51 protein-coding genes (1 of these 51 only partly in view) are annotated in these 56,379 nt (G+C 68.1%); 22 read left to right on the top strand and 29 right to left on the bottom strand.

The features are described 5' to 3' along the window. The 3 genes from BLR03_RS17240 to BLR03_RS17230 form a co-directional block, all read left to right on the top strand. Positions 1–559: the final stretch of a helix-turn-helix transcriptional regulator gene (locus BLR03_RS17240; protein WP_091255057.1), read on the top strand. Its footprint begins 926 nt before the window's first position; the window shows 559 of its 1,485 coding nt (coding positions 927–1,485); its start codon lies off the left edge, out of view; its stop codon occupies positions 557–559. 202 nt (positions 560–761) lie between these two features. After that, positions 762–2,510 carry a pyruvate dehydrogenase gene (locus BLR03_RS17235; RefSeq protein ID WP_091255056.1) on the top strand — a complete coding sequence of 583 codons (1,749 nt, stop codon included), beginning with the start codon at positions 762–764 and terminating at the stop codon, positions 2,508–2,510. A gap of 325 nt (positions 2,511–2,835) precedes the next feature. Continuing rightward, positions 2,836–3,885: a serpin family protein gene (locus tag BLR03_RS17230; RefSeq protein ID WP_254788570.1), complete on the top strand. Its 1,050-nt coding sequence runs from the start codon at positions 2,836–2,838 to the stop codon at positions 3,883–3,885. Positions 3,886–3,991: 106 nt separating this feature from the next. Here BLR03_RS17230 and BLR03_RS17225 read toward each other — a convergent pair whose 3' ends face one another. Beyond that, positions 3,992–4,864 carry a hydroxymethylpyrimidine/phosphomethylpyrimidine kinase gene (locus BLR03_RS17225; protein WP_091255051.1) on the bottom strand — a complete coding sequence of 291 codons (873 nt, stop codon included), beginning with the start codon at positions 4,862–4,864 and terminating at the stop codon, positions 3,992–3,994. A gap of 157 nt (positions 4,865–5,021) precedes the next feature. On the opposite strand from BLR03_RS17225, the gene BLR03_RS17220 reads away from it, so the two are divergent. Next, positions 5,022–6,428 carry an MFS transporter gene (locus BLR03_RS17220; RefSeq protein ID WP_091255050.1) on the top strand — a complete coding sequence of 469 codons (1,407 nt, stop codon included), beginning with the start codon at positions 5,022–5,024 and terminating at the stop codon, positions 6,426–6,428. Between the two features lies 1 nt (position 6,429). Here BLR03_RS17220 and BLR03_RS17215 read toward each other — a convergent pair whose 3' ends face one another. The 4 genes from BLR03_RS17215 to BLR03_RS17200 form a co-directional block, all read right to left on the bottom strand. Continuing rightward, complete coding sequence (locus BLR03_RS17215) at positions 6,430–7,212, bottom strand: ABC transporter permease (protein ID WP_091255049.1); 783 nt, start codon at positions 7,210–7,212, stop codon at positions 6,430–6,432. Next, positions 7,212–8,024, bottom strand: a complete 813-nt coding sequence (locus BLR03_RS17210) for an ABC transporter ATP-binding protein (RefSeq protein ID WP_091255048.1) — start codon at positions 8,022–8,024, stop codon at positions 7,212–7,214. The genes BLR03_RS17215 and BLR03_RS17210 overlap by 1 nt, the downstream gene beginning before the upstream one ends. Positions 8,025–8,153: 129 nt before the next feature. Then, positions 8,154–9,095 (bottom strand): type IV toxin-antitoxin system AbiEi family antitoxin domain-containing protein, encoded by a 942-nt coding sequence (locus tag BLR03_RS17205; protein ID WP_091255047.1) that lies wholly within the window; start codon positions 9,093–9,095, stop codon positions 8,154–8,156. A gap of 10 nt (positions 9,096–9,105) precedes the next feature. Continuing rightward, a complete protein-coding gene (locus BLR03_RS17200; RefSeq protein ID WP_091255045.1) occupies positions 9,106–9,288 on the bottom strand; it encodes a hypothetical protein in 183 nt (60 codons plus the stop codon). Here BLR03_RS17200 and BLR03_RS24505 point away from each other — a divergent pair. Next, on the top strand, positions 9,287–9,439 hold the full coding sequence (locus BLR03_RS24505; RefSeq protein WP_175460599.1) for a hypothetical protein: 153 nt from the start codon (positions 9,287–9,289) through the stop codon (positions 9,437–9,439). The two genes, BLR03_RS17200 and BLR03_RS24505, sit on opposite strands and share 2 nt — an antisense overlap. Positions 9,440–9,578: 139 nt before the next feature. Here BLR03_RS24505 and tgt read toward each other — a convergent pair whose 3' ends face one another. From tgt to BLR03_RS17175, 5 genes are all read right to left on the bottom strand, one after another. Beyond that, the gene (tgt, locus tag BLR03_RS17195) at positions 9,579–10,868 is read right to left on the bottom strand and encodes a tRNA guanosine(34) transglycosylase Tgt (protein WP_091255044.1); all 1,290 of its coding nucleotides are present in this window, start codon (positions 10,866–10,868) and stop codon (positions 9,579–9,581) included. 33 nt (positions 10,869–10,901) lie between these two features. Further along, the gene (locus BLR03_RS17190) at positions 10,902–11,627 is read right to left on the bottom strand and encodes an SRPBCC family protein (protein ID WP_091255043.1); all 726 of its coding nucleotides are present in this window, start codon (positions 11,625–11,627) and stop codon (positions 10,902–10,904) included. A gap of 131 nt (positions 11,628–11,758) precedes the next feature. After that, positions 11,759–12,853, bottom strand: a complete 1,095-nt coding sequence (locus BLR03_RS17185; protein WP_091255042.1) for a DUF6707 family protein — start codon at positions 12,851–12,853, stop codon at positions 11,759–11,761. A 121-nt stretch (positions 12,854–12,974) separates the two neighbouring features. Then, positions 12,975–13,514, bottom strand: coding sequence for an NUDIX hydrolase family protein (locus BLR03_RS17180; protein ID WP_091255041.1), 540 nt, complete (start codon positions 13,512–13,514; stop codon positions 12,975–12,977). Between the two features lie 121 nt (positions 13,515–13,635). Continuing rightward, positions 13,636–14,418 (bottom strand): hypothetical protein, encoded by a 783-nt coding sequence (locus BLR03_RS17175; protein WP_091255040.1) that lies wholly within the window; start codon positions 14,416–14,418, stop codon positions 13,636–13,638. A 95-nt stretch (positions 14,419–14,513) separates the two neighbouring features. Between BLR03_RS17175 and BLR03_RS17170 the strand changes: the two genes are divergently transcribed. Both BLR03_RS17170 and BLR03_RS17165 read left to right on the top strand, forming a co-directional pair. Then, positions 14,514–15,113 (top strand): YdeI/OmpD-associated family protein, encoded by a 600-nt coding sequence (locus BLR03_RS17170; RefSeq protein WP_091255039.1) that lies wholly within the window; start codon positions 14,514–14,516, stop codon positions 15,111–15,113. A gap of 80 nt (positions 15,114–15,193) precedes the next feature. Continuing rightward, positions 15,194–16,030: a phosphatase PAP2 family protein gene (locus tag BLR03_RS17165; RefSeq protein ID WP_091255037.1), complete on the top strand. Its 837-nt coding sequence runs from the start codon at positions 15,194–15,196 to the stop codon at positions 16,028–16,030. Here BLR03_RS17165 and BLR03_RS17160 read toward each other — a convergent pair. The 5 genes from BLR03_RS17160 to BLR03_RS17140 all read right to left on the bottom strand — a co-directional run bounded on the left by BLR03_RS17160 (position 15,983) and on the right by BLR03_RS17140 (position 23,204). Continuing rightward, positions 15,983–17,920 (bottom strand): glycogen debranching N-terminal domain-containing protein, encoded by a 1,938-nt coding sequence (locus BLR03_RS17160; protein ID WP_091255035.1) that lies wholly within the window; start codon positions 17,918–17,920, stop codon positions 15,983–15,985. The two genes, BLR03_RS17165 and BLR03_RS17160, sit on opposite strands and share 48 nt — an antisense overlap. Before the next feature lie 40 nt (positions 17,921–17,960). Next, positions 17,961–19,151, bottom strand: coding sequence for an ABC transporter ATP-binding protein (locus BLR03_RS17155; protein WP_254788569.1), 1,191 nt, complete (start codon positions 19,149–19,151; stop codon positions 17,961–17,963). Beyond that, positions 19,148–20,647, bottom strand: coding sequence for an ABC transporter permease (locus BLR03_RS17150; RefSeq protein ID WP_091255033.1), 1,500 nt, complete (start codon positions 20,645–20,647; stop codon positions 19,148–19,150). Before BLR03_RS17150 ends, BLR03_RS17155 begins: the two co-directional genes overlap by 4 nt. Positions 20,648–20,757: 110 nt before the next feature. Beyond that, positions 20,758–21,813 (bottom strand): iron ABC transporter substrate-binding protein, encoded by a 1,056-nt coding sequence (locus BLR03_RS17145; RefSeq protein ID WP_091255030.1) that lies wholly within the window; start codon positions 21,811–21,813, stop codon positions 20,758–20,760. Positions 21,814–22,016: 203 nt separating this feature from the next. Continuing rightward, a complete protein-coding gene (locus BLR03_RS17140) occupies positions 22,017–23,204 on the bottom strand; it encodes a glycoside hydrolase family 76 protein (RefSeq protein ID WP_091255028.1) in 1,188 nt (395 codons plus the stop codon). Between the two features lie 227 nt (positions 23,205–23,431). Here BLR03_RS17140 and BLR03_RS17135 point away from each other — a divergent pair, with 227 nt between their 5' ends. Together BLR03_RS17135 and BLR03_RS17130 are read left to right on the top strand one after the other, a co-directional pair. Beyond that, positions 23,432–24,268 (top strand): SDR family NAD(P)-dependent oxidoreductase, encoded by an 837-nt coding sequence (locus BLR03_RS17135; RefSeq protein WP_091255027.1) that lies wholly within the window; start codon positions 23,432–23,434, stop codon positions 24,266–24,268. Next, positions 24,265–25,515: an acyl-CoA dehydrogenase family protein gene (locus BLR03_RS17130; protein ID WP_254788568.1), complete on the top strand. Its 1,251-nt coding sequence runs from the start codon at positions 24,265–24,267 to the stop codon at positions 25,513–25,515. The genes BLR03_RS17135 and BLR03_RS17130 overlap by 4 nt, the downstream gene beginning before the upstream one ends. On the opposite strand, the gene BLR03_RS17125 is transcribed toward BLR03_RS17130, so the two are convergent. The 4 genes from BLR03_RS17125 to BLR03_RS17110 form a co-directional block, all read right to left on the bottom strand. Continuing rightward, complete coding sequence (locus tag BLR03_RS17125; RefSeq protein WP_091255025.1) at positions 25,512–26,384, bottom strand: DUF1684 domain-containing protein; 873 nt, start codon at positions 26,382–26,384, stop codon at positions 25,512–25,514. The genes BLR03_RS17130 and BLR03_RS17125 overlap by 4 nt on opposite strands. Before the next feature lie 44 nt (positions 26,385–26,428). Beyond that, on the bottom strand, positions 26,429–27,049 hold the full coding sequence (locus tag BLR03_RS17120) for a TetR/AcrR family transcriptional regulator (protein WP_091255023.1): 621 nt from the start codon (positions 27,047–27,049) through the stop codon (positions 26,429–26,431). 81 nt (positions 27,050–27,130) lie between these two features. Beyond that, positions 27,131–27,724 carry a TetR/AcrR family transcriptional regulator gene (locus BLR03_RS17115; RefSeq protein WP_091255021.1) on the bottom strand — a complete coding sequence of 198 codons (594 nt, stop codon included), beginning with the start codon at positions 27,722–27,724 and terminating at the stop codon, positions 27,131–27,133. Then, positions 27,721–28,737 (bottom strand): aldo/keto reductase, encoded by a 1,017-nt coding sequence (locus BLR03_RS17110; RefSeq protein WP_091255019.1) that lies wholly within the window; start codon positions 28,735–28,737, stop codon positions 27,721–27,723. Before BLR03_RS17110 ends, BLR03_RS17115 begins: the two co-directional genes overlap by 4 nt. A 165-nt stretch (positions 28,738–28,902) precedes the next feature. Here BLR03_RS17110 and BLR03_RS17105 point away from each other — a divergent pair, with 165 nt between their 5' ends. From BLR03_RS17105 to BLR03_RS17095, 3 genes are all read left to right on the top strand, one after another. Continuing rightward, complete coding sequence (locus BLR03_RS17105; RefSeq protein WP_091255017.1) at positions 28,903–29,583, top strand: NADPH-dependent F420 reductase; 681 nt, start codon at positions 28,903–28,905, stop codon at positions 29,581–29,583. Between the two features lie 141 nt (positions 29,584–29,724). Continuing rightward, complete coding sequence (gene ppc, locus BLR03_RS17100) at positions 29,725–32,538, top strand: phosphoenolpyruvate carboxylase (RefSeq protein WP_091255016.1); 2,814 nt, start codon at positions 29,725–29,727, stop codon at positions 32,536–32,538. 130 nt (positions 32,539–32,668) lie between these two features. After that, positions 32,669–32,974 (top strand): hypothetical protein, encoded by a 306-nt coding sequence (locus tag BLR03_RS17095; RefSeq protein ID WP_091255014.1) that lies wholly within the window; start codon positions 32,669–32,671, stop codon positions 32,972–32,974. 9 nt (positions 32,975–32,983) lie between these two features. Here the strand turns inward: BLR03_RS17095 and BLR03_RS17090 are convergent, their stop codons facing one another. Then, entirely contained in the window at positions 32,984–33,619 is a 636-nt protein-coding gene (locus BLR03_RS17090; RefSeq protein WP_091255012.1) for a DedA family protein, read from the bottom strand. A gap of 28 nt (positions 33,620–33,647) precedes the next feature. Beyond that, on the bottom strand, positions 33,648–34,646 hold the full coding sequence (locus tag BLR03_RS17085; protein ID WP_091255010.1) for an RluA family pseudouridine synthase: 999 nt from the start codon (positions 34,644–34,646) through the stop codon (positions 33,648–33,650). A gap of 223 nt (positions 34,647–34,869) precedes the next feature. On the opposite strand from BLR03_RS17085, the gene BLR03_RS17080 reads away from it, so the two are divergent. Together BLR03_RS17080 and BLR03_RS17075 are read left to right on the top strand one after the other, a co-directional pair. Beyond that, positions 34,870–35,556 carry a winged helix-turn-helix domain-containing protein gene (locus BLR03_RS17080; protein WP_091255008.1) on the top strand — a complete coding sequence of 229 codons (687 nt, stop codon included), beginning with the start codon at positions 34,870–34,872 and terminating at the stop codon, positions 35,554–35,556. After that, the gene (locus BLR03_RS17075; protein ID WP_091255003.1) at positions 35,549–36,241 is read left to right on the top strand and encodes an ATPase; all 693 of its coding nucleotides are present in this window, start codon (positions 35,549–35,551) and stop codon (positions 36,239–36,241) included. The genes BLR03_RS17080 and BLR03_RS17075 overlap by 8 nt, the downstream gene beginning before the upstream one ends. 245 nt (positions 36,242–36,486) lie before the next feature. Here BLR03_RS17075 and BLR03_RS17070 read toward each other — a convergent pair whose 3' ends face one another. After that, complete coding sequence (locus BLR03_RS17070) at positions 36,487–38,058, bottom strand: MocR-like transcription factor YczR (RefSeq protein WP_091255001.1); 1,572 nt, start codon at positions 38,056–38,058, stop codon at positions 36,487–36,489. 61 nt (positions 38,059–38,119) lie between these two features. Here BLR03_RS17070 and BLR03_RS17065 point away from each other — a divergent pair, with 61 nt between their 5' ends. Then, the gene (locus BLR03_RS17065; protein WP_091255000.1) at positions 38,120–38,800 is read left to right on the top strand and encodes a membrane protein YczE; all 681 of its coding nucleotides are present in this window, start codon (positions 38,120–38,122) and stop codon (positions 38,798–38,800) included. Positions 38,801–38,872: 72 nt separating this feature from the next. On the opposite strand, the gene BLR03_RS17060 is transcribed toward BLR03_RS17065, so the two are convergent. From BLR03_RS17060 to BLR03_RS17035, 7 genes are all read right to left on the bottom strand, one after another. Beyond that, positions 38,873–39,739 carry a DNA-formamidopyrimidine glycosylase family protein gene (locus BLR03_RS17060; RefSeq protein WP_091254998.1) on the bottom strand — a complete coding sequence of 289 codons (867 nt, stop codon included), beginning with the start codon at positions 39,737–39,739 and terminating at the stop codon, positions 38,873–38,875. Continuing rightward, a complete protein-coding gene (locus tag BLR03_RS17055; RefSeq protein ID WP_091254997.1) occupies positions 39,732–44,834 on the bottom strand; it encodes an Lhr family helicase in 5,103 nt (1,700 codons plus the stop codon). Before BLR03_RS17055 ends, BLR03_RS17060 begins: the two co-directional genes overlap by 8 nt. 62 nt (positions 44,835–44,896) lie before the next feature. Then, on the bottom strand, positions 44,897–45,511 hold the full coding sequence (locus tag BLR03_RS17050; protein ID WP_091254995.1) for a DUF4232 domain-containing protein: 615 nt from the start codon (positions 45,509–45,511) through the stop codon (positions 44,897–44,899). Between the two features lie 129 nt (positions 45,512–45,640). Then, a complete protein-coding gene (locus tag BLR03_RS17045; protein WP_091255078.1) occupies positions 45,641–46,327 on the bottom strand; it encodes a YcnI family copper-binding membrane protein in 687 nt (228 codons plus the stop codon). Between the two features lie 326 nt (positions 46,328–46,653). Then, positions 46,654–47,271: a hypothetical protein gene (locus BLR03_RS17040; protein WP_091254994.1), complete on the bottom strand. Its 618-nt coding sequence runs from the start codon at positions 47,269–47,271 to the stop codon at positions 46,654–46,656. 133 nt (positions 47,272–47,404) lie between these two features. Further along, the gene (locus tag BLR03_RS24500; protein WP_175460600.1) at positions 47,405–47,548 is read right to left on the bottom strand and encodes a hypothetical protein; all 144 of its coding nucleotides are present in this window, start codon (positions 47,546–47,548) and stop codon (positions 47,405–47,407) included. After that, positions 47,535–47,780, bottom strand: coding sequence for a hypothetical protein (locus BLR03_RS17035; RefSeq protein ID WP_091254992.1), 246 nt, complete (start codon positions 47,778–47,780; stop codon positions 47,535–47,537). The genes BLR03_RS24500 and BLR03_RS17035 overlap by 14 nt, the downstream gene beginning before the upstream one ends. 356 nt (positions 47,781–48,136) lie before the next feature. Here BLR03_RS17035 and BLR03_RS17030 point away from each other — a divergent pair, with 356 nt between their 5' ends. The 7 genes from BLR03_RS17030 to BLR03_RS17000 all read left to right on the top strand — a co-directional run. Beyond that, complete coding sequence (locus BLR03_RS17030) at positions 48,137–49,180, top strand: LacI family DNA-binding transcriptional regulator (protein WP_254788567.1); 1,044 nt, start codon at positions 48,137–48,139, stop codon at positions 49,178–49,180. After that, positions 49,177–50,151 carry an ABC transporter permease gene (locus BLR03_RS17025; RefSeq protein WP_254788566.1) on the top strand — a complete coding sequence of 325 codons (975 nt, stop codon included), beginning with the start codon at positions 49,177–49,179 and terminating at the stop codon, positions 50,149–50,151. The genes BLR03_RS17030 and BLR03_RS17025 overlap by 4 nt, the downstream gene beginning before the upstream one ends. A gap of 7 nt (positions 50,152–50,158) precedes the next feature. Continuing rightward, positions 50,159–51,118 (top strand): carbohydrate ABC transporter permease, encoded by a 960-nt coding sequence (locus BLR03_RS17020; protein ID WP_254788565.1) that lies wholly within the window; start codon positions 50,159–50,161, stop codon positions 51,116–51,118. Positions 51,119–51,197: 79 nt separating this feature from the next. Further along, positions 51,198–52,805 carry an ABC transporter substrate-binding protein gene (locus BLR03_RS17015; RefSeq protein WP_091254986.1) on the top strand — a complete coding sequence of 536 codons (1,608 nt, stop codon included), beginning with the start codon at positions 51,198–51,200 and terminating at the stop codon, positions 52,803–52,805. Positions 52,806–52,917: 112 nt separating this feature from the next. Further along, positions 52,918–54,426 (top strand): glycoside hydrolase family 32 protein, encoded by a 1,509-nt coding sequence (locus BLR03_RS17010; RefSeq protein WP_091254984.1) that lies wholly within the window; start codon positions 52,918–52,920, stop codon positions 54,424–54,426. A gap of 126 nt (positions 54,427–54,552) precedes the next feature. After that, entirely contained in the window at positions 54,553–55,488 is a 936-nt protein-coding gene (locus BLR03_RS17005) for a carbohydrate kinase family protein (RefSeq protein WP_091254983.1), read from the top strand. Between the two features lie 101 nt (positions 55,489–55,589). Further along, positions 55,590–56,379, top strand: a 790-nt coding sequence (locus BLR03_RS17000) for an aldo/keto reductase (RefSeq protein WP_091254981.1), incomplete at its 3' end; no start/stop codon positions are given.

The following is a 56,379-nucleotide window of genomic DNA, read 5'->3' as shown; positions in this document are numbered from 1 at the left end:
GTCCTACGAAACGGCCGCCCACCGGTTCACCAACCTGGCCACCCAGCACCTGGACCTCCGCACGCACTTCCAGAAGACCCACAAGAGCGGCATCATCTACAAGGCCTACGAGAACGACGGCGTGACGTTCCCGCAGGACCACACCGGCGCCATCGAGGGCCAGCCGTCCTGCAAGAATTGGACGTCCCGGGTGGTGTTCGACGTGCCGGACAAGTTCAGCGCATACAACCAGTACACCGATACCCCGGCCGGGACCTTCTGGTGCACGGCCCGCACCGAACGCTCCGCCAACGGGGAGTTCTCGCTCTCCGTGGGTGTCCCGTACGCGCACGTGAAGTGGTTCCGCGGCCGCGACACCACGGAGCGGTCCAAGTCCACCTGCCCGGACGAAAGCTGCTGCCGCCGCCCGCCGGCGTCGCTGACGGCAGAATGGGCCGGCAACGCCTGGCCCTCGGCCCGGGCCCACTCCCACCTGCTGGCCGCCATGCCGCCGGGCGCCTTCCCCGGCGTGGACGAGACCGAGGTGTACTCCTTCCTGCAGGCCCATTCCGGAAGCTGACGCTTCCTCACGTCCTGCGGGTTTCCCCGGGACGCTCCCTCAAATCCCGCCCGTTTACTGCCGTCGTTCCCGCACATTAGGCGAGTCGCGCGGCGATTTGCTGCGGAAGGTGAGGGAGCGTCGCCTTGGGCGTGGCTGACAGCAGGGCGGACTATATTGGCCTGTGTCAGCTCATCGACCCACCTCGCGGGAGCGTGCACCCATGGCCAAGGAACTTGCCACCCAGCTCATCGAACAACTCCAAGCTGCCGGCGTGCAGCGCATCTACGGGATCGTGGGGGACAGTCTCAACCCGCTCGTCGACGCCGTCCGCAAGACCGGCGGCTCGCAGCAGGGCGGCATCGACTGGATCCATGTCCGGCATGAGGAAGCAGCCGCCTTCGCCGCGGCGGCCGAAGCCCAGCTGACCGGCCGGCTCGCGGTCTGCGCCGGCTCCTGCGGACCCGGCAACCTGCACCTGATCAACGGGCTGTACGACGCCAACCGTTCCGGGGCGCCGGTGCTGGCCATCGCCTCGCACATCCCGAGCAAGCAAATCGGCAGCAGTTTCTTCCAGGAAACCCACCCGGACCGGCTCTTCAACGAATGCTCGGTCTACTCCGAACTGATCAGCACTGCGGAGCAGGCGCCCCGGGTCATGCACAGCGCCATCCAGCACGCCGTCGGGCTCCGGGGCGTCGCCGTCGTGACCCTTCCCGGTGATATCGCCGGCCTCGAAGCGACCGCTCCGACCCCGGCCCCGGCCGCATTCCGGCCGGCGACGCTGACCCCGGATCCCGCCAGCGTTCAAGAGCTGGCAGACGCCATCAACGCGGCGGACAAGGTGGCCATCTTTGCCGGGGCCGGCGTCGAGGGCGCGCACGACGAGGTGGTGGCGCTCGCCGGACTGATCGCGGCGCCGATCGGCCACTCGCTCCGCGGCAAGGACTTCATGCAGTACGACAACGCGTATGACATCGGCATGACGGGCCTGCTGGGCTACGGCGCCGCGGCCGAGGGCATCGAGGACGCGGATCTGCTGATCCTGCTGGGCACCGACTTCCCGTATGACCAGTTCCTGCCGGCAACCCGGACGGCGCAGGTGGACCGGGCCGCCCACAAACTCGGGCGGCGGACCGACGTCGACGTCGCCGTCCACGGCGACGTCCTTCCCACGCTCGCGGCCCTGATGCCGTTGATCAAGGCCAAGAAGAGCCGCCGCTTCCTCGATTCGATGCTCAAGAAGCACGACCGTCTCATGAACAAGGCCGTGGGCGCATACACCCGGAACGTGGGCAAGAAACAGCCTATCCACCCGGAATATGCGGCCTCGCTGCTAGATCAGGTGGCGGCAGAGGACGCGATCTTCACGGCGGATACGGGCATGTGCAATGTTTGGACCGCGCGGTACATCAACCCTCTGGGCACCCGCCGGCTGATCGGCTCGTACCTGCACGGCTCCATGGCCAACGCGCTGCCGCACGCGATCGGCGCTCAGCTGGCCTACCCCGGCCGGCAGGTGGTCTCAGTCTCGGGGGACGGCGGCCTGTCCATGCTGCTGGGCGAGCTCATCACGGTCGCCGCCCACCGGCTTCCGGTCAACGTCGTGGTCTTCAACAATTCCACCCTCGGCATGGTGAAACTCGAAATGCTGGTGGACGGGCTCCCTGACTTCGGCGTGGACGTCCCCGACGCCAACTACGCCGACGTCGCCCGGGCCCTGGGGTTCCATGCCGTGCGTGTCACGGATCCGTCCCGCATCGAGGCCGCGTACCGGGAAGCGTTTGCCCATCCCGGCCCGTCGCTCGTGGAGCTCATCACGGACCCCAAGGCGCTGTCCCTCCCGCCGAAGATCAAGGGCGCGCAGGTCCTGGGGTTCGCCACGGCCATGTCCAAGGTGGTCCTCAACCGAGGCGCGGGCGAGGCCGTCAGCATGGCCCGGAGCAACCTGCGCAACATCCCGAGGCGCTGAGGCCCTCCGAGTTCGCCGGAAATTCTCCAGCTCGCGGGAAGTTTCAGGCGAACTGGAGAGATTCAGGCGAACTGGGCACTAACTACACGACCGGAGCGGCAATGAAAAATCACCGCATGCCTGGAATCGGGCCGGCGGGGAGCGCGCGGGGGCGCTCACGGCGTGTTCGCCCCCGCCACCGGCGCTGTTGAAGGCCGAGGGCGTTGAGCGGGTTGCGGTGGACCGCACCGCGTACGCTGCCGAATTTCAGGCATTCCGGGCATCCGCCCTGACGTTGGGAGCCGCTCTCCTGGCTGACGGCGGTGAAGGGTCCGAAGGAAACGTGGTGTCGTCCCCGGGCAGCCTGCTGATAGCGCTCGCAATGCTGCGGGCCGGTGCCGCCGGGGAGACCGCCGTCGAAATGGACAAGGTGCTGGGACTCCCGGCCGGCAACCGGGATGAGGCCATGAACGCCCTGCTCGGGTTCCTGGCGGCGTACGACGGCGCTCCCGGCCCGGTGGACGAAAGGGACCCGCCACGGAAACCCGTCATGCATGCCGCCAACGGACTGTTCGTGGACAGCAGCGTGTCCACCGGCCACGGCTTCCTGGACGCGCTCGGCCGCCACTTCGGCACGGGCGTGTATCCCGTTCACTTCGCTGATGAGGCCGCCACCAAGCCGGCCCTCGATGCCTGGGTGGACCGGAACACGCGTGGCCGGATCAAGGAGGCACCGGCGGAGTACGACCCGGGCACCACCTTCAGCCTCCTCAACGCGCTCTTCTTTGCTGCAGCCTGGCGCTCGCCGTTCGATCCCTGCAACACCTCGGAGGCGCCGTTCATTGTGAGCAGAGGCGAGGAAATCAGCGTGCCCACGATGTACCAGGCATTGGATCTGGCATACGCGGAGGGTGCCGGCTGGCGAGCCGTGGACCTGCCCTACGCCAGCGGATTTGTGATGCGGGTGGTGCTCCCGGGCCCGGACATCGGGCCGGACGCGCTCACTTCGGCCAAGCTGGCGGAAGTCGCTGCTGCCTTGGACCGGGCCGCAGCAGTGTTCACGCAGATCGCGCTGCCCCGGTGGGAGCACAAGAGCAGCTTCGACCTCCGGAAAGTGCTCGGATCCTTGGGGCTGGACACAACCCTCACCACCACCGAAGACTTCGACGCCATCCAGCCGGGGCTCACCATCACCCAGGCCGCGCAGGCCGCCAGCATCACTGTTGCGGAGAAGGGAACGGTGGCCGCGGCGGTGACCCGAATCGACGGCATGGTGACCGGAGTGCCGCCGAAGCCGGAACAGACCATCGACTTCGACAGGCCGTTCCACTACCAGATTGTGCACGTCGAGACCGGGCTGCCCCTGTTCATAGGAACTGTGGCCGACCCCCGGTGATGGGCGGCCGGCCTGGAGCCAAATCGCCGGAAGGGCTCGAGTTCGCCGCAAACTTTCGGCGAACTGGAGAGTTTCCGGCGAACTCGACGCACGGGCCGGAGGGGCTCTAGCGCGGGCCGCCCTGCCAGAGGGCGTCGAACGGGGCACCCGAGGCCACCCGGTTCCGGATCCCCGCGGTCACAAATGCCTTGGCCGTCCGGGCGGCCTCCAGCGGGGTCGCGCCCTTCGCGAGTTCGGCCGTCACCGCGGCGGCCAGCGAGCATCCGGCACCGGACACGGCCACGTCGCCCACCTTCGGGGCGGACAGGACTTCCAGGGTTTCGCCGTCGTAGTAGACGTCGACGGCGTCGGGGCCTTCCAGCCGCACGCCGCCCTTGGCGAGAACCGCCGCGCCGCTGAGCTCATGGATGCGGACGGCGGCGGCCGTGAGAGATTCGACGTCGGTGATTTCCAGCCCGGAGAGCGACTCGGCCTCGAAGTGGTTCGGCGTGACGAAGGTGGCCAACGGCAGGATCTGTGCCTTGAGCGCCTGGTCGGTGTCCAGGGCGTGCCCCGGCTCCTGGCCCTTGCAGATCAGCACCGGATCCAGCACCACGTTGGCGAACTGCCCGTCGGACAGTGCCGCGGCCACGGTCGCAATCGTTGCGGGGCTGCCCAGCATGCCGATCTTCACGGTATCCAACACGGCCGGTGCGCCGGACGCGGCACCGTAGGCCGCCGTCGTCGCCTCCAATTGGTCCGCAATGACCTGCTGGTCTACCGGGACGAAGCGGTGGTTCCAGTTGTCCTTGGGGTCGAAGGACACGATGCAGGTCAGGTTCGCGATCCCGAAGACGCCGAGTTCCTGAAACGTCTTCAGATCAGCCTGCGCGCCGGCGCCGCCGGTCGCTTCGGAGCCTGCGATGGTCAGCGCGATAGCGGGGGAGGCGGTGGTGTCGGTAGCAGCCAGGGCAGCGGAGTCGAATGCGGTAGAAGTCATGGTCCCATCCTGCCATTGGGCTAAATCCGTCCGTATTGCGCTCTTGAACAAGTATTCCGTGAACAGTATGAACAAAACCCGAGTGTCCCGGATCACGCGGACTAGGGTGGCGGACGGTGGTGCTTACCGGCGGCGCCGGATCCAGGAAGGTTCATTGATGAGCACCCAACTGACCGAAGCGGCCCAGACCCGGAAAGCCGTCGGCAACATCCTCAAAGGCTCGGCCGGAAACCTCGTCGAGTGGTACGACCTCTACGTCTACACGGTCTTCGCGGCCTACTTCCAGACGCACTTCTTCAACTCCAAGGACGAGCTCCAGGCCGGTCTCGAGGCGATGGCCGTCTTCTCGACGTCGTTCCTGATGCGCCCGATCGGTGCCTGGTTCTTCGGCCGGTACGCCGACCGGAAGGGCCGCAAGGCCGCCCTGACGCTGAGCGTGACCATGATGTCCGCCGGTTCCTTCGCTATTGCGGTCCTGCCCACCCAGGACGTGATCGGGCTGTGGGCCATGATCCTGCTGGTCCTCATCCGCGTGATCCAGGGCTTCTCCGCGGGCGGCGAATACGGCACCAGCGCCACCTACATGTCCGAGGCCGCCACCACCAAACGCCGCGGCTTCTTCTCCAGCTTCCAGTACGTCACGCTGATCGGCGGCCAGATGCTGGCCCTGCTCGTTCTCGTGGTCCTGCAGAACGTCATGCCCAAGGCCGAGCTGACCGAGTGGGGCTGGCGGATCCCGTTTGCGGTGGGCGGCGTCGCCGCGCTGGTGGTCCTGCGGCTGCGGCGTTCCATGGAGGAGACCGTTTCGGCCGAACAGATCAAGGCCGCAAAGACCCCCGCCGTGGCCGGCGAGGCGCAGCCGGGGACCATGAAGCTGCTGTTTACCAGCTACTGGAAGCCCCTGATGATCTGCATCGGGGTCACCCTCGGCGGAACGGTGGCGTTCTACACGTACACCAACTTCATCCTGAAGTTCATGAACGATACCTCGGGCATCGCCAAGACCGACACCTCGGTGATCAACTTCTGGGCGCTGTTCATCTTCATGCTGCTCCAGCCGGTCTACGGCATCATCTCGGACAAGGTGGGCCGCAAGCCGCTGCTGCTCTGGTTCGGCATCACCGGCGTGCTGTTCACGTGGCCGCTGCTCTCCGCCCTGGCAGGCACCAAGGATCCGTTCACCGCGTTCCTGCTCATGATGGGCGGCCTGCTGATCGTGGGCGGCTACACCTCCATCAACGCCCTGGTGAAGGCCGAACTTTTCCCGGCATCCATCCGCGCCCTCGGCGTCGGACTGGGCTATGCGATCGCCAACTCGCTCTTCGGCGGCACCGTCCCGCTGATCGGCGCGGCACTGCAGAAGGCAGGGCAGGAGGAGCTGTTCTTCACCTATGTCACGGTGGCTATCGGCATCTCCCTGCTGGTCTACATCTTCGCGCTGACGAACAAGAAGTCCACGCACCTTGACCACGAGCAGGGTCACGCCTGGGAGCCCGCCGCCGCGGGCACCGATGCGGACAGCAACGACGGCGACAAGGGCCTTATCGACGCGTCCCGCCGCTAGGTTACTGAGCGTTGTCTGCGAACCGCAGTTGCAGGATGGTGGCAGCGATCCCTGCTACGAATGTCGCCGCGAGCACCGCGTAGCTGCCTGCCGGGAGCGAGTCGATAGGGTCGGCCACCATGCCGATCAGCAGCGGGACTATTGAGTAGGGGAACCACTCCGCCCAGCCGGTCTTGCCGAACAAATTGCCGAGGGCCAGCATGACGAGCGAGAAGGCGATGGGGGCCACCTCGCCGCGGCTCCACACGGCGATCCAGGCGACCACGGGCGCGAGCAGGAACGAGATCACCGCGGCAAGCAGCACGCGTGCGATTCCGGTGGCGGCCAGGGCCGTAGAGAACCCCGGCAGGTCCATCGCCAGTCCGATCGCCAACGCTTCGACGAGGACGATGGCGACGAGCGCCATCCACCAGACCGCCGCGACCAGGAGCTTGGCGACGGCGAACCAGTGACGGCCCACTGGCAGCGCGAGCATGTTCTTGGCGGTGGCGTCGCTGTACTCCCGGCCAAACAGGTAGGCGACAATGAACGCCAGCAGCAGCATCCCGCCGACGCCGAAGATCAGCGTGAGCATGTAGAAGTACGCAGGCCACGTTGCTTCGATCCCGGTAAGGCTCGCTTTGGTGCCCAGAAGCCCCAGCTGGGCAGCCCGCCCGGGTTCGCGCACGATCCACATGAACAATGCGATGCCAAGGGGCATCAGCGCCAGCACCGCCAGGGTGGCCCACGTTGCCTTGGCGCGGCGGAGCTTGACGAATTCGGTGGCGAGAACCTGACCGAACATCAGGCATCCCCGTTCTTCGGCTTCTCGCCCGTGCGCGCGAGGAAGTAGCGCTCCAGATCCAGTGTGAGCAGCGCTTGCTCGCGTTCTTCGGACGTGTAGGCGTCGGTCGCGAAGGCGCGTGCCTTCGCGGCGAGTTCGTCGCGTGATGACTCCTCGATGAGGCGGCCGTCGTGGACGATGCCGATACGGTCCGCCAGGTGGGCGACCTCGGCGAGGATGTGGCTCGACATGAAGACGGTGACGCCACGCTCGTCGGCAAGCGAGCGGAGCAGTTCCCGGATTTCGACGATGCCGGCAGGATCGAGCCCGTTGGCGGGTTCGTCGAGCACGAGTAGTTCGGGGGAGTGCAGCAGTGCGCGGGCGAGCGCGAGGCGCTGCTTGTTGCCGAGCGAGAGCTGCCCGGCGCGTCGGTCGGCGTACGGCCCCAGGCGCAGCAGAGCGATCGAGTCGGCGACCGTCCGGGTTGGTGAGCCGGTGAGCCGGCGCTGGATGTCGAGGTTCTCGCGCACGGTGAGGTTGGGGTAGGCGGTAGCCGTCTCGACGAGGAAGCCTACGCGCGAAAACACGTTGGTCTCGCCGGGCAGGATGCGCCGGCCGAGGACCGTCACCGCCCCGCTGCTCGGGCGGATGAGGCCGAGCAGCATGCGGATGGTGGTCGTCTTACCCGCCCCGTTCCTGCCGAGGAACCCGTAAATCTCGCCGCGGCGGACGTCGAGGTCGAGCGAGTCGACGGCGGTGACTCCGCGGTATCGCTTGACGAGGGCGCGCGTGGAAACCGCGGTGTCAGGCACGGGGCTCCTCCATGCCCCCATCCTGCCACGACGCCCGGCCCGGTCACAGTGCGGGACCCGGCAGCATCGAAATCGCCGGAAACGTGCGAGGTCGCCGTAAGTTTCCGGCGACGTCGCGGGCGTCCGGCGAATTCGCGACTCACGGGCCTGTCAGGGGTGCGGGCGGCCGGCTAAAGCACGAAGCAGCCGGTTCCTGAATTCCTGCTCGCGGAACAGGTGTTCCCACTCAACGCGGATGAACCGCCAGCCCTCTTCAGCCAGGGCTTTCTCCCGGCGCCGTTCCTCGAAGAGCACTTCGGCTGTGGGCCTGTAGTCGAAGTACTTGGTCTTGCCGTCGAACTCGAGGGCTAGCTTCTCCTCTTTCCACGCAAAGTCCAGACGGTGGCGCCCGACGCGGCTTGATACTTCCAGTTGCGGCTCAGGAGGCTTGATCCGAAGCCGGTGGATCAGCTCGCGGGTCAGCGTTTCGCCCGCAGATTCGGACCGCGGATCCGCCGTGATGAGGACGCGGCGGAATGTCCGGATGCCCCGGCGGCCATCCAGTGCATCCGCCATGGCCTGCAGGGCTACACGATCCGCGCCCAGGCGAAGCGCATGGTCTGTGAGGATCAAGGCCTGCCTGTAGCGCAGCACCATGGCGCAGTCGGCAACGGTCCGTTCCAGAGACGTCGTCGGTAGGCCGCGGACAACGGCGACGTCGTGTTCGGTAAAGGGGCGTGTGTGGCAGCGGACGTCCCTGCCGTGGCGCTCGTTCGAAGGGCGCGCTTTCTGGAGGATGTGGATGGCGTCATCCACGTTCCAGAGGAACAGGCTGCGGAGCCGCGCTGCGGACGTGTGGCTGTAGAGGAAGGTGCCCGTCGACGTCGTACGCGTTCCATGGGCGTGCGCGAAGATGCGCTGCCTGTTCCGGATGTCCGGGGACTGGGTGTTCCAGAGGCTGGCGCGGATGTAGCAGCCGTGCCGGAGCCGGACCAGGGCGCCCGAATCCAGGAGGGATCGGATGGTCCGCGAGCCGTAGCCGAGGTCGAGCAGTTCTGCTGTGCGCCAGAGATTGCCCGTCGGGGGTAGTTCCAGCGAGGGGTTTTGCGACATGGCACCAGCTTCAGGTACCGTCGACGCGCCCGGGAGGCTCCGCCGTCGCTATGTGGATAACGGCGATGTGGATAACGGCGGGGTCCCCGGAAACTTGCCGGGTCGCCGGAGATTCGCGGCGAATTCGGGCCTTACCGGCGAGTTCGACGGCGGGCCGGAACTCTACGCGCACCGTGGTGTCGTAGCCGATCATGGAAAGGCCTGCCGGAACGGACAGGCCGCGCGCCTTGGCCGCGGCGGTGCCGGCCGCCGAGGGGGTCCGGACCCTTGAGGTGCTCGACGCCGCCCGGCGCAGCGCGCTGGAGAACAGGTTTGTGGGGCTGGACGGAGAGCACGCGGAGTAGGGGCCGTCGTCGTGCGGTGAATCGCGAGGTCGCCGGAAAGCTGCGGGATCGCCGCAACGTTACGGCGACCTCGAGAGGTTCCGGCGAATTCGACGCCGGGTCCGGAACGTTTCGGCGACCTGGACGGCGGCAGCGGAACCTAGGAGTAGTACCGGCCCAGGGTCTCGGCCTTGAAGTCGAAGAAGTTGCCGGACTCGATAGCCAGGCGCGCGTCGTCCACCATCTTCACCACGAAGCGCTCGTTGTGGATCGAGATCAGCGTCGCCGAGACCATCTCCTTGGCCTTGAACAAGTGGTGGATGTAGGCCCGCGAGTAGTTCAGGCAGGCGTAGCAGTCGCAGTCTTCCTGGAGCGGGCCGAAATCGCGCTTGTACTTGGCGCCGGAGAGGTTGTACCGGCCGGTCGGGTGGTAGAACGCCGAGTTCCGGGCCACCCGGGTGGGGGAGACACAGTCGAACGTGTCCGCGCCGTTCTCGATTGCGGTGAAGATATCGTCGGGTTCGGAAATGCCCAGGAGGTGCCGCGGCTTGTTCTCCGGCAGCTCCTCGTTGCACCAGCGCACGATCGTGCCGAGGTTTTCTTTCTCGAGTGCGCCGCCGATGCCGAAGCCGTCGAAGTTCATGGCGCCGAGGTCGCGGCAGGCCTTGCGTCTCAGGTCCTCGTACTGGGCGCCCTGGATCACTCCGAAGAGGGCCTGGTAGGGCTTCCCGACGCGCTCGGATGTGAGCCGGAAGTGCTCGGTGATGCACCGCTCGGCCCAGCGCCGGGTGCGTTCCAGGGATTCCTCCTGGTAGCCGCGGGAGTTCTGCAGCGTGGTCAGCTCATCGAACGCGAACATGATGTCCGCGCCGATCTGGTGCTGGACGTTCATGGAGATCTCGGGGCTGAACCGGTGCCGGTCGCCGTTGAGGTGGCTTTTGAACCACACGCCTTCCTCGTCGACGTGGGCCAGGCGTTCCTTGCCGGGGGCGACGGCGTCGTCCGGCCCCGAATGGTCCACCGATTTCATGTCGATGACCTTCTTGAACCCCGAGCCCAGGCTCATCACCTGGAAGCCGCCGGAATCGGTGAAGGTGGGCCCGCGCCAGTTCATGAAGGCGCCCAGACCGCCGGCCTCGTCCAGGATGTCCGCTCCCGGCTGCAGGTACAAGTGGTACGCATTGGCCAGCACGGCCTGCGCGCCGAGCTCGGCGATGGATTCCGGCAGCACTGACTTGACCGTGGCTTTGGTGCCGACGGCGATGAACGCCGGAGTCTGGATCTCGCCGTGCGGGGTGGCGATGGTGCCGGTCCGGCCCAGGAACTCCCCGCCGTTGGCGGCGATCTGACCGGCCGACGGCGGGCACGCCTCGCTGAGGCGCTTGCCCACACGGAAGGAGAACTCGGACTGCCGGGCGGGCGAAGGATCAGAGACAGGATTGGCTGGCACGGTTCAAGTGTGCCAGCTAACGCTGCCTAAGCCTTAGTGGACGGGATCCGATGTGGGGTAGTTCTCAGCCCGCCATTTGTCCCAGTAATTGCGGATCGCCTCCAGCTGGTGGGCCCCGAGGTCATAGGTGGAGATGATCGCCAGGGATCCGCCGTCGGGCCGGACGTCCGCGATGGCGGGCTGGTCCGCCACGATCAGCAGGCCCTCGCCGTGCTCGGCGTAGTTGTGGACCGTCAGGCCCACCTGGTGATTGCTGCGGAACCAGACCTTGCCGGAGATCTCCTCGCCCGTGGGCAAGGTGAGCGAATACGGGTCCCCGGGCGCCGGGACATCGCTGAGCCCGAGGTTTTCTATCGCCGAGCCCCCGGTGCCGGGTACGGAGAAGAAGAAGGTCCGGCGTTTGCCGTGTGGGTGCCGTTCCAAGGCGAAGCGCAACTGATGGAGGAAGGTCAGCCAGCCTTGGGTGATGTCCTCGTCCCAGGCGGCCCATTCGGAATTGTGGTCGATCGCCGCCCGGGTGACGCTGACTTCCGTGCCCGTGGGGACAGGTTTCAAGGTGAAGACGTCTCCGCCGTCGACCACCAGGGAGGTGTGGTCCGCGCCTTCGACCACATTGGGGCCGAAGTAGATTTCGTTGATTTCGGCCTCTTGGTCATCGGCGTTCCAGCCGTGCCATTGGGCGATTCTGGCGGGTTCGCGCAGCATGGTCCAAACTTGCTGCGCGTCCGAATTGATCACAACGCTCAGATTGTTCGTCATGGGGTGAATCTACAACGCCGGGCCCCGAACGGGTAGGGCCCAACGGGTCGGCTGGACCGGCTGGGACCGGGCAGGACCGGCTGGGACCGGGCACGATCGGCCGGGGGCGGGTGGGAACGATCGCGAGTCCCTCAGGGGCGGACGGATTCCAGCTCGTTGCCGATCCGGCGTTCCAGCTCGGCGGCGCCGATGGTTTCAGAGCCGCCGTGCGCGCGCAGGAACAGGAGCGCCTCGAGCCGGAGCAGCCGCCATTCGCGTTCCGCATCAGGGTTTGAGTTGTCGATCGAGCGGAAGATTTCCTTGTCGTACAGATTGGGCTCGTTGAGCGAGCGTTGACGCACTTTGGCGTTGATCCTGGCCTTGAACGGGTCCGCCTCCATGGCCTCGGGCGCGCGAAGGAATTTCTCGTAGATTCCGGCGCGCTCGTCCTGGCCCAGCTGGCGGCATATGTAGCTGGAGAGCGCCAGCGATGCCTCCACCGAGGCCCAGCGGCCCGGGTTGCCGTCGAACGGCAGGACGTTGAGCAGGTCCGCGACCGCCAGGGCGTTTTCGGCGTCCTTGAGCATGACGAAGAGTTCGTGGGCGAGGTCGCTGAGGTCCTTTAGGCAGCTCCCGGACTTGGTGTTAATGCCCTTGGCGAGCCGTTCGCTGACCAGGAGCACGCCGACGGCGCCCGGATGCGCCTCTGCCACCGCCTCCACCACGGATTCCGGTGTGCCGTCCGGTGCCGGGATGAGCGCCAGGTCCGTCTCGCTGGGTCCGCTCACCGCGGGCGGCACCAGGGGCAGGGGAGGAACGACGACGCCGGGCGCGGCAGCGTCGGAGCCCTCCTGGCCCGGGGCGGTGACTGTGCCGGCATCGGAGGTATCGGCGTCGGATGCGCTGGCATCGGAAGTAGCGGAACCTGTATTCGGGGGTGCTGTATCGGCGGTGCCGGCGGCCGCGAAATCAGTGAACGCCGCGGCTTCCGTCGTGTCCTCCGTGTCAATCTCAGCCGTCTCCGCGTCGTCCGTGATCCGGACGGTTGATCCTGCCGCGATCCGCAGCACACCGCCGCCGCTGAGGGTCGCCAGAACCATGGCGGGCGTGCCGAAATCGTCGGTTTCGACGTCCACCTGATGGACCTCGGCGGAGCGGTTTCCATCGGGCAGAATCAGGTGATCGCCGGCCCGTAGAGATCCAGCCTGAAGTTCACTGTGGTTCCGGGAGGCTGGGGGGTGGGTCATCGGGAGTCCTTAAAGTTCTCTTGCAGTCCGCCCAACAGTCTACAAAATCAGGTGCCCGAAGTCGGGGACGCTGCTGTTGCCCCGAGCGTCCCTCGGGCGGCGCCGGACCCAGGGGAACCGGCTAGTTGCCGACTCCCGCGAAAGCCAGCGCCTGCCGTATCAGGGCGCCGCGGCCGCCGCTGAATTCAAGCTGCACGTCCGAACTCATGACCTCCTGCGGGGTCATCCAGGTCAGTTCCAGGGCGTCCTGCCGGGGGGAGCATTCGCCCGTGACGGGAATGATGTACGCCAGGGCGACGGCATGCTGGCGGTCATCGGTGAACCCGGTGTGGGACGGCGACGGGAAGTACTCGGCCACCGTGAACGGCACCGGGCTGACGGGCAACTGGGGGAAGGCGAGCGGGCCCAGGTCCTTTTCCATGTGGCGGAGGAGAGCGGCGCGGATGGTCTCGCGGTAGAGCACCCGGCCCGACACCAGGGACCGGACCATAGTGCCGTCCGCGTCGGCCTGCAGGAGGGTGCCGACCTCGTTCACAAACCCCAGGGGATCCAGCCGGACCGGAACGGCCTCGACGTAGACCATCGGCAGCCTTCCCCGCGCTTCGAACAAGTCGTCGTCGGAGAGCCAGCCGGGATTCGGGTCAGGGGTGCGCACATTCATGGTTAAGTTCTACCCCATCCCTCACCCGTTCCCCGCGCCGCGCCTCAGATCGGGGATATTGTTTGTGCTCCAGGTAGGTGCACCGCGCGGACGGGATCGGGCAGATAGAGTCCTGCCGCGCTCACCCCTCCGCGGGTGCCGCGGAAATCCAGAGCGGCGGGTGGGCAGCCAAGCCGTCCGCATCGGGGTTGACCACGTGCAGGGTCGGGATGGCAGCTTCCTCAATGACCGCCGCCTCGTGACCCGCCTCATTCAGCCGCTGATGCAGGGCGTCAAAGTCGCCGGCGTATTCGAAGCCGAAGCCGGCACGCGCGGCCCCGGCGCCTGCACCGACCATCAGGATCCCGCCGTTCTTCGCCGTGAACGCTTCGGACTCCGCTGTGTCGGCGCCGCTGCCGGCGCCGCTGCCCGGGACCGGCCGGGGCCGGGCACCGATATCGCGCAGCGTTTGCGCCGCCGCAACGGCGTTTTCGGAGAACCATACGCCGACGACGGCGAGGCCCGGGTCCGCTTCCGCCGACCCGCCCCAGCTGCCGTCGGCATCGCGCGGGGCCGGGTCCGCCAGGAAAGTGAAACCGTCAGCGGCGGTGATACGGCAGGATGAACCGTGGTCCGCTTCGATGAGTTCCGCGGTGGTGCCGCCGACCGGCCCGGGTCCGCCCTGCGCCCCCGCCTCCGTGGTCCGCCGCGCGAATTCCTTTAGATCGCCCACTTCGACGCCGAAGGATGTGGTGCCGTCCTCTGCGGAGCCCTGCTCGACGAAGTGAAGGGCGAGGCGGCCGGAACCGGCGTCGAACACCCGCCAGGTGGGCTCGTCTACGGTCTTGACCAGGCCCAGATCGGTGAGCAGCCGCTCCCATTCATCAAGGCGGGAAGTGAAGTGGATCGGGCGGACACGCAGCATCGTTGCTCCTGAAGATGGTCACGGGTATCGGCTTTCAGGGATATCGTCCCACCAAAGCAGTGCCTGTGGTCAGGTCCGAAAGGCACAATAGGGCCATGGCTGTTGAACTCGAGGAATTGCTGGTCAAGGATGCCGCCGAGTGGCGTGCCTGGCTGGAACTGCACCACGCGCAGAGCCCCGGCGTATGGCTCGTGCTGCACAAGAAAGGCGGCTCGGTGACCGAGCTGGACTACGAGGCCGCACTGCAGGAGGCGCTGTGTTTTGGCTGGATCGACGGGCAGGGCCGTCGCCGGGACGACGATAGCTCGTACCAGCGGATGACCCGGCGCGGACCCAAGAGCGTGTGGTCCGCGCGGAACGTGGAGCGGGTTGAACGCCTCGAATCGGCGGGGCGGATGGCACCGGCCGGACAGGCCGCCGTCCTCAGCGCCAAGGCGGACGGACGCTGGGAGGCCGCCTATTCGGGCGCAGCCACGGCAGAGGTCCCGGAAGACCTCGCCGCGGCAATCGCGGCGGAGCCCCGGGCACAGGCAATGTTCGAGGTCCTGACCTCGGTGAACCGGTTTGCCCTGATCTATCGCACGAACGGGGTCAAGCAGACCGCCACGCGGGAGAGGAAGATCGCCGGGTTCGTGGAGATGCTCGCCCGGTTCGAAACGCCGTACCCGCAGACCAAGCGGCCCCGGGAAGAGTAACGGCGGCCCCTGCCGCGGATCCCAGAGAACTCCCAGAAACCGTCCGGGTTACGGGTAGTTGCCGCTGGCAGGATGGAGCGATGCTCCTTGCCCAGCGTGTTCCGCGACCCTCCGCCCGCCCGCCGCTGTCGTCCCAGCGGCGGCTCTTCTTCGTGGCCGCGGGCCTGCTGGTCGCGGGGGAGACGATCTTCTGGACCATGCTTGCCGCGGTGCAGTCGAACAGCGGTGCCGCTGCCCTCGACGGGCCCGTGCACGACGGGCTCGTGGCGTCCCGGAACCCGCTGGTCACCTCCATCCTGACGGCCGTGACCACGGTGACGTCGCCACTGTGGATGACCGTGATCGGCTGCGTGCTGGCCCTGGTATGGGCGGCGTGGAAACGGGAAATCTGGCGTCCGGCCCTGCTGGTCGGTGCCATGGCGGCAGCCCTTGCGGTGTCCACTCTGATCAAGCACGACGTCGCCCGTCCCCGGCCCGCCGCCAGCGATTTCATGCTGGGCCCGGACGACGCCCTGTCATTCCCCTCGGGCCATACGTTCGGCGCCGGCGTGTTCCTGTGCGTTCTGAGCTACCTGCTGGTGACGGCCCGCGGCACGCGGACGAGCAAACGGTCGACGTCGGCCCTCGGCTTCGCGGCCGCGGCCGCGGGGACGCTGGTGGTCGCCTTCAGTCGACTCTACTTGGGCTATCACTGGCTGACGGACGTGCTCGCCTCCATCGGCCTGGCGCTCGCCGTCACCGGGACCGTCATCCTGGCCGACGGGCTGCGCACCGCCAGGGCCGCCCGGCTGCCGGCGCCGGCCGTCCCAGCCGCACAGACGGCAATGCCGGCGTACGCGGCGCAGGAGTACCCGTCAGAAGACGGCCTGTTAGAGCCCGACGCCCATCGCCTGGGCGATCACCACCGCCGAGGCTGAGGACCACGCCTGCGGGTGGCACGACGCCGGGTAGGGCACCGCGACCCCCGAGTCCTCAGCCCGCACACCGGCGAACACCTCCGGCAGCCGGTGCCCGAACGAGGCTGCCGCGGCGAGCAGGCCATCGGCCAGGGTCCGTGCCTCGGGGATGAAACCGTCGGCCAGGAGGCCGCGGATTGCGATGGCGGTGTCGTGGCTCCACACGGATCCGCAGTGGTAGCTGAAGGGCCAGAACCCCGCGGCACGCCGGGAGATCGTGTGCACGCCGTAGCCGGAGAACAGCTCCGGGCCCACGAGCCGGTCAGCCACGATCCGGGCTTCGGCCGCATCCAGGATGCCCGTGCCCAGCAGATGCCCCATATTCGAGCCCGGGATGTCCAAGGGAACCCCGTGCCCGTCCAGGGCCATGGCCGGAAAGGGCCCGGCGTCGTCGTCAACCCAGAAGCGCTCCCGAAACCTGAGCCGGAGGGCGGCAGCGAAGTCCCGCAGCGCCTGGCCGCCGGGTTCCCCGTAGGCGTCGAACAGCTCGGCCGTCTGCAGGGCCGCCTGGTATGCGTAGCCCTGCACCTCGGATAGGGCGATCGGCCCCTCCGCCTGCCGGCCGTCGCGGAACTGCATGGCGTCCCGGGAATCCTTCCAGCCCTGGTTGCTCAGGCCGTGCCCGGTGGCGTCCCGATAGCTAAGGAACCCGGCGTTGTTGCCCGCTCCCGTGCCGGCGGCGAGCAGCCAGTCCGCGGCGCGTGCCGCGTTCGGCAGCAGCGACCGGATAACCGCGTCGTCGGGCCCGGTGCGCCGGAGTTCACCGAGCAGGCAAAGCCACAGCGGGGTGGAATCCACGGCGCCGTAGTACACCGGCGGCAGGCGCAGGCCCTGGCTTTCGAGCACGAGTTCCTTGGAGCGCAGCTCGTGCAGGATTTTGCCGGGTTCCTCGGCAGCGGCAGGGTCTGTCCGGGTGCCCTGGTAGGCCGCCAGGGCCCGCAGCGTGCCTGCGGCAAGCCCGGTCTCCAGCCCGGTGTCCAGCGGCAGCAGGAGCCGCGCCGCCCACAGCGAGTCGCGCCCGAACAGGGTGAAGTACCAGGGCGCCCCGGCGGCGATGAAGGGAGCGTGCGGAAGCTGGCGGGTGGCCAGCCGGAGCCCGGCCACTTCATCCAGGGAGTTGTCCAGGAGCAGGCCCAGAGCCCCGGCCGGTCCGGTCCGCGGCGGCCGCGGGGCGGGCGGCCGCGCCGCCACCACGGCGTCGTCATCGTCGGTGAGAACGGCCTGCCATTCTGCCTCGAACGGCCGGCCCCGGCCCAGGCTCCCGTGCCAGGCGAGCCGGCCCTCCGGGGTCACAGCGCCGGGCGCCGCCACCGCGAGGCTCTTCCCGCCCTCCCGCCAGCGCAACGCCGACTGGTCGGCCGAGACCGGCGCGGACGCGTCGCGGAAGCGGCTGAGCCGGATCTGGGCCATGTCGGTGAAGTCGGCGGCCAGCTCAACGTCGATCTCGACGTCGAGGGAATCCAGTGACGTGCGCAGCTGCAGGGCATGCCGCACCACTCCGGGCGTCACGGTCCAGGTCTGGACAAGCTCGACGGCGGGATCTTCGGTGGGCCCCGGGATGCCGCGGACGAGTCCCCGCACGCGCAGGACGCCGCCGGGCTGAGTCTCGACGGTGGCCGGTTCTGGCTCGAGGCCGTTGACGCGTACGAGGGCGCGGCAGAGCATCCGGGTGTCGCCGTGAAGGAGCCCGGTGAACCCGGCCGGATCGGTGGACCCGCCGGCTGACTGACCGGACTGCCCGGCGCCTGGCGGGTTGGACTCGCCGGCCAGTCGGCCGTCGGGATCGAGCCACAGCTGCGTCGGGGCGGCAACGGAGCAGTGCTGGCGGTGCAGGCCTGGCTGAACAGTCATTCGCCCACCCTATGCCGGGGCCCGCGGAGGGCTCAATGTCCTATTGGACCGGCGCGTCGTCCATCGGGAACGCCACGGCCTCGCCCACCACGCGCAGCCTCAGCTCGGTGCCGGGGCGGGCGATGGAGGCGTTCCAGTGCCGGATGGTGATGATTTCCCCGCCGCCGGGGTAGCGGTGGTCCGGGACGGCGCCGGCGGCAAGGACCGGCGGGACGGGGAGCTGGAGCCGGACGGTGGTCTCGGGGCCGAAGTAGTCGGTGTCCACCACGGTGCCGCGGATGGGGCCGTCCTCGGAAATGCGGATCTGCTCGGGCCGCAGCATCAGCTGAACCCGGCCCTGCGCCGGCGGGCGGCGCACGGGGATCCCGCCGAGCGAACACGTGGCCAGGGAGCCTTCCATCCAGGCATCCAGGATGACGGCGTCACCGAGGAATTCGGCGGTGGCGCGGTCCGCCGGGCGTGTGTAGACGACGAACGGGTTGCCGATCTGTGCCAGCTTGCCGCCGCGCATCACGGCCACCTGGTCGGCGAAGGACAGCGCCTCGGCCTGGTCGTGCGTGACGAGGATTGTGGTGACCCCGGCGTCCTTCAGGACCTGGCCCACCGCACGGCGGGTCGCCACCCGCAGGCCGGCGTCCAGGGCGGAGAACGGCTCGTCCAGGAGCATCAGCTCGGGCTCGCGGGCCAGCGCCCGGGCAAGTGCGACCCGCTGTTGCTGGCCGCCTGAGAGCTGGTGCGGGCGGCGCTTGGCCATGGACGGGTCCAGCGAGACCATTTCCAAAAGCTCGCCGACCCGCGCCTTGACGCCGCCGCGTCCGCCGGGGAGTTTGCCGGTGTCCAGGCCAAAGGAGATGTTCTGGCCCACGGTCAGGTGCGGGAACAGGGCGCCGTCCTGGGCCACGTAGCCGACGTGGCGCTTGTGGGCCGGGACCCAGGCGTCCTCTCCCGCCACCTTGCTGCCGTTGAGCGAGATGGTGCCGGTATCGGGGTGTTCGAAGCCGGCGATCAGCCGCAGGAGGGTGGTCTTGCCGGAACCGGACGGTCCCACGATCGCCGTCGTTCCGCCCTTGGCGACGGAGAGGTTGACGCCTTTGAGCACCGCTTGGGGCCCGAAGTTCTTGGTGACCGCGTCGATTTCCAGGTGGCTGTTGGTGCTGGGCGCCACGGACGCCGCGATCCGCGGCTCGGGGAGACGGGAGGGTGCCTCGTGCGGAGGGTAAAAATCGGTCACTGTCCGGCCACTTTCTTGGACTGCTGGAAAAGGAGGTAGGTCATGGGCGCCGAGATCAGGATCATCAGGAGCGCATACGGAGCGGCGCCGGCGTAGTCAATCTCGCTGCTCTTGCTCCAGAACTCGGTGGCGAGCGTGCGGGTCCCGTTGGGGGAGAGCAACAGCGTGGCCGTGAGCTCGTTGACGATCCCCAGGAACACTAGTGCCGCGCCGCCGGCCGCGGCGGGGGCCGTGAGGCGCAGCGTCACACGGAGGAACGCCAGCAGGGGCGGCTTGCCGAGCGCCTGCGCGGCCTCGTCGAGTTCCTTCGGCGCCTGGGCCAGCCCGGAGCGGATGTTCACCAGGGCCCGGGGCAGGAACAACAGCACATAGGCCGCGATCAGGAGTCCCGAGGTCTGGTACATGTTGGGGAGCATCCGGATGCTTACGGTCACAAACGCCAGGCCCACCACAATCCCCGGCATGGAGCTGGTGATGTAGTTGGAGAGCTCCAGGGACTTGCTGAACCAGCCCGGATGCCGCACGGCAAGGTAGGCCATGGGGAACGCAACCAGGGTGGTGACCACGGCCGCGGCGATGCCGTAGGCGAGGGTCTGCAGCAGGGCCGGCATGAACTCCTCCGCGGCCCAGACGTCCGGCCCGCCGGCGATGACCCAGCGCAGCACGAACGTCAGCGGCAGGCCGAACGCCAGCGCGGTGAGGGCGATCAGGGACAGCTGGGCGGGGACCTGGTACGCGTGCAGGGGTAGCCGCAAGGCGCGCGCCTGGGCACCCGAACCGATCCTGGCGTACCGGGCGCTGCCGCGGCTGCGGACTTCCACGAGCAGCAGGATCAGGCACAGGAAGACCAGGACGCTGGCGAGCATGTTTCCGGCGGTCCCGTTGAAGGTGGACTGGTACTGCACCATGATCGCGGTGGTGAACGTGTCAAAGCGGATCATCGCGAAGGCCCCGTATTCCGCCAGCAGGTGCAGCGCGACCAGCAGGCCTCCGCCGGTCATGGCGATGCGCAGCTGCGGCAGCACCACGCGGAAGAAGGCGCGCCAGGCGCCGAGGCCGAGGGACGCGGCGGACTGTTCGATGGCCGGGTCCAAGCGGCTGAGGGTCGCGGCGGCCGGGATGTAGACGAGCGGGAAATAGGACAGGGTGGCGATCAGGACCCCGGACCACAGCCCGCCGAGGGAGGGGACCGCGGAAACCCAGGCATAGCTGTTGACGAAGGCGGGGATGGCCAGCGGGGCCGCGAGCAGCACGGCCCACCACTTCCGGCCCACCAGGCTGGTGCGTTCCACGAGCCAGGCGCCGCCCACGCCCAGAATCAGGCACAGCGGCACCGTCACCACGGTCAGGAGCACAGTGTTCAGCAGCAGTTCGCCCACCCGAGGGCGGAAGATCAGGGAGACGGCGGTGTCCCACCCGGTGGCGGCCGTCATGACGATCACATAGGCCAGCGGCACCAGGGAGAACAAGGCGATCAGCACCGCCACAATGGACACAACAGAGACGCCGAAAGGCGGGCGGGGGCGCTTGCCCCTGCCCGCCGTCGTCGTGTCAGTCGTCAAATCACCAGATGGACCCGGGACCGCCAGCTTGCTAGCCACTGCCGTTACAGCAGCCCTGCCTGGGTCATCAGTTCGGTGACCTTGGCGGAATTGAGCTTGGCCGGATCCACGGTGGGTGCCTGCAGATCCTTGAGCGGTACGAGCTTTTCGTTGGACGGGACGCCTGAAGCGACGGCGTATTCGAAGGAGGTGCCCTTCTGGAGCACTTCCTGGCCCTTCTTGCCGGTGATGAACTTCAGGAAGGCCTGGGCGGCCGCTGCGTTCTTCGAGGACTTCAGCACGCCGCCGCCGGAGACGGAGACGAAGGCGCCCGGGTCCTGGTTCTTGAAGTAGTACGGCGTGACGTTATTGGAGTTCTCGCCGGTCTTGGCCTGGTCGCCGTAGTAGTAGTAGTGGTAGATCAGGGCGGCGTCCACCTCGCCGGCGTTGACGGCCTTCATGGCCGTGCTGTTGCCCTTGTAGGCCTTGGAGTTTTCCTTCATGCCCTTGAGCCATTCCTGGGTCGCGGCTTCGCCCTTGAGTTCCAGCAGGGCCGAAACGATTGCCTGGAAGTCGGCGCCCGACGGCGAGGCGGCCCAGCGGCCCTTCCACTCGGGGTTGGCCAGGTCCAGCATCGACTTGGGCAGCTTGTCCGCGCTGATCTTGTTCTTGTCGTAGACCAGCACGGTGGAGCGTGCCGCGATGCCGGTCCACTTGTTGGTGGAGGGGCGGAATTCGGCGGGAACCTGATCCACGGTGGCTTTGTCCACGTCCGCGAAGAGGCCGGCGTTCTCCACCTGGGCCATGGCGGGCGAGTTCTCGGTGAGGAAGACATCCGCCGGCGAGGCCTGGCCTTCCTGGACGATCTGGTTGGACATCTCGGTGTCGTCGCCCTGGCGCAGGGTGACCTTGATGCCGGTTTCGGCGGTGAAGGCGTCCACCCACTCCTTGGTCAGGGACTCGTGCTGGGCGTTATAGACCGTGATCTCACCGGACGGGGTGCCGTCGGCGGCTGCGCTGCTGCCGGCCGGGGAGGACGAACCGGAGCCGCAGGCGGCCAGGCCCAGGGCGGCAGTGGCGGCCAGGGCGATGCCCGCCAGTGCGTTGGTGCGGATCTTCATGGGGCTACTTTCTGCAAGGAAGTCGTCGTAGGTGCCCTGACCCCCGTGAGCGGGGAAGTTAGGGCATGCTCACTAAGAAAGACTGTAGGTTAGCCAAACCTAAGCAACCAACCTGAGAACGCGTTAAGTGATCAGGATCACATGAATTACGAAACTATTGCGTGACGTAATTAGCGCCGGTGGCGGGCGGCCTGCGGGGCGGCCTACGGGGCGTGTGCCTGGGCGATCGATGCGGCGGCCTCCAGAATCATCCAGGCCTGGAGCTGGGTGGAGAGTTCGACGGCGGCGCCCTCCGGATAGCTGCGGCGCGCCGGCAGTTCGGTGCGGTTGGAAAAGACCAGATGGCTGCCCCCGCGGGCGAGGCGGTCGTGGGCCGGGAGAATCCGCCGGCCTTCCCAGAGGGCCTGGGCGGTGTCATTTACGAGGGTTGTCGCCGTGGCCCGGGTTTCGGCCGGAAGGCCCTCGTTTAGGGCTGCAAGGGCCAGGTATCGGACCAGGATCCCGGTGAAGAGTCCGCCGTCGCCCGTTCCCTCGCAGCGCAACACCGCCGCGCTGCGTCCCAGAAGCGGCGCCGGCTGCGTGAGGCTGCGCGCCACGGCGTCCACCAGCGCGGCCGCCCGCTCGAGGTTCGCCTCGCCCCCGAGTTCCAGCAGGGCGCCGAGGACGGGCCCTTGGTTGTAGGTGTAGATGGTCTCTTCCAGCACCGCTTCGCCCGTGCCGGAAATCCGCAGGCCGTCCCGGTACAGGCCCTGTTCAGGCGCGTAGAGCCGGGCGTCGAGCCACTCCAGCAGCGCCTGGGCCTTGGCCCCGTTGCCCGTCCGCGCGTAGTAGAGGGCCACCGGTGCGGTGGCGGGCGTGTTCTTGAAGTCCCGCTTCTTGCTCCAGAAGGTGCCGCCGCCCAGATCGTCCGTGGAAGCGGCGTCAAACTGGAGCGCCAGGCTCTGCAGGACCTTGGCGTTGCGCTCCCGACCGGTGCGTTTGCGGGAGTCCTCGGCGAGCCTGTCCAGCCGGAGCGTGGCGAGGGCCAGCCAGGCCATGTCGTCGTAGTAGTCATTGACCACCGTGAGGAAATTGCGGAGCCGAATCCCGGTGACGAGCCGGGAGGCGAGCCTGCCGGCGCTGGGCCGGTTCTCGCCGTCGAACTTGGCGCCCGGATGCCCCGGCGAGCCCAGCTCCCGGCGGCCGGCGTCCACGAGGCAGTCCAGGTAGTGCGCCTGCCACCAGTAGTGCCAGGGTCGGGACAGGTTCTTGAGCCGGCCCGAGGGCCGGAGGATTGCTCCGATGTGGGTCCCCGGCAGGAAGAAGAGCCGTTGCCCGAAGAGCCTGGTCACCGAGCGGGCGGCCTCGTCCGCGCGGAAGGACCAGTTGGGGGCGGCGTCGGCGCGGGTCATGGTTCAAGCCTAATCGCGGGACGCGCCCGGACGCCGTTCCTGACGGCGGCTTCGAAGGGTGCAGTGAAGCTTGCGGTGGAATCGTTCCGCGGGGCGCGGGCAAAGGTGCGGAATGCCGGCATTCCAGTTAACATGCACTAACTAATGTTCCCGGCGGGCCGCTGCTTCAGGCGGCGCCCGCGTCGAGGCTTGGCGGCCGGGGTTCGGTTCCACATCAAGGAGGATGCATGGACATCAAGGGTACTGTCGCGCTGATTACGGGCGGGGCCTCCGGGCTCGGAGCTGCCACGGCCCGGCGCCTGTTCGACGCTGGCGCATCGGTGGTGCTCGTGGATCTGCCGGGCTCCGCCGGGGCCGCGTTTGCCGCCGAACTCGCCGCTTCCGCTCACCGGAACGCCGGCGGTGGCACGTCCACTGGCGGCGCTGAGGCAGGCGGCCGCACGGCCGTCTTTGTTCCCGCCGACGTCACCGACGAGGCGCAGGTGCAGGCCGCCGTCGACGCCGCCGTCGCCTTGGGCCCGCTGCGCATCGCGGTGAACTGCGCGGGAATCGCCACCCCGGGCAAGGTCCTGGGCCGCGAGGGCGTGCTGCCCTTGGAGACCTTCAACCGCGTCATCCAGATCAACCTCGTGGGCACCTTCAACGTCATCCGCCTGGCCGCGGCCGCGATGGCCGCCACCGAGCCCGCCGCCACGGAACTGGGCGGTCCCGAGCGCGGCGTCATCATCAACACCGCCTCCGTCGCCGCGTTCGACGGCCAGATCGGTCAGCCCGCCTACGCCGCCTCCAAGGGCGCGGTGGCCGCCATGACGCTGCCGATCGCCCGCGAACTCGCGCGCTCGCTCATCCGGGTGGTCACCATCGCGCCGGGAATCTTCGAGACCCCCATGATGGCCGGACTGCCGCAGGAGGCGCAGGACTCCCTGGGCCAGCAGGTGCCGCACCCCTCGCGGCTGGGCCGTCCTGCCGAGTACGCCAACCTTGCAGCGCACATTGTGGACAACGCCATGCTCAATGGCGAGACCATCCGCCTCGACGGCGCCATCCGCATGGGCCCGAAATGACCCGGACTGGGCCGGCTGCCGCGGCAGCACCGGCTGCGGCCGCATCGGCAGTGGCCGCAGCATCTGTGGCGGGGCTGCCCGCGGCGGACTACTTCGACTACGAATCCCTGCTCAGCAACGCGGAGCAGGCCAAATTGACGCAGCTGCGGGAGTTCCTGGCGGCCGAGGTCGCACCGTTCGCCACGGACTGGTGGAACAAGGCCGAGTTCCCCGCCCATATCCTGCCCAAGCTGGCCGCCCTGGAGCTCAGCGCCCCCGCCCAGCGCGGCTACAGCAACCTGTTCGCCGGGATCGTCATCGCCGAGATGACCCGGGTGGACACCTCGCTCGCGACCTTCTTCCTGGTCCACCATGACCTCTTCGTGGAGTCGCTCTACGGCTTCGGCTCCGACGAACAGAAGGCGCGCCTGCTCGACGACGCGGCGAACCTGCGCACCACAGGTGCCTTTGCGCTCACCGAACCGGACCACGGTTCGGACGTCGCTGGCGGCATGGAGACCCGGGCCCGGCGGATTCCCGGCGGCGCGGCCGACGGTGGCGACGCCTGGGTGCTCAACGGCGCCAAGCGCTGGATCGGCAACGGGACGTTCTGCGACTACATGCTGGTCTGGGCCCGGGACGAGGCCGACGGCGGCATCCGCGGCTTCATCGTCGACGCCACCTTGCCCGGCGTGAGCCGCAGCCGGATCGAAAACAAGATCGCCCTGCGCACCGTGCAGAACGCGGACATCGTCTTCACCGACGTCCGCGTGGCCGAGGCGGACCGCTTCGCCGGCATCAGCAGCTTCGAAGACACCAACGAGCTCCTGCGCGGTTCCCGGATCATGGTGGCCTGGCAGGCGGTAGGGCAGCAGCTTGCGGCGTTCGACGTCGCCCGGCAGTACGCCGTCGAACGCCAGCAGTTCGGCCGGCCGCTTGCGAAGTTCCAGCTGGTCCAGCAGCAGCTGGTGACCATGCTCGGCAATGCCGTGGCCAGCATGGGCATGATGGTCCGGATCGCCCAGCTGCAGGACCAGGGTGCCGCGGACATGCCGCAGGTGGCGCTCGCGAAGTCCTACGTCAGCGCCCGGATGCGCGAGACCGTGGCGATGGGCCGGTCCCTGCTGGGCGGCAACGGGATCGTCACCGACTACCGGATGGCCAAGATATTCTCCGACGCCGAGGCGATCTACACCTACGAGGGCTCGTTCGAGATCAACACCCTGATCACGGGACGAGCCGTCACCGGGGTGTCCGCGATCGTCTAAAAGAGCCCGGGCTCCTTCTCGCCGGCCGTGATGCGATAGTCCAGGCTGTTGTTCTTCACCGGCATGGGGCACGTACCGTAGGGGGTGAAGGCGCTGGGGTAGTTGATGGCCCGGTTGAAATCCAGGATCACCGTTCGGTTTCCCGCAGCATCGACGCGGGGCCGGGCGGTGGACACCTTCCGCCACTCATCCGTGCTTTCCCCATTCGTCTCATCGTGGAAGGTGACGGTCAGGGCGCCGAGCTTCTCCTCCTCCGCCTGCAGGCGGAACTCGTGCTCCGAGCCCGGAAGGCGGAAGACGAGCTCGCCGACCGAGCGGTGGATGCCACCCACAAGCGGGTTGGCGGTGCCGATCGGCACGTCTACGGGTTCGGCATAGGGCACGAACCGGGCCTCGATCACCAGGTCCGGACGGAAGTCGAAGGTGGGCACGCCGTCGAACCCGGTGAACACCGGTGACTGGGAGTCTCTCGTGCGGATGGCGTACTTGCCGGCCCGCATGGCGAGTTCCACCACCACCTGGCGGCCGTCGTCGCCGCCGTACTGCACCCACATCAGCGATTCCTCGTCGGCGAGTTCGGCACTGACGGTCCCGTCCACGGGTTCGCCGGTCTCCACGAGGGTCAGACCCTCGGGCACGGCGGCGGTGAGGCGGGCCGCCGTGCCGTCCGTGGACCAGAGCCCCGGGGCGAGCTCGACGGCGGACGGACGGTCCTCCAGCCACTGAAAGGACGTCAGCGTCAGCCAGCCGTGCTCACTCGCGAGGGCCGCGTTGCGGCTGTTCCGGAAGCGCTGCCAGCGGGCGAGCTGGGGGTCCTTCGCTGAATCAGTTGTCGGGTTCGAACCAGTCCCGGGTTCAGGAGCGGTCATGGGCACCTCCAGGGGGTGTCAGCCCAACTAGCCCCTGCTGCGAGTCAGTTGGGGGTGGGTGGAGTTCTGAGGCTGGCTGCCACGAGCTGGGCCGCGGCGGCGCCGGCTGCGGCGGCCGCGTCCGGGTCGCCGTCGAGCACCCCGCTGGCCAGCCCGCCGTCGAGCAGCAGGGTCAGGCCGCGGGCCAGCTGGTCCGGGTCCTGCGCGCCGGCGCGCACGGCCAGGTCCCTGATCCAGGCGCGGATCTGCTGTTTGTGGGCCACGGTCCGGTCGTGGACCCTGGTGCCGGAGGCCGACTCGGCGGCCGCGTTGATGAAGGCGCAGCCGCGGTAGCCGTCGCGCCGGCAGGCCGTGGTCAGAGCATCGAACAGACCCACGAGCTGCGCGGCGGGGTCTTCGCCGGCGGCTTCGGCTGCTGCGTGAAGCTGCCCGGTCCAGACGCCGTCGACCCTCTCCAGATACGCCAGGATGAGGTCGTCCTTGGCCGGAAAGTACTTGTAGAACGTCGCCTTCGCGACACCGGACTCGGCGATGATCGTATCGATGCCGGCGGCCCGGAGTCCCTGCGCGTAAAACAGGCGGAAGGCCGTGGCCAGGATCTTCTCCCGGGCCTGCCCGGCGGGGGTCCGGGCAGCCGGCGTGGCGGTGGCTGCTGGCGACGTCATGTCACAATCGTACACAGACAAGTCTGTCTATTCCCGGCCTCGATCATGTCCGTTAACCGCACGGGGCTGAGGGTGTGAGTCCTACGGGTGTACGGCCAGGCCCTGCACGAGCAGCCGCCAGACCTCCTGCAGCTCGGAGCCGATGGCCGGGTCCGCCCATTCCGCCGCGTGCAGCGGGTGGTGGAACCGTGCGGTCGCGTGCAGGACGGCACGGCCGGCCGTCACCGGATCCATCACCACAAACTCGCCGCTGCTGACGCCGTCGGCAATGATCGCGGTGATCATCGCGGCCAGGTGGTCAACGTGGGACGCCACGACTTCCCGCGCCTCGGCGGTCAGTTGGCTGAAGGTGGCAAACAGCTCGGGATCATTCAGTGCCAAGCCCTGTTTGATGGCCGCGAGGCGTTCCAGCCAGCGGAGCAGCCGTTCCGCGGCCGGGCCGTCCGTATCGCGGGCAGGATCCAGCGGCTCCACGAGACCGTCCAGCCAGCGCCGGGCCACCGCGTCCCGCAGCGCCACCTTCGTGGGGAAGTGCCGGTACACGCTGCCGTGGCTGACGCCGAGGGCCTTCGCAACGTCCACCACCGTGGCCTTGGCCGGCCCGAAGCGTCGCAGCACGTCCTCGGCGGCGTCGAGGATGCGCCCCTCCGTCAGGACGCCGACGGCAGGCGTCACCGGCGTTCGCTGTCGAGCCAGGCCATCTGGCCGGCGTCGTAGCGGGTGCCCGCGGCGGCACCGGCCGGGGCGGCGGCCTCGATTGCTGCCAGGTCTTCGCCGGAGAGGACCAGGTCGGCCGCTCCCAGCGATTCGGTGAGCCGATCGCGGCGCCGGGCGCCGACGAGGGGGACGATGTCCTCGCCGCGGGACAGGACCCAAGCGATGGCGAGCTGGGCGACGGTCGCGCCCTTGCGGTCCGCGATGCCGCGCAGCCGTTCGACGAGTTCGAGATTTCGCTGCAGGTTCTCGCCGGAGAATCGGGGGAGGTGGGCCCGGAAATCGCGCCGGTTCCCGGTGCCGGCCGCGGGCCAGTGACCCGATACCAAGCCGCGGGACAGCACGCCGTAGGCGGTGATGCCGATGCCGAGTTCGCGGGCCGTCGGCAGGATATCCTGCTCGATGCCGCGGGAAATCAGGGAGTATTCGATCTGGAGATCGGAGACCGGGTGGACGGCGTTGGCGCGGCGCAGGGTTTCGGCGCCCACTTCGGACAGGCCGATATGGCGGATGAGGCCCTGCTGTACGAGCCCGGCCAGTGCCCCCATGGTCTCTTCCACCGGGACGGTCGGATCCAGGCGGGTGGGCCGGTAAATGTCAACGTAGTCGGTACCCAACCGCCGCAGGCTGTAGGCCAGGAAGTTCTTGATCGCGGCGGGGCGGGTGTCCACGCCGTTCCATCCGCCCCGGGCGTCTCGCAGTGCGCCGAATTTCACGCTAATCAGGGCGTCCTCGCGCCGGCGGCCGCGGAGCGCATCTCGCAGCAGCATTTCGTTGTGTCCCATGCCGTAGAAGTCCCCGGTGTCCAGCAGCGTCACGCCGGCGTCGAGGGCGGCATGGATCGTGGCGATGCTCTCGGCGTCGTCGGCCGGTCCGTAAAGATCGGACATGCCCATCAGTCCGAGGCCGATGGGAGCGGTGGCAGGGCCCGTGGAGCCCAGGGTGCGGGTGGGGCCGAGAGGGGGAGTTGTCATGGAGGGAGACTATCGCGGACAACTGACAGATTTCAATATCTGTCAGTCAACCGGCTCCCAGCGCCCAGGGTGCGGTTTCTTATTGCCGTAGACAGGTCTGTCTGATAGCGTCTTGCCTACACGTAGACGAACCTGTCTACTCCGCTGATTCAGAATGAGGACGCCATGAAGATTGCAGTACTCGGAACCGGCATGGTGGGGTGCACGATTGCCGGCGCACTGGCAGGCCTGGGGCACGACGTCGTGATCGGCACCCGCGACCCGCAAGCGACACTTGCCCGCACCGAGCCGGACACGATGGGCACGCCGCCGTTCGCCCAGTGGCACGCGGCGAACTCCGGAGTCGGCGTCGTCCCGTTTGCCGATGCCGCGGCCGGGGCGGAGCTGATCGTCAACGCCACGAACGGCGGCGGCTCCCTGGCGGCCCTGACCGCTGCGGGCTCGGGGAACCTCGCCGGCAAGGTCATCATGGACATCGCCAACCCGCTGGACTTCTCGCGGGGCATGCCGCCGTCGTTGAATCCGGTCAACACGGACAGCCTGGGCGAGCAGATCCAGCGGTCCTTCCCTAAGGCGCACGTGGTGAAAACCCTCAACACCATGACGGCCTCGGTGATGGTGGACCCGGCGCGGGTGGCCGGCGGCGAGCATTCAGTGTTCGTCTCCGGCAACGACGCCGACGCCAAGGCGGCAGTGACCGAGATCCTCAAGAGTTTCGGCCACCGCGACGTGATCGACCTCGGCGACATCACCAGTGCCCGCGGGGCGGAAATGATCCTGCCGATCTGGCTGCGGATCTGGGGCGCGCTCGGCACTGGCGAGTTCAACTTCAAGATCGCGCGGTAGGTCCCGGAAGGGCCTGACACTATCTGAGACGGAATTCCGGCCGGGAGTGCCTGCGGGTAACATCCCATGGGAAGAAGTAATCAGGCTCACAGTATCCAGCGCAGTGTACGAGCCACGTCGAACCCTCGAAAGATAGTTTCCATGGCTGACACTGCAATGCATTCCGACACCGATCTTGCGGCCGAACTCCGGGCCGACGTCCGCCGCGTTTCCACCCTTCTCGGCGAATCCCTGGTCCGCCAGCACGGGCCAGAACTCCTGGACCTCGTGGAGCAGGTGCGCCTGCTGACCAAGGAATCCAAGGAAGCGGCCCGGGGCGGGGCGGACGCCACCGGGCCGTGGAGCTCGTACGACGTCGTCGCCCAGGTCCGCGAACTGCTCGGCTCCCTGCCGCTCGAGCAGGCCACCGACCTGGTCCGTGCCTTCGCGTTCTACTTCCACCTGGCGAACGCCGCCGAGCAGGTCCACCGGGTCCGCGGGCTCCGCAGCCGGCAGGAAAAGGACGGCTGGCTCGCCAAAGCCGTCGTCGAGATCGCGGACCAGGCCGGCAGTTCCGTGCTCCAGGAAGTCGTCAACGAACTCGACGTCCGCCCCATCTTCACCGCGCACCCCACCGAGGCCTCCCGCCGCTCGGTGCTGGACAAGATCCGCCGGCTCTCGGACATCCTCGCCGAATCGACGGCGGAGGGCACGTCCGCGCGCCGCCGCCAGGACCGTCACCTGTCCGAAGTGATCGACCAGATGTGGCAGACCGACGAGCTCCGCCAGGTCCGGCCCACCCCCGTCGATGAGGCCCGGAACGCCATCTACTACCTCACCGGCATCCTCAGCGACGCCATGCCGGAAATGCTCTCGGACCTGTCCGAGCTGCTCGCCGAGCACGGCGTCACGCTGCCGACGCAGAAGGCGCCGATCCGCTTCGGCTCCTGGATCGGCGGCGACCGCGACGGCAACCCCAACGTCACCGCGGCCGTCACCCGCGAGATCCTCCAGATCCAGAACCAGCACGCCGTGCGGATCAGCATCGGCCTGATCGACGGGCTGATCTCCATCCTGTCCAACTCGACCGCTCTGGCCGGGGCGGACCAGGAACTCCTGGACTCGATCGACGTCGACCTCAAGAACCTGCCCGCCCTGGACCGACGTGTCCTCGAGCTCAACGCGCAGGAGCCGTACCGGCTGAAGCTGACCTGCATCAAGGCCAAGCTGATCAACACCGGCCGTCGAGTCGCCGCCGGATCCGCGCACGAGCCCGGCCGCGACTACGTCGCCACCGCGGAGCTCCTCGCCGAACTCGGCCTGCTGGAACGCTCGCTGCGAAACCACCACGCCGCGCTTGCCGCCGACGGCGCCCTGTCCCGGGTCCGCCGCGCCATCGCCTCCTTCGGCCTGCACCTGGCCACCCTCGACATCCGCGAGCACGCCGACCACCACCATGACGCCGTCGGGCAGCTCATGGACCGCCTCGGCGGCCCGGGTGTCCGGTACGCGGAGCTCAGCCGCGCCGAGCGGCTTGAGGTCCTGGGCTCCGAACTCGCGTCCCGGCGCCCGCTCTCGGGCCACCCGATCAAGCTCGACGGCGTCGCCGACGGCACGTACGACGTCTTCCGGGAGATCCGGCGTGCCCTGCGCACCTATGGCCCCGACGTGATCGAGACCTACATCATCTCCATGACCCGCGGCGCGGACGACGTTCTGGCCGCGGCCGTGCTGGCCCGCGAGGCCGGCCTGGTCAGCCTCTTCGGCGAGGCGCCCTATGCCAAGATCGGCTTCGCCCCGCTGCTGGAGACCGTGGAGGAGCTGCGTGCCTCGGCCGAGATTGTGGACCGGCTGCTCTCTGATTCGTCCTACCGCGAGCTGGTCCGGCTGCGCGGCGATGTGCAGGAAATCATGCTCGGCTATTCGGACTCCAACAAGGAATCCGGCGTCATGACGAGCCAGTGGGAAATCTACAAGACCCAGCGCAAGCTCCGGGACGTGGCGGCGAAGCATGGCGTCCGGGTGCGCCTCTTCCACGGCCGCGGCGGCTCCGTGGGCCGCGGCGGCGGGCCGACCTACGACGCCATCATGGCCCAGCCCAACGGCGTGCTCGAAGGGGAGATCAAGTTCACCGAGCAGGGCGAGGTCATCTCGGATAAGTACTCCCTGCCGGAACTGGCCCGCGAAAACCTGGAACTCTCCCTCGCCGCGGTGATGCAGGGCTCGGCGCTGCACCGTGCGCCGCGGACCTCCGAGGACCAGCGCGTGCGCTACGGCCACGTCATGGAAACCGTCTCCGACGCCGCCTTTGCCCGCTACCGCACGCTGATTGACGACCCCGACCTGCCCGCGTACTTCATGGCCTCCACCCCGGTGGAGCAGCTGGGATCCCTGAACATCGGATCCCGCCCGTCCAAGCGGCCCGATTCCGGCGCCGGCCTTGAGGGCCTGCGGGCCATCCCGTGGGTGTTCGGCTGGACGCAGTCACGGCAGATCGTCCCGGGCTGGTTCGGCGTCGGCTCCGGCCTCAAAGCCGCGCGCGAGGCCGGAAACGCGGCCCAGCTCAAGGAGATGATCGAGGGCTGGCACTTCTTCCGCTCCGTGCTTTCCAATGTTGAGATGACCCTGGCCAAGACGGACATGGACATTGCCGGCTACTACGTCTCCACCCTGGTGCCGGAGGAACTGCACCACCTGTTCCACTCCATCCGGGCAGAGTATGAGCTGACCGTGGCGGAAATTCAGAACCTCACCGGCGAGCACGTGATCCTCGATGCCCAGCCCACCCTCAAGCGCTCACTGGAGATCCGGGACCAGTACCTCGATCCGATCAGCTACCTGCAGGTGGAACTCCTGCGCCGCGTCCGGGCCGAGGCCGGGGCGAGCATCTCCGGCGCCGAGATCGACGAGCGACTCCAACGTGCCATGCTGATCACCGTCAACGGCGTCGCCGCCGGGCTGCGCAACACGGGGTAACGGGCCCCCGGTTTCGTTCCTCCCTCAGGCGTGGCGTGTTTCTTCCGGGCGCTCCCTCACGACTCGGGGGCGCGTCCGCGGGAATCCGGCAGGATCTGCGGGAGGATCGGAGGGCGGATAGGGTTGTTTCATGCCGTCGTTCCAGACCAGACTGAAGATCACCGGACTCAAGCCGGGCAACCACCCGGAAGCGGTCATGGCCGCGGCCATCGAGGCGCTCGGGACGCGGCACCACGTCGAATCCCACCAGCTTGATCTCGCCGGCGGCGTGCCGCAGCTGAATCTGCGCTTCCTGGTCGACGCCACCGCGTACAGCACCGAGAACAGCCAGGCGCTCGAATCGGCCGCCATGATGCGCGACGCCGTCGAACGCGTTGCGCTCACCGGTGCGCTGACGGTGCTGCGGCGCAGCCGAGGCCGCTGGGCGCCGGTCTAGAAAAGGCGTCTAGAAGTCGAGTTCCTCGTCCGGGTCGCCGGGGGTGGGCGCGACGGGGGAACGGCTGCCCCGCCGCCGCGTCACGATCACGCCCACGATCGCGCCGATCAGCAGCCCGACGCCCACGCCGATCAGGGAGCTCGCCCAGAATGGGAGCCGGGTGGCCGAACCTGTGAAATAGCCCAGCGCCACGGACCAGCTGGCCCAGAGCAGGCCACCGAGGGCCGCGCAGAGGCTGAACCCGCGCGTCGAAACGTTCGCGATGCCTGCCGCAGCCGTCGTGGCGAGCCGCCCGCCGGGGATGAAGCGGAGGCCGATGATCGCGCCATAGGTGGAGGACCGGCCCGCCTTCGCAATCGCCGAGTGCACAGCCGCGTGGAACTGCAGACCCCATTTCCAGCGGTCAAGCACGTGGCTGAGCCGCCGCTTGAACAGTTGGAACACCAGCAGATCCCCCAGCCAGGAGGACACGGCGGCGAGGAGCACCACGAGGAAGCCGTTGACGTGGCCCTCCGCGGAGAGCGCGCCGCCGGTGATGACGAGCATTTCCGAGGGGATGGGCGGAAAGATGGCATCGCCGATCACGAAGGGGAAGATCCAGAAATAGATCGCGGCGCCCCAGCTGTCCGCATTTCCGAAGTCCATGGGCACAAGGTACCGCACTTCCAGCCTGCTATCGGGCTTCGCTCAGGTTCAGGCCGCTGCGGTATTCCACCGGGGCACCCGAGATGGGGTCGACGAAACGGATTCCGCGGGCCAGGAGCTGCAGCGGCTTGGTGTAATCGTCCGGGGCTTTGTCCAGAAGTTCCGGGTAGAACGCATCGTTGACGATCCCCAGTCCGAGGGAGGCCATGTGCACGCGGAGCTGATGGGTTTTCCCCGAGTGCGGCTCCAGCCGGTACAGCGCCCGGCGTCCGGGGCCGCCGTCAATACTCCCGCGTGGGCCGCCGTCGGTCTCGCGTGAAACATGCGTGTTGGCGTCCGTTGCGCCGGTGGAGTCAAATGTCCGCAGCCGCTCGATCCGGGTTTCCGCGTTGGGCTCGCCGTCAATGACCTCGGCGAGCAGGTAGCTGCGGGACTTGGTCATCCGGTTGCGCACCACCACGGGGAAGTCGACCGCGGGATGGCCCGGGGCCGGTTCGGCGGCGGACACGCACTCGTATTCCTTCTGGACCTGGCGCTTTTCGAACAGCACTTGGTACTTGCCCCGGGTCTCGGGGTTCGTGGAGAGCAGCAGGATGCCGGCCGTCATGCGGTCCAGGCGGTGCATCGGGATCAGGTCCGGCAGGCCGAGCTGGTTCCGGAGCCGGACCAGGGCTGACTCCTGGATGTAGGTCCCGCCGGGGGTGGTGGGCAGGAAGTGCGGCTTATCCACGACCAGCAGGTGATCGTCCTGGTGCAGGATGGTCAGCTCCACGGGTATCCGCGTCTCCGGCGGCAGGGTGCGGTAGTACCAGATGAACGTGTGGTCCTGCAGCGGCGTGGCGCGATCCAGGGCCACCCCGGCCTCGCCGACGATCTCGCCGGCGTCGAACCGGTCCTCGATACCCTGCGGATCAATGTGCCCCCAGCGGTGCATCATGTAATCCAACGCCGTCTCCCAGGGCCCCTCGTCCGGCAGGCGCAGGCGTGTTGCATTGACGCCGTCGCGCACGGGGAGGGGGGATTGCATCACGGGTCCATTCTACGTGTGCGCCTCTTGCCCCCCGGCCCGCGTGCGGCCCGCCCGCCCCTGCCCTGCCCCAGTTCGCCCGAGTTCGCCCTACGCGTGCGAATTCGCCGGAAGCTTACGGCGAACTGGCACGGTTGCGGCGAACTCGAAGGGCCTCGCCGCCCGACCGCCGACCAGAAAAAATTTCTTGACAAATAAAATTGTCGGCGAGCAGACTTGAAGCATGTTGGACATCGAGGTGATCGAGGACCCGGCCGCTGCGGAGGCCTCCCTGGACCCGATCCGGACCCGGATCCTGCGCGAGCTGGCCGAGCCCGGATCGGCAACGCAGCTCGCCGCGAAGGTCGGCCTGCCTCGGCAGAAGGTGAACTACCACCTCAAGGCCCTCGAGCGGCACGGGCTCGTCGAGCTCGTCGAGGAGCGGCGGCGCGGCAACGTCACCGAACGCATCCTGCAGGCGACGGCGGCGTCGTACCTGATTTCGCCGGCGGCGTTGGCCTCGGTGGCGCCGGACCCGCACCGGTTCTCGGACCGCTTCTCCGCCTTCTGGCTGCTGGCGCTTGCCGCCCGCATGGTCCAGGAGATGGGCCGGCTGATCGCCGGTGCGGCCGCGGCCAGGCAGAAACTCGCCACCTTCGCGATCGACGGCGAGATCACGTTCCGCTCGGCGGCGGACCGGGCGGCCTTCGCCGAGGAGCTCGGCGTCGCTGTGACCCGGCTCGTAGACAAGTACCACGACGCCGGACCGGGACCCGCAGCGGGTTCCCCGGCGGCGGGACGCAAGCACCGGCTCGTCGTCGCGCTCCACCCGGCCCTGAAAGCGCCGGCAGCCGAACCGGCACCCGCCGATTTACACGCCACAGACCGACAAACTACAGACCCGCAAGCTAAGGAGCAGGACAATGACTGACAAGCGTGAATTTGAGATCGTCTACGACACCGAACTCCCCGGCACCCCGGAGCGGGCGTGGGAGGCCGTCACCAAGGACACCCCGGCCTGGATGTTCCCTACGGACCAATGGCCGGCGGTCCGGACCGTGGATGAGTATCCGGCGCACCTCGTGTCCCGGATGGACGGTCCGGATGGCTGGTTCAACCAGCTCGAGCACGTCCTGGCACCGCTCGACGGCGGCCGCGCCCGGCTGCACTACGTGCACAGCGGCATTTTCGCGGACAACTGGGATGAGCAGTACGACGGCGCCAGCAAGCACACCGCGTTTTATCTGCACACTCTGGGTCAGTACCTGAAGTACTTCGATGGCAAGCCCGTGGTCTTCACGGACATCCAGGCGCCGGCCGCATCGCAGACCCCGGACGGCTTCGACCGGCTCAAGAAGGCCCTTGGCGTTGGCGCCGCGGCCCAGGGGGAAACGGTCCAGCTGGAGCTCGACGGCGTCGGCCCGCTCACCGGCGAAGTGGACTTCGCCAACGAGAACTTTCTCGGGCTGCGGACCGCGGATACGATGTACCGCTTCTTCGGGCGCAACGCTTTCGGGGCGCCGGTGGGCATGACCGTTCACGATTTCAGCGGCGCCGGGGACACCGGGGCGACGGAGAAGGCCTGGGCCGGGTTCCTGGCGACGGTGTACGCGTAGGGCCGCGACGCGCATGCCGGCTGGCGAGGCGCATTCCACCTGGTGACGCGCATCCCGGCCGGCGACGCGCAAATGCCTTGTCGATACCCGGATTCGGGCGTCGACAAGGCATTTGCGTAGCGTAAGAAAGTGCAGGCCGCGCCGAGTCGTTTGCGTAGCGTGGGAAACGGTCGGCCGCGCCGGGTCGTTGCGCAGCGGAGGAAAGTGCGGGCGTCGCCGGGCGTCGTTCCCCTCCACGGCTGCGCTCAGGCGATGGCGACGGCTGGCGGTCCCGTCAGGTCCCGGCGGCCGGCGAGTTCCCTTCGCAGCTGCGGCGATGCCTCGAGCCGGTCCTGCGCGGCCCGTAGGGCCAGGACCGCCGTTTTCAGTTGCTCCGGGGGCAGCGTGAACGGCAGCCGCAGGTATTGCTCGAATGCGCCGCCGACGCCGAAACGGGGTCCGGCGGCGAGCCGGATTCCGACGTCGGGAGCCACCACCGCGAGGGCGGTGCTGATCGGCGCCGGGAGGCGGCACCAGAGGGACAGTCCGCCGTCGGGCCGTTCCGGCTCCCAGCCCGGCAGGTGCTCGCGCACCAGGTCCAGCAGGGTGTCCCGGTTCTCACGCAGCGCGGCTAGCCGGGCAGGCAGCGGCTCGGCGATGGCGTTGACCAGATGCGCCGCGGCAAGCTGTTCCACCACGGGGCCGCCGAGGTCCAGGGTGGTGCGGGCGGCGGCGAAGCGCTGGATGAGGGGTTCGCTGGCCCGGATCCAGCCGGTGCGCAGCCCCGCCCAGTGCGACTTGCTGAGGGAGCCGAGGGAGACCACCGCCGCGCTGAACGCGGCCATGGGAGCGGAGCCGGCGCCGTCGAGGTTCAGCTCCCGCAACGTCTCATCGGCTACCAGGACGGTTCCCGATGCCGCGGCGGCCTTCACGAGGCGGCGCCGCTGGGAATCGGGCATCAGCCGGCCCGTGGGGTTGTGGAAGTCCGGCACCACGTAGGCCATTGCGGGCCGCTGCTGCAGGAGCGCTGATTCCATGGCGTCGAGGTCCCAGCCGCCGGCGCTGGTGTGAAGCGTGCCGTCGTGGCCGCCGGCGTTGCGGGCTGTGCCACGCTGCGCTGTGCCGTTGGGGGCCGCGACGGGCATGGCCACCGGAACCGGGCGGCAGCCCGCGGCCCGGATGGCGTCGAGGGCATTGGGGTAGCTCGGATGTTCCACGAGCACCTTGGTGCCCGAGCGGCCGGCCAGGGTCCGGAGCACAATGTTCAGGGCATGCTGCGCGCCCGAGGTGACCAGGATCTGCCCGGCCGTCGTGGGAACCCCTGCGGCGGTGTACTGCGCTGCGATGGCTTCTCGGAGCCGGCCCACGCCCAGGGCGTCGTAGCCGAAGCCCGGCAGCAGTGCCGGCAGCTCCGTCAGCGCCGCGGCAAAGGCCCGGTGCACCACTTCGCCGCTGGCGGGCAGGGGCGCGTAGGCCAGGTCCAAGATTCCGTCCGGCACGGCCAGGCCGGGAGCGCCGCTGAGCCGCAAGGCGCCGTCGGGGCCGCCGGCATGCGCGGGCCCCTGGCTCGGGATGCAGCTCCTGCTTCGGCTGCCCTGGCCGCTGCTGAGGAAGCCTTGGTCGCGCAGCAGGGCGTACGCCGCGGTCACCGTGGTGCGGCTGATGCCGAGGGTCGCGGCCAGCGAGCGCTCGCTGGGCAGTGCGACATCCAGGGCGACGCGGCCGTCGAGGATGAGCAAGCGGACGACGTCGGCCAGTTCGCGGTAGGCGGGGGCGGCACCAACGTTCCACTCACCCAGCAGACGGGTCAGGGACCCCGGAGTCAAAGAGACGGACATAGAGCCAGTATTTCAAACTGGCTATGGATTACAAGGCCAGTTCTCTTGGAGGATTGATTCCATGTTGACCCGCAGACTCCTCCAGCTCCTGATCGGCCTCGCCATGTACGGCGTTTCCCTCTCCATGTTCATCCGAGCCAGCCTCGGTACGGCGCCGTGGGACGTCCTGCACCAGGGCTTGACGGCCAAGACCGGACTCAGCCTTGGCACGGTGGTGATCATTGTCAGCTTCCTAGTGCTGCTGTTCTGGATCCCGCTCCGGCAGTGGCCCGGCGTCGGCACGCTGTGCAATGCGGTGCTGGTGGGGGTCTTCGCCGACCTCGGGCTGGCTCTGATTCCAAAGTTCTCGCAGCTCGGCGGCCAGATCGGTCTGCTGGTCGGGGCGGTGCTGCTCAACGGCGTGGCCTCCGCCTGCTACATCGGCGCCCGCCTGGGCCCCGGCGCCCGCGACGGCCTCATGACCGGTCTCGCCCGGCGCACGGGCTGGCCGGTTCGGGTCTGCCGCACCGGCATCGAAGTGGTGGTTCTCGGTGCCGGCTGGCTGCTGGGCGGTTCGGTGGGTGCGGGCACGGTGCTCTACGCGCTGGCGATCGGGCCCCTAGTGCAGTTGATGCTGCCGTGGTTCACGGTGCCCGAGGCGCGGCGCGCCACGGCAGCACAGCCCGCCACAGCAGCACGGACGGAAGCGGAAGCCGCCGAAGCGGCAGGTTCCGTCGCCCGCGCGTCCGCAGCGGCGTCATGACCCGTCATGACCAGTGGTGTCCCCTCGTTTCAGCGGATCTGATGACCGGCTGATGTGTCCGGTTCCGCCCCCTCAGCCGACGCTGGCCCTGTCAGGACCGGGCAGCGGCTGGCACGTGGGGCAATAGTAGATGTCCCGTTCCTCCGTGATGGCACCGCTGACGGTCTCCTTGCCAAGGACCCCGCGGCGGATCGGGGTACCGCATTTGAGGCACGGCTGGTGCTCGCGCCGGTAGACCCAGTAGCCGGGGCGCCCGGCCGTGCGGCCCACCGGGACACCCCGCGCATTCAGCACGGTGGTCCGGCGGCCCGGGCCGAGATTGGCCGACAGCAGAACCTGGGCGTCCGTGATCATGGCGGCGAGATCCGGCACCGCGGACACGGGCGCCCCCGGATGGACGCCCGAGAGGAAGCAGGCCTCGCACCGGTAGATATTCCCGATCCCCGCCAGCTTGCTTTGGTCCAGCAGGGCGACCCCGATGGGCACGTCGGGGTCCGCGCGCAGCCGGCGTTCGGCCTCGGCCGCGTCCCAGTCCGGGCCCAGCAGATCCGGGCCCAGGTGCCCCACGATCGAGCCCTCCTGGTCGGTGCGGACCACCTCAAGAATGCCGAGGGAGAACCCGACGGCCTCGGCCGTGGCGGTGCGCAGCACGCACCGGGCCGTGAAGCCGGGCTTCCGCCACCGCCCTCCGGACGGGTAGACCTGCCAGCTGCCCTCCATCTTCAGGTGCGAGTGGATGGTGAGCCGGTCCTTCGGCGTCGGCCCCTGCACCCGCATCAGCAGGTGCTTGCCGCGGGGCACCACCTCGTCCACGGTCCAGCCGCCGAGTTTCAGGGTGGCGAAGCGCGGGACGCGGAAGTCGGACGAGACCAGTTCCTTCCCGGCCAGAGCGGCATGCAGCTGCGCCGCGGCGCGGAAGACGGAATCGCCCTCAGGCACGGATCCTCAGTCCCTTCGGGGTGGAGTAGGCCCCGGCCTGGGCGAGGGCGGCGGCCACCGGGGTGTCCAGGATGCCGTGGCCGTTGACCTTCTCCATGATCAGCTTGTCCACCGCGCCGCGGGTCACCACTCCCACCAGGGCCGTGCCCGCCGCGGCCAGGACCTCGGTGTCGTCGCTGAAGGCGAGCAGGGTCTTGCCGCCGCGTTCGACGTAGAGGGCCAGGGCGCCGTCGACCAGAACCACAAGGGCGCCGGCTTTCCGGCCGGGGCGGTGGCCCGTGCCGGCGTCGACGTTAAGCGCGGGCCACGGCAGCGCGGCGCCGTACGGGTTGGCGGGGTCGGTGGCGGCGAGGGCGAGCGCCACCGGTTCGGCCTTGTGCAGCTGGGCGTCCTCGACGTAGGACCGCAGCCGGTCCACGGTGGCCGGCACGGCGAACTGCGCGGCGCCGAGGTGCTCGATGAAGTAGCCGCGTCGGCACCGGCCGGCCTCCTCGAGCCGTGCCAGCACCTTGTACATGAGGCCAAAGCCGCCGAGGATGTTTTCTGCCATGACGGAGCCGCGGGTGACCACGCCGTAGCGGTCCAGGAGGAGTTCCGCGGTGGCCCGGGCGTGGATGGTGGCATCGAGTTCCGGGGACGGCAGGGCGGACCAGCGTCCAGCGGCGAGCGGGGGAGCGGGCGCGGTGCCGGTCACCGAGCCGTACCTGCCGCCGGTGAGTCCCGGCGATCCGAGCAGGCCGGTGCCGTGCGCGCGCCCGAGCCGGCTGAGCCGCGGCGCGCGGGCCCGCGGGGCGCGCCCCACCTGCCGGTGCGCGGTGTGCCCGCCGGCGATGAGGGCCCGGACGGGGGCAAAGGTGTCGCCGGTGATCCGGCCCGCCCAGGCGAGATCCCACAGCGCGGCCACCACGTCCTGGTCGCTCAGTACGGTGTCCATGCCGCCGGCAACGTCGGTCAGCTGCCGGAAGAAATAGCCGCCGCCGTTGGTCTGCAGGTGTTCCAGGATCCGCCGCTGCGCGTCGCCGGGTTCGAAATCGACGGCGGGATTCAGCGTCAGTTCGGCCGAATCGGCGAGGTGGAGGCTGATCCAGCCGTCGTTGCCGGGCAGCGAGCCGGCCCCGGACCAGAGGACCTCGCCCGCGGCCATGAGTTCGTCCAGCATGGCCGGCTGGTAATTGGAGACGCGGCTGGCCAGCACCAGCGGCTCCCAGGCGGAAGCCGGAATGGGCACGCCGGAGAGCTGGTCGATGGCCGTGATGATGCCGTCGAGGCCGCGCAGCGCGGACTGCCCCCGGCCGCCGGGTGTTCGCACGTTTTGCCAGGCGGGAAGGAACCGGCCGTACGCCGTGGCGTCCACGGGCTCCACTTCGGCCCGGAGCGCTGCAAGCGAACGGCGGCGCAGCTTGCGGAGGACCTCCGCGTCGCACCATTCGCTGATACCTGCCAGCGGCAGGACAGCGGGCAGAACGGCAGACGGAGCCGTGGCCGCCGCGTGCTCGGATTCCGCGGTGCCGGGTGCCGTGCTGGCTGCCGTAGTGTCCGCCGTGACTGCGGGCGCCGGCGCGTGCGGGCGGAACTCGCCTTCCACCACGCGGCCGTCCGCGGCGAGCCGCTTCAGCGCGGTGCCGACGACGGCGACGCCGAGGCCCAGCCGCGCCGCGGCCTCGGCGGCGGTGAAGGGCCCGTGCGTGCGGGCGTAGCGCGAGACGAGGTCGCCGAGCGGGTCTGCGACCGGTTCAATGAACGCCAGCGGCACGCCCATGGGCAGCGGCACGCCGAGGGCATCGCGGAGCCGGGCGGCGTCTTCGACCGCCGCAAAGCGTTCGACGCCGGCGAGGTTGACCTTGATCGCCCGGTTGGCCCGCTGCAGCGCGGTCAGGTGGGCAGCGGCGGCGTCACTGGAGGTCCGAGCAGGCTCCCGCGCCGGGGCAGCCTCGGCGCTCTCCGCCGCCAGGGTTCCGGCGGTTTCCATGCCCGCGGCAGGTGCCGCCACCGATTCCAGGCGGGCGGCAACCTCGTCCGGAGTGAGCGGGCCCAGGAGACGCAGGAGGTCCGCAACGCCCTCCAGCCCGCGCGCCCGGCGGTCCGGAGCGAGCCGCTGCAGCTCACGTTCCGTGGCGTCGATGACCTTCACATCGAGCAGTTCTCGCAGCTCCACCCGGCCCAGGAGCTCATTGAGCAGGGTGGAATCGAGCGCCAGGGCCGCGGCCCGGCGCTCCGCCAACGGGGAATCCCCTTCGTAGAGGAACTGGGCCACGTAGCCGAAGAGCAAGGACTTCGCGAACGGCGAAGGCTGCTGGGTGGTGGTCTGCACAATCCTGAGCTCGCGGCGTTCCACCGAGGCGGCGATGTCCTTGAGCGCCGGAAGGTCGTAGACATCCTGCAGGCACTCGCGCACCGTCTCCAGGACAATCGGGAACGTCGGGTACTTCCGGGCCACATCGAGCAACTGCGCGGAGCGCTGCCGCTGCTGCCACAGCGGCTGCCGCTTGCCGGGGTTCTGCCGCGGCAGGAGCAGGGCGCGGGCGGCGCACTCGCGGAAGCGGGAGGCGAAGAGGGCACTGCCGCCGACCTCCGCCGTCACGATCTGCTCCAGTTCCTCGGGATCGAAGAGGAACAGCTCCGCACCCGGCGGCTCGTCTTCCATCATCGGCACCCGCAGCACGATGCCGTCGTCGGCGGCCATCGCCGAGCCGTCCATCCCGTAGCGCTGGTGCAGGCGCTGGCCCACGGCCAGGGCCCACGGCGCATGCACCGGCAGGCCGAACGGGCTGTGCAGCACCACCCGCCAGTCCCCGAGCTCGTCGTGGAAGCGTTCCACCACGAGGGTGGTATCGCTGGGGACCACCTCGGTGGCGAGCCGTTGTTCGGCGAGGTACTGGATCAGGTTGTTCGCCGCGTAGTCGTCCAGCCCGCTGGCCTTGCACCGCTCGGTGGCCGGTCCGACGTCGGACGCTGAGAGTTCGCGCATGAACGCGCCGAGGGCGCGGCCCAAGTCCACGGGCCGGCCCAGCGAATCGCCCTTCCAGAACGGCAGCTTGCCCGGCTGGCCGAACGCCGGCGAGACCAGGACGCGGTCGTGCGTGATGTCCTCGATCTTCCAGCTGGTGGCGCCAAGGGCGAAGATATCGCCCACCCGCGATTCATAGACCATTTCCTCGTCGAGTTCGCCCACCCGGCGCCCGCCCTTGGCCGCCGCCGTGGCAGGGCTGGCTGCCCTGCCGTCCGCACTGGCACCGGCGGAACCGCCGGTGCCCTCGACCTCGGTGCCGATGATGTAGACGCCGAACAGCCCGCGGTCCGGGATGGTTCCGCCGGACGTGACGGCGAGCCGCTGCGCCCCGGGACGGCCCTCGATGGTCCCGGCGTTCCGGTCCCAGATGACCCGCGGCCGCAGCTCGGCGAATTCGTCCGAGGGGTAGCGTCCGGCGAGCAGGTCCAAGGTGGCCTCGAACGCGGACCGGGGGAGCGAGGCGAAGGGCGCGGACCGCCGGACCGTGGCGAACCATTCCTCGACGTCGATGGCGCCGAGCGCGGCGGCGGCGACCGTCTGCTGCGCAAGGATGTCCAGCGGATTGGCCGGCACGCTGAGCCGCTCGATCTTGCCGTCGAGCATCCGTTCCACAGTGATGGCCGTGTGGACGAGGTCGGCCCGGTGCTTGGGGAACAGGACGCCCTGGGAGATTTCGCCCACCTGGTGGCCGGCGCGGCCCACCCGCTGCAGGCCGCTGGCCACCGAGGGCGGCGACTCGACCTGCACCACGAGGTCCACGGCTCCCATGTCGATTCCCAGTTCCAGGGAGGACGTGGCCACGACGCAGCGCAGCCGCCCGGACTTGAGATCGTCCTCGATCAGGGCCCGCTGATCCTTGGATACGGAGCCGTGGTGTGCGCGGGCCAGCACGGGATCGGCGCCCGCGGTGCTGCCGGCCTGGGCCATCATGTGCGCCGGCGTGGCGGTGGAGGTGGGCAGCGCCGAGGCGCCCCCGGACTGCACGGCGATCGGCACAGCATTCGGTCCGGCTTCGAAGTCCGGCGCGCCTGCGCCAAACTCGGTCCAGCCGCCGCCGGCCGCCATGAGCTGGCGTTCGGCGTAGATCTCGTTGAGCCGGGCGGTGAGCCGTTCGGCGAGGCGGCGGGAGTTCGCGAACACGATGGTGGACTGGTTGGCCAGCACCAGGTCCACGATCTTCTCCTCCACATGCGGCCAGATGGATGCCTGCGGCTGGAGTCCGGAGGCAGGACCCGAGTCGAAGGCCCCCGCGGCGCCCTGGAGATCGGACATGTCCTCCACCGGGACAGAAACGGTCAGGTCCCAGTTCTTCCGCGACGGAGGAGCCACAATTTCCACCGATGCCGACCCGGCGAGGAACTGCGCCACCAGCTCTTTGGGTTCCACGGTGGCCGACAGCCCGATCCGCTGGGCGGGCTTGGGCAGCAGCGCGTCGAGCCGTTCCAGCGACACCGCCAGATGTGCCCCGCGCTTGGTGCCGGCGACGGCGTGGACCTCGTCGATGATGATCGTGTCCACCTCGCTGAGGGTTTCCCGCGCCTTGGACGTCAGCATCAGGAAAAGGGATTCCGGGGTGGTGATGAGGATGTCCGGCGGGTGGCTGAGCAGCGAGCGGCGGTCGGCCGCCGTCGTATCCCCGGACCGGACGCCCACGGTGATGAGCGGGGCGGGCAGGTCCAGGCGCTTGGCGGTCTGCGTGATGCCGATCAGCGGCGCGCGGAGGTTGCGTTCGACGTCGACGCCGAGGGCCTTGAGCGGGGAAATGTACAGTACGCGGGTCTTCCGTGCGGCCGTTTTCCGGCGCCCACCCTTGGCCGTCGCGTCCAGGCCGGGTAGGGTTTCGGACTCGACCGGGGCGGAGACGATCAGCCGGTCGAGCGCCCAGAGGAACGCGGCGAGCGTCTTGCCGGAGCCGGTGGGAGCGACGACGAGGGCGTGCGAGCCGGAGGAGATGGCATTCCAAGCGCCGTTCTGGGCCGGGGTGGGCCCGGAAAAGGCGCCCAGGAACCAGTCCCGGGTCGGCCGGCTGAACCGGTCCATGGCGTCGGCCGCAAGTGTGCCGCCAGCGAGCTCCTGCCCCTTCATTCCTCCATCATGCCCTAACCCGCCGACACTATTGGCCGGGCAAGGTCCTGGGGCGTCGGGTGCTACTTCGGCTGGAAGGCCCCGATGGTCAGCAGGTTGATCTCGGTGTTGCTGCAGGCATCAAGCGGCTGCGCGAGGAACAGGGAAGCGGTGTCCTCGGGCGGGTAGACCCGGAATCCAGCCGCGGGCGTCCGGGTGCAGTCCCCGTAGTTGGCGGCCTGGGTATAGCGCAGGGTGGCGACGCCGGCCTGGCCCGGGGCAAGCTGGACATCAGTGACCGGGGTGGCGTCATCGCGGGTGGCCGCGGCGCCGATCGGCTCGCCGTCGGCCCCTGCCGTGAGGGAAACGCCCGCGTAGCCCTTGAGCAGGCACGGCTCGGTGCCGGAGTTGGTCACGATCAGTTTCATGTAGACGCTGCCCGCCGCGCCGCCGCCGGTGGAGTCGGTGGTGGCCGTCAGGCCCGCGGCCTTGCACAGCGCGGGGCCGGACTGGGCCGCCTGCGATGCCGGGGCGGCAGAGGTGTCCGTTGCGGCACCGGAGGCTGCGGGCAGGCTGGCCGGGCTGGCCGACGGCGTAGCCGGGGACGTCGCCGACTGGGTCTGCGCCGCGCTGCCCCCGCAGCCGCTGAGCAGGAGGGCCGCGACGGCAGCCGTTGTCACAAGCAGTGCATGATTCATTCGCTGAGACCTCATGGCACCACCTTTATGCCCGCCGATGCCTTAGTCAACGACGCCACGGCGACGGAGCCCCGATTGATGCCCGGATTGTGATTTCCGGGCATCAACCGAGGCAAACCGCGCTGCGTGTTACTTCTCAGATGCGTCGCTGCTGCCGTTCGTCACGCGGCTTCGGATGAACGCGGCCCCGCCGAGCACCAGGCCGCCGAGCCCGGCCGCCAAGGCGCCCCAGCTTCGGGCCTGCGCGCCGCCGTCGTCCACGGACGCCATCTGGGTGGCGGCCGGGGCGGCCTCAACGCTGGCGGTGTGGGCCGAATGGCCGTCCGCGCCGGCGTCAGCGTCGGTGACCGTCACCGACGGTGACGGGGTTTTGAGGGACTCCTCGTCCTGGCCTTCCTGCGGGATCTGGGACCAGTCCGTCTGACCCTGCTCGCAGGTCTGCAGGGTGGGGAAGTAGAGGGTCTTTCCCGGGGTATCGGGCAGCTTCACGGAGAGCACCAGGGTGTCCCGCAGTTCCGGGTCCAGCGGGGCCTTGGCCGTGTAGACGATCTGGCTTGTCCGCTTGGTGATGGACGTGCCGTTGTCCAGCTTCTTGGGCGCGGGCAGTTGTTCCGTCACTTTCTGTGCCGTCCAGTTCGGGTTCACGGTGGGCTGGGCGTCGTTGAGTTCGGCGGGCAGGGTGATGGTCATTTTGGTGGTCCCGGACGTGTCGCAGCCGTGCGGAATCCCGAAGGTCAGCAGGGCGTACGAGTTCGCGGCGGTCTTGTCCGGGGTGGCTTCGACGTGCGCGGACGCGGCCGGAAGCCCGGCGAGCATCAGCGCCGCCGTTCCGCCGGCCACGGCCGTGACGGAGAGGGTGCGGCGGAGGGTAGAGGCGTGCAGTGTGGTTTTCACGGTAGGGGTGCCTTTCAGGCGGACGCGCTGCGCTCGGGGCAGCGCGAAAGCGGGGGTGGACGCGGCGGCTCGTACCGCTCATGGCTGCGCGGATCAGCCCAGCCCAGGTCAGAACGGGGCAGCACAGGCGGCCCGGAACGAGGCGGATTCGATCAGCGCAGGCAGCGCACGGCAGCGCAGGCCGGATCGGAACGGGCCGGTTAAGGGCACAGCAGAGCGGTTCAGCTCCGGCCGCGGCCGGAACGATGTCAGGGAAGTACGGCGGCGGCGGGCGGGCCCCGGCGGCTATCGGGCCGGAGGTTCCGCCAGGGGAGCGGGGCACAGTCCGAAGGCCAGCCGCCCGACGCCGGCGCGGTGCCGGCGTCGGGCGTCACCGGCGACGGGAGCTGGACAAGCGGCCGGAGCCAGGCGGCGAGAGCCCACAGGGCGTCCTCGCCCTTGGCCAGGAGCAGCGCGCACGCAAGAGTGGCCAGCGCGTGGCCAGCCAGCATGAGCAGGGCAAGCGGGGATTCCAGCTCATGGGACTGAAGATGGGTGAGGGTTCCAGCGGGGATGACGGCCGGGCCATGGTGGGGTGGCTCGCCGGCCGGCTTCCCCGCAACGGATCCGCCGAACGCGGTGAAGGCCTCGTGCAGGGCCACTTGGCCGGCGCCCAGGAGGGCGGCCGCGGCCGGGAACCCAAGATGGAGCCGGGTGGCAACCGTGCAGGCCAGTCCGGTCAGGGCCAGGATGGCAACCAGAATGCCGGAACCGGGCAGTTGGCCGCCGGAGACGACGTGGGCACAGGCGGCCAGCGTCACCGCAGTGGTGGCGAACAGTGCGGCCCGGAGGGAATGGAAAGGAACCCGGGCGTGGTGTGGTCGCACGGAGTCCTCCTGACGGGTCGCTGATCGCGGGTCGCGGTTTCCTACCAGATTCTACCGGGGCCCGGGAGCTGAGGAGCCCGGGCGTCCGGCGCCGGAGGCGTGCGGGAGTGCCCGGGGAGGGAAGCCGCTGTCGCTAGTCCGTCTCGGGGCCCGAGCAGTAGTGGCAGTCATCGGGGCAGGAGGCGGCGCCGGAAGCCCAGGTGTCCGTCCCGGCCGCGGTGCCGGACAGCGCGGTCGGCTGCCGCACCAGGGTTGCTTGGCGTTCAGTTGTCAGCATGACGGGCTCCCTCGGGGTCTGCCACGATCAGTTCGAAGCCGTCGGCAACATGGAACAGCTGCCGGCGTCCGCCGTCGGACAACACCCACACGACGGCGCCGTCGGCGGTGCGGTTATCGACGCGTCCGGCGTACTCAATGCGGCCACCCCGGCGGAGGTGGACGGCGTCGCCGATCTCGACGTCGTCCCAGTGCGCGGGGCCGCCGAAGGGCCGGTTCTTCTGCAAAGTCATGAGGATTCCTGAAAGGTCACGGGGAAACGTTGATGTGATCCAGCTAACCGTGGAAGGGCTTGTCGGCTCAATGGTCAAATGAATGAGACACTTCCGTTCCCTTGTGCAAAAGTCCAAGCACGGGAGTCCGTTGCGGGGCCTGCTGAGACGGCCAATCCGCAGATGCTCCCACCAAGTACGATCTCGTCGAGCCGGAATGGAATACTCTGTCGCACTCGAAGATGCTCAGGCGTCAACATCGAGACCATCGAGATGGGCACCCCATTGGCCATGTTGACGGCCGATGTGATGCAAGATACAGTTCACAACGAGTTATACGAATAACCGATCGAATTACTTGGCCCGAGGAGGTGCCCATGGCTGGATCGCGGCCAAAGTCCGGACCGACGATGCATGATGTCGCCGCCGCCGCCGGTGTCTCTCAGGCCACCGTGTCCCTGGTTCTGAATTCGGCCTCCGGCTCGCGCTTTTCCGAAGAGACCCGCCGGCGGGTACGTGACGCCGTGGACCGGCTGGGATACCGCACCAACGCCCACGCCAAGGTTCTCCGCGACGGCGTGGCCGGCATGATCGGTTTCATCGGCGATTCCGTAGCCACAACTCCCTTTGCCGGCGCCATCATCGAGGGAGCGCAGGAGCGGGCCTGGGAAGACGGGCTCCTCCTGCTCACAATGAACACCGGCGGAGACAAGGACCTTGAAGCGGCATCCTTGGACACCATGCTCTCCTACAAGGTCGCGGGAGTCGTCTACGCTGCCATGTACCACCGGCGCCTGGACGTCCCGGAAGCCCTGGCGGGTGTGCGGTCGGTGGTCCTGAACTCCCAGGACCGTGCCGGACGCCTCCCGAGCGTCGCCCCGGACGAGGTGAAGGGTGGCTATGCCGCCACGCGCCGGCTGCTCGACGCAGGGCACCGCCGTATAGGGCTGATCAATATCGAAACCCTCGAAAGCAGACTTCCCGCCGCCGTCGGCCGTTACGAAGGCTACACGATGGCCCTTGAGGAGGCGGGCCTGGACGTGGATCCGGAGCTGGTCCGCTTCGGCGGAGGCGGCGAGGAAGACGGCTACCGGTACGCGGTGGAGTTGATGACGGCCGCCAAGCCGCCAACCGCAATTTTCTGTGCGAACGACCGGACGGCCTGGGGCGCCTATCAGGCGGTCGCGGACCTGCGTCTGTCGATCCCCGCGGACGTCTCGATTGTGGGTTTCGACAACCAGACGACCGTGGCGCCCCACCTTCGTCCGGGCCTGACCACTTTTGAACTGCCGTTCGTCGCCATGGGCAGGCGTGCAGTTGAACTGATTCTCCAGGATGCGGAACCCCATGGCGGGGTCGAGCTGATGGAGTGCCCTTTGATTGAACGGAATTCAGTGACACATCCTAAGGAGATGCCGTGAGCCGCACCATCCCGGCCCGACGCGGGCGTCCGTCCGCGGCACCGCTGCCGCAACGAAGGATTTCTTTTTCGCTTCGCCTGAAAAGGATTTCCCGGGCCTGGCAGTTATACGTATTACTAACCCCGGCCCTCGTGTACATCCTGGTCTTCAAGTACTGGCCGATGTACGGGGTGCAGATCGCGTTCAAGAACTACAACCCTGCTGAGGGTTTTACCGACAGTCCGTGGGTGGGCCTGACGCACTTCATCAGGTTCGTGAACTCGTACCAGTTCGGCCAGGTCCTCGGAAACACGCTATGGATTGCCGTTCTGGGCCTGCTGGTGGCCTTCCCGATCCCGATCATCCTGGCGTTGCTGGTCAATCAGCTCCAGAGCGAGAGGTTCAAGAAGTTCACCCAGACGGTGCTCTATTCGCCTGCGTTCATTTCCACCGTCGTGGTGGTGGGCATCATGTTCGTGGTCCTGTCGCCGCGGTCGGGGCTGGTGAACAACGCGATCCAGCTGGCCGGCGGCGAGCCGATCTTCTTTATGGGTTCGGCGGAGTGGTTCCGTCCCATCTACGTCATCTCGGATGTCTGGCAGAACGCCGGGTTCTCCATGATCGTGTATTTGGCGGCCCTGGCGGCCATTGATCCGGCGCTGCACGACGCGGCGAAGGTCGACGGCGCCTCGAAGCTCCAGCGCATCCGGCATATCGATCTGCCGGGCATCATGCCGGTGGTAACGATCCTGTTCATCCTTGCCATCGGCAACCTGCTGAATGTCGGTTTCGAGAAGGCGCTGCTAATGCAGACGCCGCTGAACCTCTCGAGCTCGGAGATCATCCAGACCTACGTCTACCACGCGGGTCTGCAGCAGGCGCAGTTCAGCTATTCGGCCGCCATCGGCCTGTTCAACTCCGTCCTCAACCTGGCGCTGCTGCTCTTCTTCAACACGGTGGCGCGCCGGGCCAACCAAGCGACCCTGTGGTGATGCCGAGATGTCTTTGAAAACCAGCCCCGTCAACATCGACACCCCGAACAGAAACGTTAGCCCGGGCCGGCCCAGGCCGACGTTGCGGGACAGGTACGGTGACCGCGCCTTCAACATCGCAGCCACAGCCATCCTGCTGCTGTCCATCCTGGCTGTGGTCTACCCCCTCTACTTCATTGTCATTGCGTCCGTCAGCGATCCGAACGCGATCTACGAAGGCAAGGTCTGGCTGTTCCCCTCCGGCGTGACATTTGAGGGCTACCAGCGGATTTTCGCGGACAGCCGGATCTGGAACGGCCTGGGGAACACCGTCATCTACACCGTCCTGGGCACCGCTATCAGTGTCACCACGATCCTCTGCGGCGCCTACGCGCTGTCCCGCAAGGACATGCCGGGCCGGAAAATCCTGATGCTCCTGTTCGTCATCACCATGTTCTTCGACGGCGGACTCATCACCAAGTACCTGGTCGTCCGGGACCTGGGCATGCTCAACACCGTCTGGGCCGTCGTTCTCCCAGGCGCGGTCGGTGTCTGGAACCTGATCATCGCCCGCTCCTTCTTCGAACACACCATCCCCAACGAACTGCGTGAAGCCGCCCAGATGGATGGGGCCACCGACTTCAAGTTCTTCTTCAAGATGGTGCTGCCCCTGTCCAAGCCCCTGATCATGCTCATGGTCATGATCCACGTCGTGGCCCAGTGGAACTCGTTCTTCGACGCCCTGATCTTCCTGAACGATGACTCCAAATACCCGCTGCAGCTCGTCCTGCGCAACATCCTCATCCAATCCGATGTTTCATCCACCGGCACCACCGGGGGAGACATCCAGTCCTATGCGGCAGCGCAAAGGATCGCGGAGCTCACCAAGTACGCCATGATCGTCGTCTCGAGCCTGCCGCTGATGATTGCCCTGCCATTCATGCAGAAGCACTTCACCAAGGGCGCCATGATCGGCGCTGTGAAATAGGGACCCTTCGCCGCGCACCACCCGTCCCCGGGGCACTCGCCACGGGCCGGCAAAACCACACCTCAGAATAGGAATGACCATGGCAATCAGCCGCAAATACGCCGTCCTTGGCGCCCTCCTGGCCGGAACGATGACGTTCACCGCCTGTTCCGGCGGCCAGTCCGGCTCTCCGGAGGTCAAGGACGCCTCCGCTGACTTCGGATTCCAGGCAACAGGCTTCCCGATCGTCAGCAAGCAGCTGACCCTGAAGTTCTCGGGAACCAAGACGGCCCTGGCACCGGACTACAACACCATGACCGTGGTGAAGAACTGGGAAAAGGACACCAACATCCATATCGACTGGCAGAACCTGCCCGATACGGTCTTCCAGGAAAAGAAGAACCTCATCCTGGCCAGCGGGGACCTTCCCGACGCGTTCTTCAACACTGGCCTGACGGATGCCGAGATCGCCACGTACTCCGCCAGCGGCACCCTGATCCCGCTGGAGAACCTGATTGAGAAGAACGCTCCCAATCTCGCCAAGCTGCTCGCAGCCCGTCCGGACATCAAGGCAGCCATCACCTCCTCCGACGGGCACATCTACTCCCTGCCGTCCGTTGAGGAGCTCGGCCTGGTCCAGTTCCCCAACGAAATCGCCATCAATACCGCCTGGCTGAAAAAGCTCAACATCCCCATGCCCAAGACCATCGCTGAATTCCACGACGCCCTTCTGGCGTTCAAAACCCAGGACGCGTCCGGGACCGGCAAAACCATCCCGCTGAGCTTCATGCCCGGCTCCTGGTGCGGAGACATCGTTGACCTGATCGCGGCCCTGGGCGGGGTGCCGGACAACATGGATCACCGCATCGTGCAGGACAACAAGGTCATCTTCACCCCCACGCAGGACGGCTACAAAAAAGCCATCCAGACCCTGCACCAGTGGTATCAGGAAGGTCTGATCGATCCGGAATCCTTCTCCCAGGACGACAAGGCCTACCTCGCCAAGGGCAAGGCCGCCACGGAAAACCTCGGCTCGTTCGCCTGGTGGGAAGTTCCGGAGATGGTCGGCGCAGACCGCGCCAATGACTACGCCCTTGTGCCCGTGCTCCAGGGCGTGGACGGCAAGCGCATCGCCAGCCGGTCCAACAACCAGGAAATCGCCCGCGGCGCCTTCGCCATCACCCGGGCCGACAAGTACCCCGCCGCGACCATGCGCTGGGCCGATAACCTCTACGACCCCATCCAGTCCGCCCAGGCCAACTGGGGACCGATCGGTGAAACCCTGCAAAAGGATGCCAACGGGCTGCTGGTACAGATCCCCGCGCCGGCCGGAACCAGCGAAGGTGAACGCCGCCAGAAGGTTGCCCCGGGCGGACCGAAGGCCAACACGGCGGAGAACTTCAAGTCCGTCGTCGCTCCTGAACCGCGCGCCGCGGAACGCCAGAAGACGGTCAACGAAAACTACAAGCCCTTCGCCGGCAACGACGGCTACCCCCCGGTGGCACTGTCCACCGACGAACTCCAGCAGATCAGCAGCATTGAAACCGACACCACCTCCCTGGTCAAGCAGAACATGGCCAAGTGGATCGTCTCCGGAGGCATCGAGCAGGAATGGGACGGCTACGTCACCCAGCTCAAGAACATCGGTGTCGACAAGATGATCGAGGTCTACCAGCAAGCCTACGACCGCTACAAGAAGAACTCCTAGCCACCGAGACCACGGGGCAGGCCGGACACCACGCGCCGGTCTGCCCCGCCTCCGGGGACCCCGCACCGGGAAATTCCCGCATGCACCAGCACAGAATCGAGACCCGACCCTCATGACTGCCGTGACCGCCACGACGGCCGACACTTTCCGGCCTGCCCTGCACTACGCAGCCCGGAATACCTGGCTCAACGACCCCAACGGCCTGATCCACCATGAGGGCGTCTACCACCTCTACTACCAGAACAACCCGCTGGACAACGTCTGGGGAAACATGTCCTGGGGGCACGCCACCTCCATGGACCTGCTGACTTGGACCGAGCACCCCGTCGCCATCGCCTGCGACGAGACGGAAGACATCTTCTCCGGCAGCATTGTCTTCGACCGGCACAACACCAGCGGATTCGGCACGGATTCCGCGGCGCCGCTGGTCGCCATCTACACCAGCGCCTACAAGACGGTCTCCGCACTCTTCGGTGTCCAGGCCCAGTCCTTGGCCTACAGCCTGGACGGCGGCTACACCTGGACCAAACACCCCGGCAATCCCGTACTAGACCGGGGGTCACCTGACTTCCGCGACCCCAAGGTCTTCCGCTACGAGTCCGACGCCGGGAGCTACTGGGTTATGGTGGCCGTGGAAGCCCAGGATTTCGAAGTCGTCTTCTACAAGTCCCACGACCTCAAGGACTGGGAGCTGTTGAGCAGCTTCGGCCCGGCCAACGCGACCGGCGGCGTGTGGGAGTGCCCGGACCTCTTCCCGCTGCCTGTCGACGGTAACCCGGAAGACGTGAAATGGGTCCTGACGGTGAACCTCAATCCCGGCGGCCCCAACGGCGGTTCGGCCGGGCAATACTTCGTCGGAGACTTCGACGGCACCACATTCACCTCAGCCACCACGGTCACCGACGGCCTGCAGGACCCGGACAGGCTGGGCGAGTACCAGTGGCTCGACTGGGGCCGCGACTACTACGCGGCCGTCTCGTTCAGCGACGTTCCCGACGGCCGAAGGCTCATGATCGCGTGGATGAACAACTGGCAATACGCCAACGAGATCCCCACATCGCCATGGCGCAGTCCCATGTCCCTGGTCCGTGACGTGTCCCTGCAGAGCGTGGATGGGAGCTGGCGGCTGGTGCAGCAGGCCGCAGGGGATCTGGCCCCACACGCTGAACACACCCCATCATTCAGCCTCGCGGCAGTCGAAATATCCGACGGCCAGCACGCCCTCGACGGCGCAGCCGGCAGCGTCCAACGCATCGAGCTCACAGTCACACCCGGAACAGCCGAGGAATTCGGGCTGATTGTCCGCGGCGATGGAACACGGGGAACCCGCATCGGCCTCCGTCCCACGGAAGCGCTCATCGTCGTCGACCGCCGGGAATCCGGGGAAACAGACTTCCACGGATCCTTCGCCTCCCTCGACACCGCCCCGATCCGGACGACGGACGGCTCCTACGAACTCACCGTCTATGTGGACCGCTGCTCCGTCGAGGTCTTCGCCCAGGGAGGCCAGGTCACCTTGACCGAATTGATCTTCCCGGCCGCCACCAGCACCGAGATCTCGCTCTACGCCATCGGGGGCACGGCAACCATCAACAGCCTGAGCGTCATGCAATACGCATAACGGTCCCGAGCCTGCCGGCGAAGCGGCAGTGGCCCCCCTGACCCCGCGGCCTGATCACGTCCGCACCATGAACGCCGCGTCCTCCACCGCGAGCCCGACGGCACACCACCTGAAGAAAGTCAGCACATGCACTACCTCGAGTCCGCCGGCCCGTCCCGGCAGTTCCTGGACGTCGTCGTTGTCGGCGAAGCGCTCATCGACGTCGTCAGCTCGCCCGAGGGGACGAGCGAATACCCTGGCGGGTCACCCGCCAATGTCGCCTATGGGCTTGGCCGGCTCGGCGTCAACACCGGGCTGTTGACTGCCATTGGCGACGACGAACGCGGCGCCGCCATCGAGCGGCACCTGCGCAGTGCCGGCGTGACGGTGCTGCCCGGCTCATACTCCCTAGGCCGGACCGCGTCGGCGACGGCAACGCTCGCCACGGACGGGTCCGCCAGCTACGACTTCGACATTTCCTGGGCACTGGAACCGGCCGCGCCCGCCTATCTCCCGATGGTCCTTCACGCCGGTTCGATCGCCACGTTTCTTGCGCCGGGCGCGGATGCGGTCAAATCCCTCCTGCAACAGTGCCGCCAGGAATGCACGATCACCTATGACCCCAATGTCAGGCCCGCGCTGCTCGGCAGTCATGCCGAGGCCAAGTCCATCTTCGAAGACCTGGTTCACCTGACGGACGTCGTCAAACTCAGCGATGAGGACGCCCAATGGCTCTACCCCCGGAAGGACTTGGATGACACCGCCGCGCACCTCCTCGGGCTGGGCGCCGGGCTGGCTGTCATCACCAGAGGATCACAGGGTTCACTGCTCGCCACCGCTGCGACACGGCTGAACATCCCTTCAGTAGAATCCGGGGTCGCCGACACGATCGGCGCCGGCGACTCGTACATGGCAGCCCTGATCCTGGGGCTCCTCACCCGCGGGACCGACGGCCTCGCGCCCGCTGTTCTGGAGCAGCTGGGACGCACAGCATCCATGGCTGGCGCCATCACGGTGCGGCGCCCGGGAGCAAATCCGCCGACGCTACAGGAACTCCGGACCCATCTGCAGCCCGCATCCTAGCCGGGCAGCAAGACCCATCCTTTTGACATTTCAGCATCCTCCCGCGCCGTTTCCGGCCCGGTAGCCGCAGGGACAACCTGACTCCGAAAGGCAGTACGAGCATGGAATACCGCAAACTTGGTTCCTCCGGCATGTACATCAGCGGACTCGCCTACGGGAACTGGGTCACCCACGGTGAGCAAATCGACCAGGACGAGGCCATGGCCTGCGTCCGGCAGGCCCTGGATCTGGGCATTACCACCTTCGACACCGCCGACGCCTACGCCGGCACCCGCGCAGAACACACGCTCGGTGAAGCTCTAGCCGGTGTGCGGCGCGAAAGCGTCGAGATCTTCACCAAGGTCTACTTCCCCACCGGCGAGGGCCGGAATGACCGCGGGCTGTCCCGCAAGCACATCACGGAATCCATCAACGGCTCGCTGAAGCGGCTGCAGACCGACTACGTGGACCTCTACCAGGCCCACCGCTACGACTACGAGACACCGCTGGAAGAAACCATGCAGGCCTTCGCCGACGTCGTCCGGGCCGGAAAGGCCCACTACATCGGAGTCTCCGAATGGACCGTGGACGAAATCCGCACCGGCGCCGCCCTCGCCCGGGAACTAGGCATTCAACTCATCTCCAACCAACCTCAATATTCCCTGCTCTGGCGGGTCATCGAAAAAGAAGTCGTCCCCACCTGCGAGGAGCTGGGACTGGGACAGATTTGCTGGTCACCCATGGCCCAAGGCGTCCTGACCGGAAAATACGTCCCCGGCCAGGCCGCCCCGGCAGCATCACGCTTCACAGGTCAGGACGGCAAACTCAAGTCCGACAACCGCTACCTGACCGAGGACATCCTCACCAGCGTCCAGCAGCTCAAACCGCTCGCCGCGGACGCCGGCCTGTCCA

The sequence above is a fragment of the Arthrobacter sp. ok909 genome, assembly GCF_900104405.1.
GTDB classification, from domain to species: domain Bacteria; phylum Actinomycetota; class Actinomycetes; order Actinomycetales; family Micrococcaceae; genus Arthrobacter; species Arthrobacter humicola.
The sequence above is the reverse complement of the archived record's forward strand: the minus strand, read 5'-3'. Positions and strand labels throughout refer to the sequence as shown.

Excerpts from the sequence above, each read along its gene's own strand:
- BLR03_RS17050 (WP_091254995.1), bottom strand. The coding sequence starts at position 45,511 with ATGAATCATGCACTGCTTGTGACAACGGCTGCCGTCGCGGCCCTCCTG.
- BLR03_RS17070 (WP_091255001.1), bottom strand. The coding sequence starts at position 38,058 with ATGTCCGTCTCTTTGACTCCGGGGTCCCTGACCCGTCTGCTGGGTGAG.
- BLR03_RS17090 (WP_091255012.1), bottom strand. The coding sequence starts at position 33,619 with ATGGACTTCGGAAATGCGGACAGCTGGGGCGCCGCGATCTATTTCTGG.
- BLR03_RS17130 (WP_254788568.1), top strand. The coding sequence starts at position 24,265 with ATGACCCGGACTGGGCCGGCTGCCGCGGCAGCACCGGCTGCGGCCGCA.
- BLR03_RS17175 (WP_091255040.1), bottom strand. The coding sequence starts at position 14,418 with ATGCTGCGTGTCCGCCCGATCCACTTCACTTCCCGCCTTGATGAATGG.
- BLR03_RS17210 (WP_091255048.1), bottom strand. The coding sequence starts at position 8,024 with ATGGGGGCATGGAGGAGCCCCGTGCCTGACACCGCGGTTTCCACGCGC.
- BLR03_RS17170 (WP_091255039.1), top strand. The coding sequence starts at position 14,514 with ATGGCTGTTGAACTCGAGGAATTGCTGGTCAAGGATGCCGCCGAGTGG.
- BLR03_RS17190 (WP_091255043.1), bottom strand. The coding sequence starts at position 11,627 with ATGACGAACAATCTGAGCGTTGTGATCAATTCGGACGCGCAGCAAGTT.
- BLR03_RS17030 (WP_254788567.1), top strand. The coding sequence starts at position 48,137 with ATGGCTGGATCGCGGCCAAAGTCCGGACCGACGATGCATGATGTCGCC.
- BLR03_RS17110 (WP_091255019.1), bottom strand. The coding sequence starts at position 28,737 with ATGACAACTCCCCCTCTCGGCCCCACCCGCACCCTGGGCTCCACGGGC.
- BLR03_RS17180 (WP_091255041.1), bottom strand. The coding sequence starts at position 13,514 with ATGAATGTGCGCACCCCTGACCCGAATCCCGGCTGGCTCTCCGACGAC.
- BLR03_RS17035 (WP_091254992.1), bottom strand. The coding sequence starts at position 47,780 with ATGACTTTGCAGAAGAACCGGCCCTTCGGCGGCCCCGCGCACTGGGAC.
- ppc (WP_091255016.1), top strand. The coding sequence starts at position 29,725 with ATGGCTGACACTGCAATGCATTCCGACACCGATCTTGCGGCCGAACTC.
- BLR03_RS17010 (WP_091254984.1), top strand. The coding sequence starts at position 52,918 with ATGACTGCCGTGACCGCCACGACGGCCGACACTTTCCGGCCTGCCCTG.
- BLR03_RS17140 (WP_091255028.1), bottom strand. The coding sequence starts at position 23,204 with ATGACCCGCGCCGACGCCGCCCCCAACTGGTCCTTCCGCGCGGACGAG.
- BLR03_RS17205 (WP_091255047.1), bottom strand. The coding sequence starts at position 9,095 with ATGTCGCAAAACCCCTCGCTGGAACTACCCCCGACGGGCAATCTCTGG.
- BLR03_RS24500 (WP_175460600.1), bottom strand. The coding sequence starts at position 47,548 with ATGCTGACAACTGAACGCCAAGCAACCCTGGTGCGGCAGCCGACCGCG.
- BLR03_RS17045 (WP_091255078.1), bottom strand. The coding sequence starts at position 46,327 with ATGCTCGCCGGGCTTCCGGCCGCGTCCGCGCACGTCGAAGCCACCCCG.
- BLR03_RS17020 (WP_254788565.1), top strand. The coding sequence starts at position 50,159 with ATGTCTTTGAAAACCAGCCCCGTCAACATCGACACCCCGAACAGAAAC.
- BLR03_RS17225 (WP_091255051.1), bottom strand. The coding sequence starts at position 4,864 with ATGACTTCTACCGCATTCGACTCCGCTGCCCTGGCTGCTACCGACACC.
- BLR03_RS17005 (WP_091254983.1), top strand. The coding sequence starts at position 54,553 with ATGCACTACCTCGAGTCCGCCGGCCCGTCCCGGCAGTTCCTGGACGTC.
- BLR03_RS17235 (WP_091255056.1), top strand. The coding sequence starts at position 762 with ATGGCCAAGGAACTTGCCACCCAGCTCATCGAACAACTCCAAGCTGCC.
- BLR03_RS17165 (WP_091255037.1), top strand. The coding sequence starts at position 15,194 with ATGCTCCTTGCCCAGCGTGTTCCGCGACCCTCCGCCCGCCCGCCGCTG.
- BLR03_RS17145 (WP_091255030.1), bottom strand. The coding sequence starts at position 21,813 with ATGAAGATCCGCACCAACGCACTGGCGGGCATCGCCCTGGCCGCCACT.
- BLR03_RS17220 (WP_091255050.1), top strand. The coding sequence starts at position 5,022 with ATGAGCACCCAACTGACCGAAGCGGCCCAGACCCGGAAAGCCGTCGGC.
- BLR03_RS17125 (WP_091255025.1), bottom strand. The coding sequence starts at position 26,384 with ATGACCGCTCCTGAACCCGGGACTGGTTCGAACCCGACAACTGATTCA.
- BLR03_RS17135 (WP_091255027.1), top strand. The coding sequence starts at position 23,432 with ATGGACATCAAGGGTACTGTCGCGCTGATTACGGGCGGGGCCTCCGGG.
- BLR03_RS17105 (WP_091255017.1), top strand. The coding sequence starts at position 28,903 with ATGAAGATTGCAGTACTCGGAACCGGCATGGTGGGGTGCACGATTGCC.
- BLR03_RS17065 (WP_091255000.1), top strand. The coding sequence starts at position 38,120 with ATGTTGACCCGCAGACTCCTCCAGCTCCTGATCGGCCTCGCCATGTAC.
- BLR03_RS24505 (WP_175460599.1), top strand. The coding sequence starts at position 9,287 with ATGGAAAGGCCTGCCGGAACGGACAGGCCGCGCGCCTTGGCCGCGGCG.
- BLR03_RS17085 (WP_091255010.1), bottom strand. The coding sequence starts at position 34,646 with ATGCAATCCCCCCTCCCCGTGCGCGACGGCGTCAATGCAACACGCCTG.
- BLR03_RS17185 (WP_091255042.1), bottom strand. The coding sequence starts at position 12,853 with ATGACCCACCCCCCAGCCTCCCGGAACCACAGTGAACTTCAGGCTGGA.
- BLR03_RS17075 (WP_091255003.1), top strand. The coding sequence starts at position 35,549 with ATGACTGACAAGCGTGAATTTGAGATCGTCTACGACACCGAACTCCCC.
- BLR03_RS17080 (WP_091255008.1), top strand. The coding sequence starts at position 34,870 with ATGTTGGACATCGAGGTGATCGAGGACCCGGCCGCTGCGGAGGCCTCC.
- BLR03_RS17160 (WP_091255035.1), bottom strand. The coding sequence starts at position 17,920 with ATGACTGTTCAGCCAGGCCTGCACCGCCAGCACTGCTCCGTTGCCGCC.
- BLR03_RS17095 (WP_091255014.1), top strand. The coding sequence starts at position 32,669 with ATGCCGTCGTTCCAGACCAGACTGAAGATCACCGGACTCAAGCCGGGC.
- BLR03_RS17120 (WP_091255023.1), bottom strand. The coding sequence starts at position 27,049 with ATGACGTCGCCAGCAGCCACCGCCACGCCGGCTGCCCGGACCCCCGCC.
- BLR03_RS17055 (WP_091254997.1), bottom strand. The coding sequence starts at position 44,834 with ATGAAGGGGCAGGAGCTCGCTGGCGGCACACTTGCGGCCGACGCCATG.
- BLR03_RS17015 (WP_091254986.1), top strand. The coding sequence starts at position 51,198 with ATGGCAATCAGCCGCAAATACGCCGTCCTTGGCGCCCTCCTGGCCGGA.
- BLR03_RS17215 (WP_091255049.1), bottom strand. The coding sequence starts at position 7,212 with ATGTTCGGTCAGGTTCTCGCCACCGAATTCGTCAAGCTCCGCCGCGCC.
- BLR03_RS17200 (WP_091255045.1), bottom strand. The coding sequence starts at position 9,288 with ATGATCGGCTACGACACCACGGTGCGCGTAGAGTTCCGGCCCGCCGTC.